Annotated in this window: 48 protein-coding genes and 2 tRNA genes (1 of these 50 running past the window's edge); 28 read left to right on the top strand and 22 right to left on the bottom strand. The window is 43.2% G+C overall.

The window, feature by feature from the left end; genetic code table 11:
• Positions 1-304 precede the first annotated feature (304 nt).
• On the top strand, positions 305-697 hold the full coding sequence (locus tag JFC10_RS09090; protein ID WP_198332578.1) for a hypothetical protein: 393 nt from the start codon (positions 305-307) through the stop codon (positions 695-697).
• Positions 698-985: 288 nt separating this feature from the next.
• Positions 986-1294 carry a hypothetical protein gene (locus JFC10_RS09095; protein ID WP_102092140.1) on the top strand — a complete coding sequence of 103 codons (309 nt, stop codon included), beginning with the start codon at positions 986-988 and terminating at the stop codon, positions 1292-1294.
• 37 nt (positions 1295-1331) lie between these two features.
• Here JFC10_RS09095 and JFC10_RS09100 read toward each other — a convergent pair whose 3' ends face one another.
• On the bottom strand, positions 1332-1592 hold the full coding sequence (locus tag JFC10_RS09100; RefSeq protein WP_102092139.1) for a DUF1289 domain-containing protein: 261 nt from the start codon (positions 1590-1592) through the stop codon (positions 1332-1334).
• A gap of 188 nt (positions 1593-1780) precedes the next feature.
• On the opposite strand from JFC10_RS09100, the gene JFC10_RS09105 reads away from it, so the two are divergent.
• The 3 genes from JFC10_RS09105 to JFC10_RS09115 all read left to right on the top strand — a co-directional run bounded on the left by JFC10_RS09105 (position 1781) and on the right by JFC10_RS09115 (position 5290).
• On the top strand, positions 1781-2434 hold the full coding sequence (locus JFC10_RS09105) for a YqiA/YcfP family alpha/beta fold hydrolase (RefSeq protein WP_198332579.1): 654 nt from the start codon (positions 1781-1783) through the stop codon (positions 2432-2434).
• 110 nt (positions 2435-2544) lie between these two features.
• Positions 2545-4431 (top strand): DNA topoisomerase IV subunit B, encoded by a 1887-nt coding sequence (gene parE / locus JFC10_RS09110; RefSeq protein ID WP_198332580.1) that lies wholly within the window; start codon positions 2545-2547, stop codon positions 4429-4431.
• Positions 4432-4594: 163 nt separating this feature from the next.
• A complete protein-coding gene (locus JFC10_RS09115; protein ID WP_227685967.1) occupies positions 4595-5290 on the top strand; it encodes a lysophospholipid acyltransferase family protein in 696 nt (231 codons plus the stop codon).
• A gap of 100 nt (positions 5291-5390) precedes the next feature.
• Here the strand turns inward: JFC10_RS09115 and JFC10_RS09120 are convergent, their stop codons facing one another.
• Entirely contained in the window at positions 5391-6173 is a 783-nt protein-coding gene (locus tag JFC10_RS09120; protein ID WP_193012162.1) for an SDR family NAD(P)-dependent oxidoreductase, read from the bottom strand.
• A 306-nt stretch (positions 6174-6479) separates the two neighbouring features.
• Here JFC10_RS09120 and JFC10_RS09125 point away from each other — a divergent pair, with 306 nt between their 5' ends.
• Positions 6480-7895 carry a hypothetical protein gene (locus JFC10_RS09125; protein WP_198332582.1) on the top strand — a complete coding sequence of 472 codons (1416 nt, stop codon included), beginning with the start codon at positions 6480-6482 and terminating at the stop codon, positions 7893-7895.
• 102 nt (positions 7896-7997) lie between these two features.
• On the opposite strand, the gene JFC10_RS09130 is transcribed toward JFC10_RS09125, so the two are convergent.
• On the bottom strand, positions 7998-9710 hold the full coding sequence (locus JFC10_RS09130) for a mechanosensitive ion channel (RefSeq protein ID WP_198332583.1): 1713 nt from the start codon (positions 9708-9710) through the stop codon (positions 7998-8000).
• A gap of 461 nt (positions 9711-10171) precedes the next feature.
• Between JFC10_RS09130 and JFC10_RS09135 the strand changes: the two genes are divergently transcribed.
• Complete coding sequence (locus tag JFC10_RS09135) at positions 10172-10903, top strand: FKBP-type peptidyl-prolyl cis-trans isomerase (RefSeq protein ID WP_193012159.1); 732 nt, start codon at positions 10172-10174, stop codon at positions 10901-10903.
• Positions 10904-10989: 86 nt separating this feature from the next.
• On the opposite strand, the gene argA is transcribed toward JFC10_RS09135, so the two are convergent.
• Positions 10990-12312 (bottom strand): amino-acid N-acetyltransferase, encoded by a 1323-nt coding sequence (gene argA, locus JFC10_RS09140; RefSeq protein WP_193007269.1) that lies wholly within the window; start codon positions 12310-12312, stop codon positions 10990-10992.
• A gap of 494 nt (positions 12313-12806) precedes the next feature.
• Between argA and JFC10_RS09145 the strand changes: the two genes are divergently transcribed.
• A complete protein-coding gene (locus JFC10_RS09145) occupies positions 12807-13394 on the top strand; it encodes a hypothetical protein (protein WP_193012157.1) in 588 nt (195 codons plus the stop codon).
• 150 nt (positions 13395-13544) lie between these two features.
• On the opposite strand, the gene JFC10_RS09150 is transcribed toward JFC10_RS09145, so the two are convergent.
• A complete protein-coding gene (locus tag JFC10_RS09150; protein WP_227685965.1) occupies positions 13545-14504 on the bottom strand; it encodes a patatin-like phospholipase family protein in 960 nt (319 codons plus the stop codon).
• A gap of 329 nt (positions 14505-14833) precedes the next feature.
• On the opposite strand from JFC10_RS09150, the gene recG reads away from it, so the two are divergent.
• A complete protein-coding gene (gene recG / locus JFC10_RS09155; protein ID WP_265089985.1) occupies positions 14834-17194 on the top strand; it encodes an ATP-dependent DNA helicase RecG in 2361 nt (786 codons plus the stop codon).
• A gap of 288 nt (positions 17195-17482) precedes the next feature.
• Here the strand turns inward: recG and JFC10_RS15035 are convergent, their stop codons facing one another.
• Entirely contained in the window at positions 17483-17611 is a 129-nt protein-coding gene (locus JFC10_RS15035; protein WP_264298246.1) for a hypothetical protein, read from the bottom strand.
• 490 nt (positions 17612-18101) lie between these two features.
• On the opposite strand from JFC10_RS15035, the gene JFC10_RS09160 reads away from it, so the two are divergent.
• The 8 genes from JFC10_RS09160 (at position 18102) to JFC10_RS09195 (ending at position 28284) form a co-directional block, all read left to right on the top strand.
• Positions 18102-19436 (top strand): efflux RND transporter periplasmic adaptor subunit, encoded by a 1335-nt coding sequence (locus JFC10_RS09160; protein WP_198332585.1) that lies wholly within the window; start codon positions 18102-18104, stop codon positions 19434-19436.
• Complete coding sequence (locus JFC10_RS09165) at positions 19433-22537, top strand: efflux RND transporter permease subunit (RefSeq protein WP_198332586.1); 3105 nt, start codon at positions 19433-19435, stop codon at positions 22535-22537. Before JFC10_RS09160 ends, JFC10_RS09165 begins: the two co-directional genes overlap by 4 nt.
• Positions 22538-22726: 189 nt before the next feature.
• Positions 22727-23341 carry a YceI family protein gene (locus JFC10_RS09170; RefSeq protein WP_198332587.1) on the top strand — a complete coding sequence of 205 codons (615 nt, stop codon included), beginning with the start codon at positions 22727-22729 and terminating at the stop codon, positions 23339-23341.
• Positions 23342-23780: 439 nt separating this feature from the next.
• On the top strand, positions 23781-24206 hold the full coding sequence (locus JFC10_RS09175; RefSeq protein ID WP_198332588.1) for a hypothetical protein: 426 nt from the start codon (positions 23781-23783) through the stop codon (positions 24204-24206).
• A 349-nt stretch (positions 24207-24555) separates the two neighbouring features.
• Positions 24556-25563, top strand: a complete 1008-nt coding sequence (locus JFC10_RS09180; protein WP_198332589.1) for a DUF1852 domain-containing protein — start codon at positions 24556-24558, stop codon at positions 25561-25563.
• Positions 25564-25765: 202 nt separating this feature from the next.
• Positions 25766-26794, top strand: coding sequence for a methionine synthase (locus JFC10_RS09185; protein ID WP_198332590.1), 1029 nt, complete (start codon positions 25766-25768; stop codon positions 26792-26794).
• Positions 26795-26881: 87 nt separating this feature from the next.
• On the top strand, positions 26882-27382 hold the full coding sequence (locus tag JFC10_RS09190; RefSeq protein ID WP_198332591.1) for a flavin reductase: 501 nt from the start codon (positions 26882-26884) through the stop codon (positions 27380-27382).
• A gap of 77 nt (positions 27383-27459) precedes the next feature.
• Positions 27460-28284, top strand: a complete 825-nt coding sequence (locus tag JFC10_RS09195; RefSeq protein WP_198332592.1) for a sulfite exporter TauE/SafE family protein — start codon at positions 27460-27462, stop codon at positions 28282-28284.
• 224 nt (positions 28285-28508) lie between these two features.
• Here JFC10_RS09195 and JFC10_RS09200 read toward each other — a convergent pair whose 3' ends face one another.
• A complete protein-coding gene (locus JFC10_RS09200; protein WP_198332593.1) occupies positions 28509-29144 on the bottom strand; it encodes a hypothetical protein in 636 nt (211 codons plus the stop codon).
• Between the two features lie 156 nt (positions 29145-29300).
• On the opposite strand from JFC10_RS09200, the gene JFC10_RS09205 reads away from it, so the two are divergent.
• Positions 29301-29798, top strand: a complete 498-nt coding sequence (locus JFC10_RS09205) for a hypothetical protein (RefSeq protein ID WP_198332594.1) — start codon at positions 29301-29303, stop codon at positions 29796-29798.
• A gap of 796 nt (positions 29799-30594) precedes the next feature.
• Here the strand turns inward: JFC10_RS09205 and glmS are convergent.
• The 7 genes from glmS to hisF form a co-directional block, all read right to left on the bottom strand.
• Positions 30595-32439: a glutamine--fructose-6-phosphate transaminase (isomerizing) gene (glmS, locus tag JFC10_RS09210; RefSeq protein WP_198332595.1), complete on the bottom strand. Its 1845-nt coding sequence runs from the start codon at positions 32437-32439 to the stop codon at positions 30595-30597.
• Between the two features lie 244 nt (positions 32440-32683).
• Positions 32684-34066 (bottom strand): bifunctional UDP-N-acetylglucosamine diphosphorylase/glucosamine-1-phosphate N-acetyltransferase GlmU, encoded by a 1383-nt coding sequence (gene glmU / locus JFC10_RS09215; protein WP_198332596.1) that lies wholly within the window; start codon positions 34064-34066, stop codon positions 32684-32686.
• Positions 34067-34295: 229 nt separating this feature from the next.
• On the bottom strand, positions 34296-34886 hold the full coding sequence (locus tag JFC10_RS09220) for a phosphatidylglycerophosphatase A family protein (RefSeq protein ID WP_198332597.1): 591 nt from the start codon (positions 34884-34886) through the stop codon (positions 34296-34298).
• A 3-nt stretch (positions 34887-34889) separates the two neighbouring features.
• Entirely contained in the window at positions 34890-35930 is a 1041-nt protein-coding gene (gene thiL / locus JFC10_RS09225) for a thiamine-phosphate kinase (protein ID WP_198332598.1), read from the bottom strand.
• A 2-nt stretch (positions 35931-35932) separates the two neighbouring features.
• Complete coding sequence (gene nusB / locus JFC10_RS14905; RefSeq protein ID WP_227685964.1) at positions 35933-36805, bottom strand: transcription antitermination factor NusB; 873 nt, start codon at positions 36803-36805, stop codon at positions 35933-35935.
• 207 nt (positions 36806-37012) lie between these two features.
• The gene (gene ribH, locus JFC10_RS09235) at positions 37013-37534 is read right to left on the bottom strand and encodes a 6,7-dimethyl-8-ribityllumazine synthase (protein ID WP_045445783.1); all 522 of its coding nucleotides are present in this window, start codon (positions 37532-37534) and stop codon (positions 37013-37015) included.
• A 176-nt stretch (positions 37535-37710) separates the two neighbouring features.
• The gene (hisF, locus tag JFC10_RS09240; RefSeq protein WP_198332599.1) at positions 37711-38493 is read right to left on the bottom strand and encodes an imidazole glycerol phosphate synthase subunit HisF; all 783 of its coding nucleotides are present in this window, start codon (positions 38491-38493) and stop codon (positions 37711-37713) included.
• 188 nt (positions 38494-38681) lie between these two features.
• On the opposite strand from hisF, the gene JFC10_RS09245 reads away from it, so the two are divergent.
• The 5 genes from JFC10_RS09245 to JFC10_RS09265 all read left to right on the top strand — a co-directional run bounded on the left by JFC10_RS09245 (position 38682) and on the right by JFC10_RS09265 (position 42754).
• Positions 38682-39821, top strand: a complete 1140-nt coding sequence (locus JFC10_RS09245) for a homoserine kinase (protein WP_198332600.1) — start codon at positions 38682-38684, stop codon at positions 39819-39821.
• A gap of 54 nt (positions 39822-39875) precedes the next feature.
• The gene (locus JFC10_RS09250) at positions 39876-40187 is read left to right on the top strand and encodes a hypothetical protein (protein WP_227685963.1); all 312 of its coding nucleotides are present in this window, start codon (positions 39876-39878) and stop codon (positions 40185-40187) included.
• Positions 40188-41099 (top strand): class II glutamine amidotransferase, encoded by a 912-nt coding sequence (locus tag JFC10_RS09255; RefSeq protein ID WP_193011761.1) that lies wholly within the window; start codon positions 40188-40190, stop codon positions 41097-41099.
• 75 nt (positions 41100-41174) lie between these two features.
• Positions 41175-42290, top strand: coding sequence for an AAA family ATPase (locus tag JFC10_RS09260; protein ID WP_198332601.1), 1116 nt, complete (start codon positions 41175-41177; stop codon positions 42288-42290).
• Entirely contained in the window at positions 42287-42754 is a 468-nt protein-coding gene (locus tag JFC10_RS09265) for a type II toxin-antitoxin system VapC family toxin (RefSeq protein WP_198332602.1), read from the top strand. Before JFC10_RS09260 ends, JFC10_RS09265 begins: the two co-directional genes overlap by 4 nt.
• 3 nt (positions 42755-42757) lie before the next feature.
• Here JFC10_RS09265 and JFC10_RS09270 read toward each other — a convergent pair whose 3' ends face one another.
• Both JFC10_RS09270 and JFC10_RS09275 read right to left on the bottom strand, forming a co-directional pair.
• The gene (locus tag JFC10_RS09270; protein ID WP_198332603.1) at positions 42758-43318 is read right to left on the bottom strand and encodes a YchJ family protein; all 561 of its coding nucleotides are present in this window, start codon (positions 43316-43318) and stop codon (positions 42758-42760) included.
• A gap of 45 nt (positions 43319-43363) precedes the next feature.
• On the bottom strand, positions 43364-44080 hold the full coding sequence (locus tag JFC10_RS09275) for a metal-dependent hydrolase (protein WP_198332604.1): 717 nt from the start codon (positions 44078-44080) through the stop codon (positions 43364-43366).
• Between the two features lie 750 nt (positions 44081-44830).
• On the opposite strand from JFC10_RS09275, the gene acnA reads away from it, so the two are divergent.
• Positions 44831-47671: an aconitate hydratase AcnA gene (acnA, locus tag JFC10_RS09280; RefSeq protein ID WP_198332605.1), complete on the top strand. Its 2841-nt coding sequence runs from the start codon at positions 44831-44833 to the stop codon at positions 47669-47671.
• A 115-nt stretch (positions 47672-47786) separates the two neighbouring features.
• Here the strand turns inward: acnA and JFC10_RS09285 are convergent, their stop codons facing one another.
• The 6 genes from JFC10_RS09285 to gltX all read right to left on the bottom strand — a co-directional run bounded on the left by JFC10_RS09285 (position 47787) and on the right by gltX (position 51662).
• Positions 47787-48245: a hypothetical protein gene (locus JFC10_RS09285; RefSeq protein WP_193011758.1), complete on the bottom strand. Its 459-nt coding sequence runs from the start codon at positions 48243-48245 to the stop codon at positions 47787-47789.
• Positions 48246-48277: 32 nt separating this feature from the next.
• Complete coding sequence (locus JFC10_RS09290; RefSeq protein WP_193011757.1) at positions 48278-48931, bottom strand: LysE family translocator; 654 nt, start codon at positions 48929-48931, stop codon at positions 48278-48280.
• A gap of 273 nt (positions 48932-49204) precedes the next feature.
• A tRNA-Glu gene (locus JFC10_RS09295) sits at positions 49205-49280 on the bottom strand.
• A gap of 160 nt (positions 49281-49440) precedes the next feature.
• A tRNA-Ala gene (locus JFC10_RS09300) sits at positions 49441-49516 on the bottom strand.
• Positions 49517-49638: 122 nt separating this feature from the next.
• On the bottom strand, positions 49639-50004 hold the full coding sequence (locus JFC10_RS09305) for a hypothetical protein (RefSeq protein WP_198332606.1): 366 nt from the start codon (positions 50002-50004) through the stop codon (positions 49639-49641).
• Between the two features lie 128 nt (positions 50005-50132).
• Positions 50133-51662 carry a glutamate--tRNA ligase gene (gene gltX, locus JFC10_RS09310; RefSeq protein ID WP_198332607.1) on the bottom strand — a complete coding sequence of 510 codons (1530 nt, stop codon included), beginning with the start codon at positions 51660-51662 and terminating at the stop codon, positions 50133-50135.
• Positions 51663-52136: 474 nt separating this feature from the next.
• Here gltX and rsmH point away from each other — a divergent pair, with 474 nt between their 5' ends.
• The 4 genes from rsmH to JFC10_RS09330 all read left to right on the top strand — a co-directional run.
• Positions 52137-53192: a 16S rRNA (cytosine(1402)-N(4))-methyltransferase RsmH gene (gene rsmH, locus JFC10_RS09315; RefSeq protein ID WP_198332679.1), complete on the top strand. Its 1056-nt coding sequence runs from the start codon at positions 52137-52139 to the stop codon at positions 53190-53192.
• 250 nt (positions 53193-53442) lie between these two features.
• A complete protein-coding gene (gene ftsL, locus JFC10_RS09320) occupies positions 53443-53940 on the top strand; it encodes a cell division protein FtsL (RefSeq protein WP_198332608.1) in 498 nt (165 codons plus the stop codon).
• Positions 53937-56045 carry a peptidoglycan D,D-transpeptidase FtsI family protein gene (locus tag JFC10_RS09325; RefSeq protein WP_198332609.1) on the top strand — a complete coding sequence of 703 codons (2109 nt, stop codon included), beginning with the start codon at positions 53937-53939 and terminating at the stop codon, positions 56043-56045. Before ftsL ends, JFC10_RS09325 begins: the two co-directional genes overlap by 4 nt.
• A gap of 71 nt (positions 56046-56116) precedes the next feature.
• Positions 56117-57671, top strand: partial view of a UDP-N-acetylmuramoyl-L-alanyl-D-glutamate--2,6-diaminopimelate ligase gene (locus tag JFC10_RS09330; RefSeq protein WP_198332610.1) — the 5' portion only. 182 nt of this gene lie beyond the right edge of the window; only the first 1555 of its 1737 coding nucleotides appear in the window; its start codon is at positions 56117-56119; its stop codon lies beyond the right edge, outside the window.

The raw sequence follows: 57671 nt of genomic DNA on the forward strand, positions 1-57671 counted from the left end.
CAATGGTAGTGTGGATTCGTCCATGTGAGAGTAGGTCATCGTCAGCTCTCTATTCTAAGTAAAAGCCCCCTCTGTGAAAGCAGAGGGGGCTTTTCTTTGTGCGGGGGTTTGGTTGGAATTATCCTCACGTCGGTTATTTTTTTCAATCACCTTTTACGTTTGCAGAGAATAGATAAAATTGTTCATAACCAGAAATTTATTATAGTAAGCTTTTCTAATGAATTTTTATTGTTGGTTGATACTTATTAATGCTAGATTTACATGACTATAAAATCACAGTATTGCTTAATAAATAAGGATATTTATGTTGGCCACTATATTATCAATAATTGCTGTTCTCATAGGGCTGGGAAATTTATGGCTTTCCAATGAACAATGGAAGAAAGTCAAAGCTAAAATTGGTATGTTGAGCGATACAGGTAAAGTATCTGAGATTCTTCCAGCTTGGTATACGAGAAGAATGATGATGGATCAGTGGTATTTTGGTTTAGTAACTGCTGATGGTCATACTATTGCAATTGGAAGTATCACAGCAATATCTGATAACGGAAAATGGATGGATGTAGAGCTATTGACATCTGACGAATTGCCCCAGAGAACAGAAACTAAGTTTATTACAGCAGTAGCTGATGATAGAAGAAGCGCTTCAATCCAAATAGAACAAATTGTTATGGCATACGAAATTATGACTAGCTAGAAGTGACATATAAAATACTAAGTTAACAATTATTTTTTCATTCGTCTTATTCAGTTATAGATATAACGCCGTTGTTTGGGTACTAAAAGACGTTAATGCTCTCTGAAAAACTATTAGAGTAAGAGAAGCGTAGCTCCCTTTTTATTAATGTTCAACAAAAGTTTTTTATATCTAAATAAAAGCTAAGTGAATAAAGCTAAGTGAATAAAGCTAAGTGAATAAAGCTAAGTGAATAAAGCTAGGTGAATAAAGCTAGGTGAATAAAGCTAGGTGAATAAGGAAGTATGCGTGTCAATTTGGTTGCTAGTTCTAATATCGTTTTTGCATATTACTATTGGCGGTGCTTTTACCACTGGGTTTCTTTTTTATATTTGTGCAGAAAATAGCCCAAGCTTAACCAAAATTGAGAATAATGTTCTCTTTACCTTGCTGATTGGATATGCAGCTTCGCTTGTAATCAGTGTTGGAATGGCTATTTATTTTTATGTATTTACTACTAGCGATTTATATTATTGGTGCTTTGCCATACCGTGGGGACTACTGATTCTACTATTAGGTTATTGGGCATATATTTTAGCCAAATTTAATGCATTCTGAGGATGCTGTTAGCATGTCTGATCTCGTTAATTACTTCTTAAAACAACTCACCTATCTCAAAGTCTTCCTCAAAATCAAATCCTAGCTGCTCGTTTTTACGCAGCCGCATGAGCTCGATACGCAGCTTACGTCCAGCGATAAGCCTTAGCACCTCGCGTTGCTGCTCTGTCGTCATATGATGCCATCGTTGGCGCTCGGCTCGACTGCGCAGGCAACCAAAGCAATAGCCTTTTTTATTGCTTTGACAGACACCGATACAAGGGTTGTCAATGTCGAACAGCTCAAACTGTTGATTCATGGCGACTCCATTGCTATTACCGTCATTCCTTTGACTGGCACAAAACCATTATGACAATATTATTATGTCGCAAATACCAACTAATAGTGTGCCGTTTTATTGTTATTATTTTTTTGCATTGGGTGCTATGCTTAGCGTCACTGGTCTATATAAGACAATCATAACAAAATTAATAAGTGAGATGATACGTGAACCTGATTTATATCCATGGACTGGACAGCGATGCGAACTCTACCAAAGGGGTGTTGTTAGAAAAATACTGCCAGCATCATCATCCTGATATCACTGTGCTGCGTCCTGATTTGAACAAATCCCCTGCGCAAGTGCATGAGCAGCTGTTGTCATTGATAGAAGGGTTGAACAATAGCAAAGATGAGCAGACAGGATCGTTCAATACGGTACTAATCGGTAGCTCATTGGGTGGGTATTTTTCTACCTTAATCAGTAATCAAATAGGTTGCCCTACACTATTGCTAAACCCTAGTATTCAACCTCATATCACGCTACAACGTTTTTCTGACATCTCAGTATCAAGTCAAGAAAGCAGTGATGAGTTATCTCATAGTAACGTCCTGCATACGACGGCAGGTGGCTGGGCTATTACTCACTCAGATTTACAATGGTTTGCAGATCATCAAATTTCTCAAGTAACTTATCCCAATAAAGTTGCTGTACTGCTTAAAGAAGGTGATGAGCTACTAAGCTCTGAATTGTCTAAAGCCTTTTATCAAGGGCAGGGCGCAGCGGTAACGGTACAGGCGAGTGGCGATCATCGCTTTAGTGATTTTGGTGAGCAGCTACCGATGGTGATAGAGATGCTACGAAAGTTAGTAAAGTCTTAGATAGACGACATTATATGACGTGAACGATGGACTATTGACCTTAACGTCGCTGTTTTTCGTTATAATGGTTTCATAGAGTTAAACGCACGTGAATAGTTAAGGATGCATTTGTGAGTCAATATAATGCGCAATCGTTAGAAGTTTTAGAAGGACTTGAGCCAGTACGTCGTCGTCCAGGTATGTATACCGATACCACGCGCCCGAACCATCTGGCGCAAGAGGTCATTGATAACTCGGTGGATGAAGCGTTGGCGGGTTATGCCAAAACCATCAAGGTGCAGCTGCACAGTGATGGCTCGCTATCTGTCGAAGATGACGGGCGCGGTATGCCGACTGATATTCATCCTGAGTTTGGTCAATCTGGTATTGAGCTGATTTTGACCCGTTTGCATGCTGGTGGGAAGTTTTCGACCTCTAATTATGAGGTGTCAGGTGGTCTGCACGGGGTGGGTATCTCTGTCGTTAATGCTCTATCCACGCGCGTTGAGGTGACGGTATGGCGTGATAGTACGCAGTTTGATATGGCGTTTGAGAACGGCGCAGCCGTGACGCCATTGACGGAAGCGGTCAGCTCAAACAAACGCAAACGTGGTACTAGAGTGCATTTTTGGGCAGATGGTAGTTTCTTTGATACGCCCAAGTTTAATGTGAAGCAGCTCAAGCACAATCTAAAAGCCAAGGCCGTTTTGGCAGCTGGACTGACGATTGAATTCACCGATGATATCAATGATGAAAAGGTTGTTTGGCAGTTTACCGACGGGGTCGTCGAGTATCTAAGTGAACAGTTAGATGGTCTTGAAACTTTACCTGAAGCACCGTTCTATTATAATTACGATGCGAAAGCGGGCGAACGTGCTGCCATTACCTTTGCGTTGTCTTGGTTGCCTGATGGTGGCACGCCGATTCAAGAAAGCTATGTGAACCTGATCCCGACGGCTCAAGGCGGTACCCACGTCAATGGACTGCGCACGGGCATCTTAGAAGCATTGCGTGAATTTTGCGATATTCACAACTTATTGCCACGTAGTGTGAAGCTGACGGCAGAAGATGTCTGGGATGGGGTGAACTATATTCTCTCTCTCAAATTCTCTGAGCCGCAGTTTTCTGGACAAACCAAAGAGCGCCTATCGAGTCGTGAAGCTGCTGGTGCCGTACAGACATTGGCAAAAGATGCCTTTAGCCTGTGGTTAAACCAGCATGCTGACATGGGCACGCAAATTGCGGAATTGGCGATTAATAAAGCAGGACGTCGCCTAAAATCAGCCAAAAAAGTCGCCCGTAAGAAAATTACTCAGGGCCCCGCACTGCCTGGTAAGTTGGCAGACTGTCGCGGCGATTTGCGTGATGGTGCGGAGCTGTTCTTAGTAGAGGGTGATTCGGCTGGCGGTAGTGCTAAGCAAGCACGTGATCGTCACTATCAAGCGATATTACCTCTGCGCGGTAAAATCCTAAATACATGGGAAGTATCATCAGACACGGTGCTATCAAGCCAAGAGATTCATGATATCGCCATTGCAATCGGTGTGGATCCTGCCTCTGATGATCTGTCCGAGCTGCGCTATGACAAGATATGTATATTGGCGGATGCTGACTCTGATGGCCTGCACATTGCGACACTTATTTGTGCATTATTCGTCAAGCATTTCCCTGCGCTGGTGGATGCTGGTCATTTATTCGTCGCCATGCCGCCGCTATATCGCGTGGACGTGGCTAAAGAAGTGCACTATGCGTTAGATGAGCCAGAGCTTGCGCATATCTTAGCCAAGGTGCCGGGCAATAAAAAAGCGCAAATCACTCGCTTTAAAGGGCTGGGTGAGATGAGTGCTGAGCAGTTACGCGAGACGACGATGAGCCGTGATACGCGTAGGTTAGTGCAGCTAGATATGGATGACATGGTATTGACCAATAGTGTGATGGATATGCTATTAGCCAAAAAACGGGCAGCTGACCGCAAGTCATGGCTTGAAAGCAAAGGTGATTTAGCAGATATATCATAAGAGGCTTGATTGCTTACTCATTATTTGCCTATTTATTTCTCCGTTTTTATTAATATAAGTTTATAAATGAGTAAGCTATTGGACAATAAAAGCTTATAAAATTCAAGGTGGTAGCATACGCTTAATGTTATTATATAGGTATCTTTTATTATATGGTGCCGTCATGACATCAAGTTTTTTTAAGCGCTCAAAAACCAAAGCTTCTCAGTCTGCTCGCTCCAAAATACTACCCAAGCTTAGCAAAAAACAGCTGGGCAATTTAGTGCCAAAACGTGGTGGTAAATTTACTCCAGCCATTGGATCCATGCTGCTAAAAGCAGCAGGCTGGCGCAATGTTGGTGATATTCCCAATATTTCGCAGGCAGTGGTACTGGCGCTTCCACATACTTCCAACGTCGATGGCGTTTATGCGATACCCAGTTTATTTGCATTGGATCTAAAAGTCAGCATCATGGGCAAGCATACGCTATTTAAAGTGCCGGGATTTGCGCAGTTATTAAGCTGGATAGGGGTTATTCCTATTGATCGAGGTAACAAAGGCTCAGTGCTACAATCTAGTATTGATAAGTTCAAAACTGGTGAGCCGCTATTTTTAGGATTGGCACCAGAGGGTACTCGTCAATATACAGAAAGCTGGAAAACTGGCTTTTATTATTTGGCATTAGGTGCTGGTGTACCTATTTTGCCAGTAGCGATGGATTATAATACTAAGGAAGTTCGTTTTCTGTCGCCAGTTTATCCTAGTGGTGATATCGAAGCAGATTTACCAAAAATTTATGCTCAGTATAAAGGTGTGATACCAAGACATCCTGAACGCTTATCGCAGCCGCTACAAGATATCAATAGGTCAGTTGAGTAACGTTTTTTTATTAAGTCTTTTATACTAAGAAGCCCCTGATACTAGAATATCAGGGGCTTCTTAGTATAAATTGATAATATTCAACTCATATTAAGTCTGTTTAGAAATGCGGTTGACCGTTAGAAGCACTGACGCCGCCATCGACAGGTAAGTTGACGCCAGTAATCATAGAAGCATCATCGCTCGCTAAAAACGTGATTGCAGCGGCAATATCTTCTGGTGTCGCCAAACGTCCGAGCGGACAACGGGCTAAGAACTTATCGGTCTTATTGTCATTGTCTTGAATAGCGCTAGTCATATCAGTTTTCGTGACGCTAGGGTTAACAGCATTCACACGCACGCCGTCAGGCCCATGATCTAGGGCTAGTGTACGAGTCAAATTGGTTACGCCCGCTTTAGCGGCATTGTAAGCGGCCATATTCCAATCGCCGCCCACCCCTGAAAGTGATGAGACATTGACGATATTACCTTTAGTAGCAATGAGGTGCGGCATCGCCGCCTGTGAGACATAAAAAGTCCCATTTAGATTCACATCAATGGCTAATTTCCAATCTTCAGCAGACAACTCTGTTATTTTGCCTTGGATGGCTTTGCCTGCATTGTTAATCAAAATATCAATTTTTTCAAACTTATCTATCGCCCGCTTTATCATTTCTTGCACTTGGCTTTGTACACTGATATCACAAGTAATGGTGAGATAATTGTCAGTATGAATCCAAGTACGATCTTGCGGAAACTCTTTTGCAGTGTCTTCTAATGTCGCAGCCGTGCGTCCTACTAACACGACGCTAGCGCCTTCCTGAGCGAAGCGAATGGCGGTTGCACGCCCAATACCTGAGCCTGCACCTGTGACGATAACCGTTTTTTCTTTAAAGCGCTTCATAACGTTCAATCCTTGTTATTATATGATGGTCATTAAATAATTTTGATAAATGTTTTTAAAAAATGTAATCGAAAGCAGCCTATACGCGGTAATTTTGACTGAAAATCATGCTACTTTGCTATTATCATAACAACTCACTGCCCTGAAAGCGACTGCATTTAATAGGGCTTATTTTGTTAAATTTTTCGTTGGCCGCCCGTAGTTATAGTCAAAACATATTGCGAATATTCAATATGCTCTAATGTCATGATCATCAATAGCAACTTACCATACAACGTATCCATTCGATAATAAAAGGCTAAAACTGTGTCTAACTCAACTATTACCCTATCTGATAACGGCTATCTTGTTAATGAGTTGACCTGCTATTTGCAGAAAGATGCCGTAGACATTACTTTGGCCAATATGCAAAATTTTGAGCATAAATATGACGCGTATTACCGTGCTCAGCATTATCACTATCAGTTGCCACTAGGTAAACTATCATTACTTGAGCTCATATTATATTTGCCTGCTAAAAGTAGTCTGGTCGATATTGAGGCCGCGCGCATGGCGGTAGTAAAGGCCACGCTAATATGGCACAAGACGTATCTTGCTCAGCATAAAAATAACGACAACATGAGCCATGATATTTTAGCTTTTGATATTCAGTTCACTGAAAAAGGTGAAGAAATTAATAAAATTAAGATAAATCCCCAGCAACGACAATCCCTAAAACGGCTCACTCATGGTTTTGGTGTTCGCTATTTTATGGAAGATTTGGTTGTAGATATGAGTGACAGTGTGCAGCAGCTACAAGTTTTTAGCTGGCATGATTGGCAGACGATATTGGCAAGCCTACACACACCATGCGAGCTATGGCGATTTTTGAATTATCGTTTAGGGCAGTTGCAATATTCGGCCAGTAATCATGTCGCTAGTTTTGAATCAGAAGCAGATTTGATCACTAAGTTTTTGCATAGCCCAGCTTTATTTACGGATGCTATCACAGTAGATAATACACTTATCAAGTATGAAATGCAGGATGAACCCAACCCTGCATTAGTCGCTATGACGCTTGCCTACAAAAACAAAAGCACAACTGCGCAGATGTATCATCAGCATATGGCGCAAGCGGCAGCTATGTGGTCGCAGCTAAGCGCCCAAATGATAGAGACGCTCGATGCAGAGGTGCTAGACGATGCTGATAAAGAGACACTAGGAATAAAACGCTCTCATTGGCAACAGCAGCTATTGGATGAGTCTTTATTTTCACGACATGAGTTGGTGAGAACTCTATATAGATATCCTAAACAAGGAAGTAGCTTGCAAAAAGAGGGTTATGTCGTGCATCAACACTCTTATGAGAGTTTGGGACGGCATTATGTATTGATATTTTATGGGCAAGATTTTGACAGTCAACACAGTAAACAGGCTATTCAGCCAAACTTATCCAAGATTGCACAGGATGTTGCGAGCCGCCTACCAATAACCGAGCTGCATCATGTGATTATATTGGGCATTGATTTTATTGATGAGTCTAATGACACCTTTATTGATATTGATCTGTGGATTCAACCAGTTGATCCAATGACTCAGCGTGAGCGCCAGCTGACCAAGCAATTACAGCGTTTAAATCAACAGTATAAAAAGCAAACGATAAATAATTTATCAGCAGGTAAAGATAAGTCAATGCGAATGCAATTAAGTTTGAATATACCTGCACGGAAGACCAAGTCCTGAGTATAATTTTGTAGCGATATCTTTGTAAACACTAAGTTGACGCCATAAAAAAGACAGCCTAGGCTGTCTTTTTTATGTTCAAAATATATCGTTAACTAGGACTTATTTTAAGTCATTGTTAGTATCAACATCAGTAAAGTTTTTACTTGGCGCTAGATCTGAACCAGTGTCGATATCGTTATCACTTGTTTCAACATGAGTGATATCTACATGACCAGTACTAAGATTGTTGGTATCAACAGTGCTCGTAGGTAAGTCATTAGTCATTGTACCTGAAGCAGCAGGAGTGTTCTCACGAACTGAGTCAGCAACTTTTTCTTGAGTAGAAGAACTTGGTGTTAACACAGATTTCGCTTTAGCTTCCTCGCGTTCTTTGTCCATTTTATCCTGCATTTTACGTAGGAAACGTGCAGCAGCTTCTTGACCACCAAGACCAAATGAGAGGGCAAAGGCTACGGCTACGGCACCTAGGGTTAGACCAAATGCTAGGTTAACGATAGAGTCAGCAATACCCATCGCTTTTAGACCCATGGCAAGTACTAAACCCATGATCAATACACGGACGATATTTGCTAAGAACTGCGAGCCTTGCTCAGAACGCTCAACGACACCAGCAATGATGTTGGCAAGCCAAAAGCCAATAAACAGGATGATTGCACCCAAGATGATGTTGGCACCAAACGCAATAAACATGGCGATAATGGCTGAGATAGGCTCAAAACCTAATAAATCAGCGGCGGCAATCGAGGCGAATAACATTGCAAAGAAGATAATTGCATAAGCAACTAAGTCAGAGACTCTCTTGTTACCCATGGTTTCTTGCAAACCAACTTTCGCAGGTAGCTGATTGATCTCAGTGTTTTCGATCAAACCTTTGATGATATTGGCAACCATACGTATTACATAGAAGGTCACAACTAAAATCGCGATTGCCATAAAGATGTTTGGCAATGCTTCCATGATTTTGTTCAGCATGTTCGTCGCAGGACGAGCAATCACTTCGATTTTAAGGGCATTCAGTGCTGCAATGATAGTTGGGATAATCACTACTAAAAATGCTAATGAACCAGCAATGTTAGGTAAGCTATTCTTTTCGCTTAAACCTGCCTTTGTAGCCAATTCTTGGACATCAAAAGTAGCAACAAGATTGGTCACAATGCCGCGTACCACTTTAGCAATGATATAGCCGACAACAAAGACGATACCAGCAATGAGGATGTTAGGAATAAAGCTAAAGATTTTATCAACCATGTTAGTCAATGGGGCAAATAAACCATCAAGTTCTAATTGACCCAATACCATCGTTAAAACAATCAATAAGATGAACCAATAAACCATATCAGCAATCGTGCTGCTCATTGGTTTTACGCCAGCTTGCGCACTTAAGCGCTCATCCATTGACGTCTTAGCCAGTCCAGCATTGATGGCTGTACGAGTCACTGTGGCGACAACCCAACCAATAAGACCCAGAGCGATGGCACCGATCAGGTTAGGAATAAATGCTAGGACTTGATTGACCATATTTGCAAACGGTGTCGAGATTGAGTTCAAGTTCAATTGGTTCAGCGCCCCAGAAATCGCGATGATAAAGATAAACCAAAATACAACCTTAGAGATAATACCTTCTAAATCGTAGGTCTTACCCGTTGAAGAGTTCATGCGTTGGTTTAGATTGACCCTAGATAATACATTACGAACCAGCGCCGCGATACCCAGTGCCACTAGCCAACCGATAATAAATATTAAAATAGCACCAATAATGGAGCCGATAGGCCCACCAAGATAACCGTTAAAAGATGTATACATTGGGTTCATCTTATCCTCCTTTAATCATCATGTAGAATCAGCTAAACAATATCATGAGTACAGCTATTATTAAGCGAAGCCAATACATAGATGGTTATGATAAATAGTATCTTTAAAGTAAGTTATGCGATGATATTATAATTTTTGAGTATGTAACCTTATCAAAAAACGTTGGTTTATCTTGTGTTAACTGCTTCACTGCCAATATTAATCATCCATGATAAAGACGTACACTCGGTTACTTATCACCTTAACTAATTCAGCTTAGCTGATGTACTAGGGGATTTAAAGATAGAAAGCTTAACGTGTTACTGTATTTGTGTGATAACTTGTTATTATGACGATAAATATTAACATAGACTGTACATTCGCCCGATAATTTGATGGCAAACATGGTTCCTAAAACTAAGATTTGTTATTATAGGAGCATGTGACATCTCGCCACTATCCTTACAATTTGAGAGTACTTTATGAAAAAAATCACTACTTTAAGCGTTGGTGCACTTGCTAGTGCTATGTTGTTAGTAACAGGCTGTAGCACAAATAACGGTAACCAAGAGACAGCTGCTCAAAGCGTTTCAATCACCGAGCAAAGCTCAGCAAATGAAAAAGTAGGTTATAGCTTGGGTTATATGATGGCTGAAGGTAATAAAGAAGCGGTCGGCGATCTGAATCTTGATACCTTTGAAAAAGGCTTTCGTGATGGTTATGAAGGTAATGAGTCAGCACTGACCCAAGAGCAAATGCAGGAAGTATTGACGACTTACCAAAAAGAGCAAGAAGAAAAGTTCGTTAAAGACATGGAAACAAAAGCTGAAGAAAACAAAACTAAAGGCGCTGCATTCTTAGCAGAAAATGCTAAAAAAGAAGGCGTCAAAGAAACGGCTTCTGGCTTACAGTACAAAGTCATCACAGCAGGTACGGGTAAGTCACCAAAAGCGACTGACGTGGTTGAAGTAAACTACGAAGGTAAGTTAATCGATGGTACGGTATTTGACAGTTCTTATGAGCGCGGTGAGCCAATTGAGTTCCCATTAAATCAAGTCATTGCTGGCTGGACAGAAGGTCTACAGTTGATGAAAGAGGGTGGCAAATACGAGTTTTATATCCCATCAGATATTGCTTATGGCGAAGCGGGTAACGCAGGTATCGAGCCTAACAGCACGCTTATTTTTACGGTTGAGCTATTAAAAGTAAAATAAGCTTAGTTAACCGTGTTAAAAAATAAAGTCATAAAAAAGCCCTCATAAATATTATGAGGGCTTTTTTATGACTAGAGTTTGAGTGTCTAAAGAGTCTTTTGAAAGACTTTAGAATTACGACCATTATGGTACTTTTCTTGGCGCGATTCAGGTAGTGCGCTGGCCTCGACTTCGGCAAAGCCTTGCTCGACGAACCAATGTGCCGTTCGTGTCGTTAACACAAACAACTTATGGAGACCATGACTGCGTGCTTGCTGCTCTAAAAATGCCAGTAAGTCTGCACCGCGACTACCGCTACGATAATCGGGATGTACGGCGACACATGCAACTTCTGCTGATTCTGCATCCAATGGATATAGCGCCGCGCAGCCCAAAATCATACCATCACGCTCAATGACACTATAGTTGTCAATCTCTTGCTCTAAGCGTTCGCGTGAGCGGCTGACTAATATGCCTTGCTCTTCTAGCGGTGATAATAGCTCAATGAGTCCGACCACATCGTCAATATTGGCACGACGAATCTCTTCGTAAGGGTCATGGCTGATAAGGGTGCCAGAGCCATCGCGAGTGAATAACTCTTCTAATAAGGCACCGTCTTTGGCGTACGAGATGATGTGGGTGCGATGGACGCCTTGGCGGCAAGCCAAACTGGCGCAATTTAAGAAATAATTGATCTCGCAATTTAAATCACGATCACGTAAGAAGCGATCGACTTCATTAGGAATCATCTCTCTTAGTAAGCGATCATCATCATTAATCCCCGCTTCTTCGCCTAAGAAAATAAGCTTATCCGCACCAAGTGCTACGGCTGCACTGAGCGCCACGTCTTCAGCTAGCAAATTAAAGACTTCACCAGTCGCTGAATAACCCATTGAGCCTAAAATCACAATATGGTCGTGTAGCAGGTTGTTTTTGATGGCTTCAACATCGATAGAACGCACTTCGCCAGTCATTTGGTAGTCGATACCATCACGAATACCGTAAGGACGTGCGGTCACAAAATTGCCTGAAATGGCATCGATGCGTGAGCCATACATAGGTGAGTTGGCCAGTCCCATTGACAGCTGCGCTTCGAGCTGCAGGCGAATAGCGCCTACCGCTTGTAAAATAGCAGGCATCGCCACGCGCGGTGTAATTCGAATATCTTGATGCAGTGGGGAAGTAATGTCAGCATCTTTCAAGTTCTTTTCGATTTGCGGTCGCGCTCCATGTACCAATACCAGCTTGATACCTAAGCTATGTAATAAAGCAAAATCATGAATCAGAGTGCTGAAATTTGGATGATTGACCGCCTCACCACCAAACATAATCACGAACGTTTTGCCGCGATGGGTATTGATGTAAGGGGCAGAGTTACGGAACCAATGGACGTATTCAGGGTTGATTTGGGGCATGGCGCTAGTAGTCATAATAAGGGCAATAGTAGTGAGAATAAGAAAAGGGGCGTAGCAAAAAATGCCTATCGCTAAAGAATTACCATAGCAAAAAACGCCGTTATGAGCTATCTTTTATTTCAGTAGTGTCAATCAATTTTTATCGCTGATGAACTATATACACAACCTCAACACGGGGTTAGTGTACCTACAAACACTTTTTGCTATGCTAAACGCTATTGCTTTACAGGCAATGAACGAAGATAATCAATAAAAAATAAAGCACTTTATACGCTAATCTGACCAGCTATGACAATATGGACGCATGCAGTGCTTGTCATCAGTGGTCACTATAATCAGCTGATCGATACTAAGTATTAGGTATGTCAATACTATAACAATCGACTATTTATAATTAGCCATGCTTCATCTAAATTGTGCTACCTGTAAACGATTAAACATACATCACAAGTTATTCAAGTTTTACCAGCTGCGTTTTACCGACATATTAATCAGGGATAATGAAAATCATGAAAAAAAGTAACCAATTTGCTAGCCCATTTAGTGCCTGGAGCGGGCATCGCTTATTTCACGTTGTGGCTGGCACGCTCATCGGTGCGATGGTAGTGACGCAAGCCTCGGCAATGCTACCAACGCCAGAACAAGCCGTTGATAGTTCCGCAGCTGTACAGGCCAATGCCACTAAAAGCAGCAACTCAAGTGCACAGGCCGTCAATAGTAAAATTACAGCGTCATTGATTAGCGTTGATGCAAACGGTCAAGAGGTTTTGGCTCCGGTGAATGCCAGTACTCGCCTACAGTCAGGTAATGTCTTAGAGTACCAAGGTTATTTTACCAATACCAATGCAGATCGCGTCCGTAAAATGACCGTGACCATGAGTATCCCTGAGCAGGTAGAGTTATTGCGTACAGTATCACCTGATTTTCCATACGGCAGTGCAGATGGCAATACTTTTGCCCGTATGCCATTACGTGGAAAAGTGGATAACCAACTGCAAGAAATTCCATTAAAATATTATAAAGCGGTACGCTGGGATTTAGAGGGTGTCGGTCTTAATGACACTGTGGTGGTTAAATATCGCGCACGTGTGAAATAAGTCAGTCATTTAATATTAAGTTTTGTATAAGTGTTATTTATGTAATACGGGCTTAATGTTCGCTGAATCACAAAAAGCATCACGGCTCATTGCTGTGATGCTTTTTTATGGGTTGTTATTAAGGCGTTTTGATACGCCGTTACAAGGCGCTTAAAGCGTCGCGTATTTGCGGGTAGATTTTTCTTTGATTAATTGCTTAATGGCAGCCATCTGTGCGGTAGTGGCTTGCGAGCCCGCAGCTATGAGAGCGCGGCGCTGGCTGGTATCTATTGAGCTGATATGACTGACCGCAGGAGTAATCAGCACATCAGCACGATCTCGTTCACGGTGTATCGATGAGGAGCGGTTGGTGGGTGACACGACATTGGTTTCAAGCAATCCCCAAAAATCACTTAATGAGCTGATAGTTAATGCTTTTCCATCAGAAGCACTGTTGTTTGGAGTAGCGGGCACATCAACGGCAATAACAATGTCAGCGCCCAAATCACGAGCGCTATCGACAGGTACTAAACTGACCACACCGCCATCGATATATTTTTTACCGACTTTTTCAGGGATACGGGGGGCGATAAAAATATTAGGTACGCTACAGGACGCTTGAACGGCAAGCCCCGCATCACCAGTGGTAAAAATGGCTTTTTTCAAAGTATGCTTCTCCGCTGAGACTGCTGCAAAACGGATGGGAAAATCCTCTATGACTCGTCCATCGACTTTATCGTTGATAAAGTTTTTGAGCTTGATGCCCTCGATGACACCTTGATTGGATAAGACAAAATCTGTCAATTCACTGTCTGTAGTGGTCAGTGCCAGTTGCTCAAGTTGTACTGGTGTGTAGCCGCTGGCATATAGGCTACCAACCAAGCTGCCGACGCTAGTGCCAACGATGAGCGTGGGTTTGATGCCATTCTCCTCTAATGCCTTTATCACACCCACATGGGCGAAGCCTTTGGCACCGCCACCGCCCAATACCAATGCAATGTTAGGTGGCGCTAGTTCAGGTGCTAAGGGCTGCGCTGGGGTTAGAGAGCTACAAGCGCTGATAGATAATCCTAAGGTAGTCACCAGTATACTCATACGCGCTAATAATTGATGACGGGATTGGTGAGACATAGGATAAGCCAGCATAAAAAATAACCTTATATAATTATTATCATTTAAAAAACAAGACAGTAGTTATTGATATGATATAAATGAGTTGTGTACCTTTGACGCATTGTGCAGCAGTATTACTAAACTCGCTGACGCTATTAAAGGCAGTACTTGCCTTTGTATTTTTTGCTACTTTGACTTTTGGAAATAGTATTGAATGCTCAGTTCTAATCATACGGATTTATTGTTTCATAATGCATTGATTATTATGATTTTTACTAGATGCAGTAATACTTAAAATAAGACAGTTAAGCCTATAATAGTCAAAAATAATAACATTAGGATCTGTAATGCCAATATCGTTTAGCTCGTCAGGCCGTTCGCCAGATCAGCCATTAGGCCATTTTCGGTCTGAGCTGCCAGTTTCAGCGTTAGATATGCCAGTGACCGCACTGGCAGGTGTGGGATTAAAAGTTGCAGAACAGTTGGCACAATTGAATATTAAACGAATATTTGATTTATTGCTGCATTTACCACGTGATTATGAAGATCGTAGCCGACAGCTGTCCATAGCAGAGGTGGGGCATGGGCAGTCTGCGCTCATCACTGGGCGCGTGGTGCACGTCGATAGCAAGCGCAGCGGTATGACAGTCGTGGTAGATGATGATACGGGCACGATGTCTTTACGATTTTTTAAGGTTTATCGTGGTCTTGCACAAACCATGAGCTTAGGGACGCGGTTGCAAGTGTTTGGTGAAGTAAAGGTCAGCCGTTATGGCAAGCAGATACATCATCCTGAATATCAAATTATTAGCAGCAATGAAGCCATCGTCAATACGGGACTACAGCCTATTTATCCAAGCGTTAAAGGCTTGCACCAAAATAAGCTGCGTACCTTGATTAAGTTGGCATTACAGACGGTTCGCAGTCAAGGATTGCCGATGACGCTGTTTACCCCTACAGACTTTGCAGTCGTGGCTGACTTGCCATTAGCACCTTTTGAACCGACGAAGATAGTCGTAACAGAGACAGAATACCCAGAAGATATATTCTCGACACTGGCACGTAGTGTGCCAGATAATACGACTGGTAATAGTGTATATAAACCCAGCCCATCTACCTATAACGTTAATACTGAAATCCATAGCGTGGCTGCTAGCATTGCTCATAACAATGTCTATAACCTGACGATATTTGAAGCATTAGTACTGCTGCATACACCGCCCACTTATACCAACGCAGGTCAACAATATAAGTTATTGACCCAATTAAGTGCGCGCACTCATGCTGCCTGTCAGCGTTTAATCATTGAGGAACTGACGGCGCATCAGCTCAGTCTATTATATCGTCGCCAGCAGTTGCATCAATACAAAGCTCCCAAATGTACTACCCAAAGTCCGCTTACCGATAGGCTATTTGCGGCATTGCCGTTTGATTTAACGGATGCACAGCAACGAGTGATGAAAGACATCACGACTGATATGGCAACCTCTATCCCGATGCTGCGACTGGTACAAGGCGATGTGGGTGCGGGTAAAACCTTGGTTGCAGCAGGTGCAGCGGGTTATGCGCTCGATAGTGGTTGGCAAGTAGCGGTCATGGCGCCGACGGAAATCTTAGCAGAACAGCATTTGGTTAATTTCAAACAATGGTTTGAGCCGTTAGGTATCGGTGTTGGTTGGCTTGCTGGTAAGCAAACGGCCAAGCAGCGCCGCGAAGCATTGGAAGCAGTTGCAGAAAACACTGTGCAAATCGTGGTCGGTACTCATGCATTGTTTCAAGATCAAGTACAGTTTGCCAAGCTTGGATTAGTCATTATTGACGAGCAGCATCGATTTGGTGTTGAGCAGCGGATGGCATTGACTAATAAAGGGGTAGCCAATAGCACGCCGCATCAGCTGATTATGACTGCCACCCCGATTCCGCGTACGCTTGCGATGAGTGTTTACGGTGATATGGACACCTCGATTATTGATGAGCTGCCACCGGGACGCACCCCAATTACGACGGTGACCATTGATCGTAATCGACGCGATGAGGTGATAGAGCGTATTGCGGTTAATTGCGAAGCGGGTAGGCAAGCGTACTGGGTGTGCTCATTGGTTGAAGCCTCTAGCTTACTAGATGCGCAAGCAGCTGAAGCCACTTATGAAGATTTAAATGAGCGCTTGAATATTCGCATTGGATTGGTGCATGGCAAAATGAAGTCCGCTGATAAACAAGCCATTATGCAGGCATTCAAAGCTGGCAATTTGGATTTATTAATTGCCACAACGGTTATTGAAGTTGGGGTTGACGTACCTAATGCATCGTTAATGGTTATCGAAAATGCGGAGCGTTTGGGTCTGTCACAGCTGCATCAGTTGCGCGGGCGTGTCGGGCGCGGCTCAACCAAAAGTTACTGTGTGTTGTTGTATCAAAAACCGTTATCAGCAACAGGCACAGAGCGTTTGAACGTGCTACGTGATAGCACCGATGGTTTTGTCATCGCTCAAAAAGACTTAGAGCTGCGTGGACCGGGTGAGCTACTGGGTAAACGCCAAACGGGTAATGTGGGCTATTATTTGGCCGATCTCATTCGTGATGAGCAATTATTTGCCATTGCCCAGCGCTTGGCGAAGCACTTAATTGCAGACCCTGCGCGCAAAGCGGATGTCAGCCAGCTAATTCATCGCTGGATGCCGGAGGCGAGTCGTTATACCAATGCCTAGGGCGTGTCCTCAATTCAATCGAATGGGCTAAAAATGGCTAAATTTTGCCAAAAATCGTTAAATAGCTTATTAATATCTCGATATTATTTACGCTATTTTCTTTGTTTGACGGCAATTTATCTCATTTTTATCTCCATTTTTAAAATGAGGACATGCCCTAATCAAAGTGAGTCAGCTCTATGATTTGATGCAGTCTCTAAGCAATAAATTAATAGCAAACAAAAAAGAGGATAGCATTGGCTATCCTCTTACGTTTTTTTGCTACAGAGCCATTTTTTCGAAACAAAGCTATTTAGCTTTTTTCGCTTTTTTCAATGACTTCTTGAGATCTTTGAGGTCTTTCTTTTTCTGCTTAATTTTCGCTTTAGTGTCTTTAATTTCTTGCTTAAACTTCTTTACGTCTGATTTATTAGCCATGATTGGTTCCTTTATTAATTGAGTTATATTAATAATGACAAATTACCTCATAAATACAAGTCTAAACTGTAGGGAGTATGTATCGTTAATTTTTGTGAGGGATTACTCCAAGAATATTTGCCTTATCTCAACTTGTTCAATATGCCCGCACCGCACAGTTAATTACCTATTCATCGGGTGAATAAGTTTTAAGAAAGGAGGATTTTGGGTAAAAAATATTTAGGGACTGCACTGGGCATATGTTGTGGTCGTCTGTCTTTATTTATCGTTCACCTTATAACTTTGGTATTAATATCTTTATTAAGTTCAGTGTCTTACTATATCTAGATTACTATCAACAATTGACTATGTAGATACTTAACACAATTGACCCAATGACGAGATAGTCTACAATGTTAAAAGACCATTTTTGCTAAGATCGGCCTGCATCATTTTGTTTCCCTTATGCTTTTTACGGCGTTAGTACCGTGCTTATTTATAGAGACCGACTATGAGTGATTTTAAACACCCTGATGATAAGCAAGCACCGACTAGCGAGCAAGAAACCAATATTGAGTCATCTCAACACGTTGAGCTGCCCCCATATCGTCAATCTGATACTTTTTCTAAAAAAACCTCTTCAAAACTACCATTATGGCTGCTACCCATATTGGCAGCCGTGCTTGTCGCTGGCGTGCTACTTGGAAAGTATTGGGGCAACAATGACAGTGGAGTGGAAGACGAGTCGACAGCCTCCGCCGCTAATGGTGCGGTCAGCGATCAGGCAACTGATGGTAATGCGAGCACGGAGCAGTCTGTACTGTCAGTAGAAACCGTTAGCCCAAGCCAAGATGATATCGGTAGCACTCTCAGTGCTGATGGGACGATCAATGCTAAAGATATCGCCAATGTCAGTGCAAAAGTCAATGGTGTGGCCATCGAACGTATATTGGTCGAAGAGGGCGACCGCGTGAGAGCGGGGCAGGTGCTCGCCATATTTGATACCGATGCGATGGAGCAGCAAGTGCTGCAAGCTGAGGCAGATGTGGCAGAGGCAGAAGCCACACTTGCCAACGCCAGCGCCGATGCGGCCCGCGTATTGCCACTGATAGATATTGATGCCATTAGCAAACAAGAAGCCGATCGCTACCGTACCTCTGAGGTGCGTGCCCGCGCAGCATTGCAAGCGTCCAAAGCCCGTTTAAATACTCAGCGTTTGACCCTTGATAATGCCACAGTAGTCTCCCCTGTCAGTGGTATCATCAGTGAAAAAATGATCGAGGTTGGACAGGTTGCAGGTGGTGATCCATTATTTACGATTATCAAAGGTGGCATATTGGAGTGGCGAGCAGATATTGATCCTAAGCTTGTCGGCGATATCAACATTGGCACACCGGTACGAGTCGGGCTACCGGGCGATGATGTTGTGATGGGGCAGGTAAGCCGTATCGCACCGACGGCAGATAATAATCGCCAAATCACGATTTATGCGAGTCTCGCTGCTAATCCAAACATACGTGCTGGCATGTATCAGACGGGTGAGTTTTTGCTCGGCAGTACCAGCACGCAAACTATTCCTAATAGTGCTATCGTCAGCAATGATGGCTATGACTATGTGATGGTAGTAACTGATCTAACTACGACAGACGGTAAGTCGATGGGTCGTATCAAGCAACAACGAGTGACATTGGGCGAGCGACTTGGCGAAAATGTCGCCGTACTAGAGCCATTGCCGAATGACAGTCATATTGTGAAGCAAGGCGGTAGTTTCTTAAATGATGGAGATTTGGTGCGTATCGTTAATGGTGTGAGCCAAACGGCTACAGCAGCGCAGGCACAATCATGAGTCTAAATGTCTCTTCTTATTCGATAAAAAACCCGCTCGTTGCGATCTTGCTATTTGTGCTTCTGACATTAGGCGGCATCTATGGCTTTATGAAAATGAAGGTACAGCAGTTCCCGGATATCGACCTGCCCGCTGTGGTAGTAACGGTAACACTACCGGGTGCTGCGCCCTCGCAGCTCGAAAATGATATCGCCAAAAAGATTGAAAATAAATTGACCAGTATTGAGGGTGTGAGCCATATTCGTACTACGCTACAGACGGGTGCGGCGACGATTGCTACTGAGTTCAACTTAGAAAAAGATATTCAAGAAGCCGTTGACGATGTACGCTCGGCGGTCGGCGAGGTACGTGGCGATCTACCAGCCGCCGCTAATGATCCTATTATTACCAAGGTATCTACCGCAGGGTTTCCAGTCGTGACTTACTCTGTTGCAGCTCAAAATATGAGTGTGGAAGATCTATCGTGGTTTGTAGATGACACCGTTACCAAGCGACTATCTGATATACCGGGTGTTAGTACCGTTAGCCGTGTTGGCGGGCTTCAGCGTGAAATTACGGTTGCCGCTGACCCAATTGCGCTAAGTGGTCTAAAACTATCCATCTCCCAACTATCGCAACAAATCGCGGGCATCCAGCAAGACAGCTCTGGCGGAGAGGCAGAAGTAGGAAATACGACGCAGACTATCCGTGTACTTGGTGCCGTTGAGCGAGCCAATGAGCTTAACGACGTACAAGTCGCGGTTCCCACTGGCGGTACACAAGCGCTTGGACGGATGGCACAAATCACCGATGGCGCCGCTGACCCAAGCTCTATTGCTAAGCTTGATGGTGAAACGGTAGTAGCATTTAACATCACTCGCTCGCGCGGTGCTAGTGAGGTTGATGTCATGGCGCTTGTCGATGACGAGCTTGCCAAGCTGACTGCTGATGTGGGCAATATCAGCATCGAAAAGGTTTATGACAGAGCGACGCCCATTGCTGAGGATTATGAAGCCTCTCTACGGATGTTGATCGAAGGCGGTATTTTAGCTGTTATTGTCGTATTTCTATTCTTACGCAATATTCGGGCGACTATCGTTGCCGCTGTTGCTTTGCCTTTATCCGTGATTCCTACCTTTTTGGGCATGTATCTCTTTGGCTTTAGCCTCAATATTATCTCGCTACTGGCATTATCGTTGGTCATTGGCGTACTGGTCGATGATGCGATCGTTGAGGTCGAAAACATCATACGGCATTTACGTATGGGCAAGACCCCTTACGAAGCTGCGATGGAAGCGGCTGATGAGATTGGTCTGGCGGTGGTAGCTACGACCTTTACTTTGATTGCTGTGTTTTTGCCAACAGCCTTTATGGGTGGTATCGTTGGACAGTTTTTCCGTCAGTTTGGCTGGACGGCGGCGTTATCGATTTTTGCATCGCTCATGGTGGCGCGTTTGATCACACCGATGATGGCGGCCTACATATTGCGACCTGAGAAAAACCACGTCGAGAAGCAAAGCGCGATGATGGGGTATTATCTCAAAATTGTCTCATGGACATTACATCGTCGCTGGCTAACCATGGGTGCAACATTAATATTGTTTGTGGCCTCACTAGGGCTGGTCAAGCTACTGCCAACGGCATTTATCCCTGATAACGATATCGATCAAACTCGAGTGGCAATTGAGCTGACGCCCGATGTGTCGCTTGCAGATACAGAGCGGGTAGCGGCGCTTGCCAGTGAGCGTATTTTGGCCATGCCTGAGGTGACTAATATATTTACGTCTGTGGGAGAGGCACAGGCATCGATGGGTGCGTCGGATGGTGGTGGCGGTAAAGCTGAAAACATTGCGGGCTTGGATATCGTACTTGCCCCACGTGCAGAACGAGGCACCAAGCAAGAAATAGAACGTAAAATTAGTAAATTAATGACCGAAGTGCCAGGTGCTCGCTTTACGGTTGGGCTATCGAGTGGCGGAGAGAGTGGCTATAATTTTTCGTTAACCAGTACCAATCCTCAACTACTCGAACAGACTGCGCAAAAAATCATGACTGAGATACGCGGTCTGCCTAGTGCAGGCGCGGTGACCAGTGATCGCAGTTTGCCACGCCAAGAGCTCACCGTAACGCCAGATAGACTAGCGATGGCTGACAAAGGGGTGACGACGCAAGACATTGCGACCACGTTACGTGTGGCGACTGTTGGCGATTATGAGCAGCGCTTGTCTAAGCTCAATCTTGATACTCGTCAGATTCCTATCGTGGTGCGTCTACCAGATGTAGCCAAGCAAAACGTCAGTCAATTAGAAGGCTTATATGTGCCGAGTACCATGCCTGCAGAGCAAGGGGTACGGGTGGGCGAAGTCGCAGCGCTCGATTTTGGTACAGGGCCTGCGCAGATCAGCAGGCTAGATCGGGAGCGTGCGATTAGCATCACAGTGCAACCAGCAGATGGCGAGCTAGGCGATTTAGTACAAGCGGTCAAGTCAGTGCCAACCATGCAGCAATTGCCACCTTCGATTACCATTATTGATCAAGGTCAAGCTGAGAACATGGCCGATCTCTTTAGTGGGTTTATCATTGCGATGTCAGTGGGTGTGGTCTGTATCTTAGGCGTTCTTATTTTATTATTTGGCCGTTTATTACAGCCATTTACCATTTTGATGGCATTGCCTTTATCGATAGGCGGCGCGTTTGTGGGTCTGGTGATTACCAATAGTAGTCTGTCGATGCCTTCGATGATTGGTTTTATTATGCTCATGGGTATTGCGACCAAAAACTCGATCCTACTCGTTGATTATGCATTGATTGCTCAGCGTCGTGGGCTGGCGCGTTTTGAGGCCATTATGGATGCCTGTCGTAAGCGTGCGCGGCCTATCATCATGACCACTATTGCGATGGGTGCAGGGATGTTGCCACTAGTATTTGGTTGGGGCGATGCCGATCCTACGTTTAGGCGACCGATGGCAGCAGCGGTATTGGGTGGTCTAGTGACCTCAACGCTATTAAGTTTGGTGGTTATTCCAGTGGTCTATACCTTGATGGACGATGTGTCAGGATGGTTTGCCAAATGGCTGGTGCCAAGTGGCAAAGAGCAGGCAACAACGGACAGTAAAGCATGATTTAACGTTTTTATTTGACCACACACATGACATAGCGTTATCAGTGATAATGTTGTGTCTAAGACAGACAAGCCCATACTTATTGATTAAGTATGGGCTTGTTGTCATTATATAAGAACACAATATATAAGAGCACAATCACAAAGGATGTGGTTACCCCGTCATTTATTATTGCAAAGGAATGTCACTATGAATCAAATGTCCTTCTCGGCAGTCATACTGTCCTCTCGAACGTCTCTCCTAGCTTTGTGTATAAGCATGTTAGGTATCGCCAGCAGTTATGCGATGACTTACGATATAGACCCCACCCATACCAATGTACGCTTTGCTATTGATCATTTTAATACCTCTACCAACACAGGAGGCTTTTATAATTTAACGGGACAGCTAGATTATGACCCAGCGGCTAAGACTGGTAATATCTCGCTAGTCATTCCTCTGAACAGCTTAAATACAGGCAATACAGCATTTGATATCACACTAAAAAGCGCAGATTTTTTCGATATTGAGCAGTTTCCACTGGCTCAATTTGAGTCTACCAAGTGGTATTTTACGACTGATGGTAGTGGCTCAAATGTCAGTAAGGTTGATGGTATGTTGACACTACATGGCAAGACTAATCCCGTTACGCTGACGGCCACCAAGTTCAATTGCTACCTAAATCCGATCCTGAAAAAACCAGTTTGCGGTGGGGATTTTACAACGACCATTGATCGCACCAAATGGGGCATCAGCAAATATACATTATTGGGTATTACGGAAAAAGTTCAGCTGAACATTCAGATTGAAGCAGCCAAGCGATAGAGTTGGTGATTCGTCGCCTTATATCGCCTATGAGCGGCTAAAAAAATCCAAGACTTATTTGAGTCTTGGATTTTTTTATGGCGTCATCGTTCATCATACTGACATTTTCATACGTTTAGGTTGACTAGCAGATAGGGGTACTCTCTTATTCTATAGCCTATATATTAAAAGGCTTAAACGACTATTGTGTACACTTGTACACCTAGGTTAGAATGGAGCGCCACGCTTGATAAATAAAGTATGTATCAATCATATTTATTGCTAATTGATTGTCATGGTTGTCACCGTAATCGCTTGGGTTATGCAGATAATCAATCCACATGCCAATCATATTTATTACTATAAATACCACTTATTATCGAAAGTAATTGATAAGAGTTGCATCTTTATTATCACTCATTTCATCCAAAATCCCGACAATCACAAAGGAATGTTTAAAATGTCAGAAAATACAATCAAAAATAGTGAGTTAGAAGAAATGGGTATCACTATACAAGAGCAGCTCTTAGAGACTGGTATTCAAGATGAATATGCAGATAAGATAGCCGCCGATTATATAGAGAAGCTCGCTAACGCAAGGCATGATAAGGACAGTGTCTTATATAAATCGTTTGAGGTTAAAGAATATTATAGAAAGTCAGACCTGCATAAGTCTATCAATCGCATTATTAATCAACTTGAGCCTTTGAGAGTCGCTCTTGTATATGAGAAACTCGCATTAAAGCAAGCAGTAGCGGAAGGTAATGCGCAGGTAGCAGATGAAAGCATGAAAGTTGTGGCCAAAAAGAAGTTAGAAAGAAGTAAGCTTGAGCAAAAGCTTAACGTGCTTATCGGCAGTATAAACAAGCTGCAATTTGCCAGCTAATAAAACCAAAATAATCATAATAAATATCAGAAGGTGATTGGCTTTATAAGCCAATCATCTTTTTTATTTTAAGATGGTATAGCCATATTAGCCCCATATTAGCCATATTATATCTCACTTAGGTAGGCTGTCAGCCTTGCTTAGACTGCCATTTGTAGTATGTCATCTACTTCTTTTATATAAAAATAATCCTGAATCAACTATCCAATAAATTATTAACATGAATTATATTCATCTTATGTTTAAATAGTATCGTTTTTATTCATGTAATAGTTTAGGTATGATTTACCTCATACACAAATTTGGTTTTATCTCAAATAATGAGAGTAGATTAGGGTAGCGAATTATCATGAGTAAAGAATTTAGTTGTGCAATTAAGCGCATTCGTTTTGATGAAAACTATCATCCTGCAGATAGCACGCGTCTAACGACGAATTTTGCGAATTTGGCGCGTGGTGAGCATCGCCAAGAGAACTTACGCAAAACGTTAACAATGATAAACAATCGTTTTAACGCCTTGGCACATTGGGATAACCCAACCGCAGACCGTTATTCTGTTGAGGTTGATATTATTTCTGTCGACATGGATGTTGAAGGAAATGGCGATACCTTCCCTATCATCGAGATGCTAAAAACAACGATTGTTGATCATAAAGAGAATACCCGTATTGACGGTATGATTGGCAACAGTTTCTCCTCTTATGTGCGCGATTATGACTTTAGCGTCGTACTGTTAGACCATTTTGATAAAAATCCCTCATCGCCACCGCCAGTAGATTTTGGTGACTTACATGGCAAGCTGTTTCAATATTTATTGAACTCAGCCGCCTACCAAGCCAACTTCAATAAACAACCGGTGATTTGCCTCAGTGTATCCACCAGTAAAACCTATCAGCGTACGACCAATCAGCATCCTGTGTTGGGCGTTGAGTACAAACAAGATGACTATTCGTTAACCGACGACTATTTTCATAAAATGGGCTTAACCGTTCGCTACTTTATGCCTGCTGGTAGTGCTGCACCTTTAGCCTTTTATTTTGCGGGTAACTTGCTGAGTGATTACACCGATCTTGAGCTGATCAGTGCAATCAGTACGATGGAAACTTTCCAAAAAATCTACCGACCTGAAATTTACAATGCCAATTCGACAGCTGGGCAAGTGTATCAACCCAGTTTGAAGTACCAAGATTATTCACTGACACAAATTGTCTATGATCGTGCAGAACGCAGTCAGATGGCGGTAACGCAAGGTAAGTTTACTGAAGAGCAGTTTATTCAGCCCTACCAAGACATTCTTGAGGAATGGGCAGCAAGCTATGATGTTCAAAAACCTGCTACTAAAAAACGCGCTGCTTAAATTGACTAAAATTAATAGTAAATCCGATATAGACACAATATAGTGAGACTGGAATGAATGTTGTGCCGCCTCTGTCCGCGTAGACACAGCACGCAAGAAAAATTTATACCAGTCTCGCGTCAAAAATATAACGTATCTACTTTATTTAGTATTGACACTTCATATCGACCATAAAAAACCAAAATATAAAAGATAAATTACCATGAAACTATTATTACCGACGTCAACCGCTGGCAGCTTACCGAAACCTTCTTGGCTAGCAGAACCTGAGAAAATCTGGTCACCTTGGGCATTAGAAGGCGCGCAATTGATTGAAGCCAAACAAGATGCGCTACGTTTGACATTGCAAGAACAAGTACATGCAGGCATTGATATTGTCAGTGATGGCGAGCAGACCCGTCAGCATTTTGTGACCACATTTATTGAACATCTGGATGGCGTCGATTTTGAGAAGCGCGAGACCGTGCGCATTCGTAATCGCTATGATGCCAGTGTGCCGTCAGTCGTGGGTGCTGTCAGCCGTCAAAAGCCCGTATTTGTGGAAGACGCTAAGTTTTTGCGTCAACAAACCGATCAGCCAATCAAATGGGCACTGCCGGGGCCGATGACGATGATTGATACTTTGTATGATGGTCATTATAAAAGCCGTGAAAAATTGGCTTGGGAGTTTGCCAAAATTCTGAATCAAGAAGCCAGAGAGTTAGAAGCGGCTGGGGTGGATATTATCCAATTCGATGAACCGGCATTTAATGTGTTCTTTGATGACGTCAACGACTGGGGTATTGCTACTTTAGAGCGTGCCATTGAAGGTCTAAAGTGTGAAACGGCGGTGCATATCTGCTACGGCTATGGCATCAAAGCCAATACTGATTGGAAAAAGACACTGGGTTCAGAGTGGCGTCAATATGAGCAAGCCTTTCCTAAGTTACAGCAGTCGAATATTGATATTGTCTCTTTAGAGTGTCAAAACTCACATGTTCCCATGGATTTGATTGAACTCATTCGCGGTAAAAAAGTGATGATTGGCGCCATTGACGTGGCAACCAATACCATTGAGACTCCTGAAGAAGTGGCCAATACTTTACGCAAAGCACTTCAATTCGTCGATGCGGATAAGTTGTATCCTTCGACCAACTGCGGCATGGCACCGTTGTCTCGCCAAGTGGCACGAGGCAAGTTACAGGTTTTGAGTGCTGGCGCAGCAATCGTTCGTCAAGAGCTGACCGTTTAGTTTTATTAATGAGCCCTAGCTTGTTTGGGCTTATAAGTGACCTCAGTTATCAATGTACTTAAAGATTTAAAATTTAGGAGTTAAGTCATGATTGAAGCCACCGATTTTAGAGACGCCATGTCTTTGTTAACAACCGCGGTCAATATTATTACCACAGAAGGCAGCGCTGGTGTCCACGGATTTACCGCCTCTGCGGTGTGTAGCGTCACCGATACACCGCCAACCTTACTGGTTTGCATGAATCAGACGTCCCGCTCACATGGCCATTTTGTTGAGAATAAAACCTTAAGTGTTAATGTGTTGGGCGCACAGCACGAGCCAATATCCAATGCTTTTGCCTCCAAATTGAGTTCGCAAGAGCGATTTGAATATGGCTCTTGGTCACAGCTTAAAACTGGCGCTCCCGTTTTAGAAGATGCGTTGGTCAGTTTTGATTGTGAAATTCAGGACATTCAGCAAGTGGGCACACATAGCGTCTTCATGTGCCGAGTGGTCGCCATCAGACAAAGTGAGCAAGAGGAAAGTTTGGTGTATTTTAATCGTGCCTATTCTCGGGTTGGTCAAGTGGATCAAGTAGAAATCGCTTAAGTTGGCTTTTTAACTGACTGATTGTCACTTAACTAAAATAACCATCGTACTAACTCTAAATAAGAAGTAAATATCCTGTGGAACTAATCATTTTTTTAATCATAGGCGCGCTAGCAGGATTTGCTGCGGGGCTATTTGGTGTGGGTGGTGGCACAATTATTGTGCCATTATTATTTATCGTTTTTACGCAGATGGGTTACAGTCCTGACAATATCATGCACTTAGCATTAGGTACGTCATTGGCGACCATCATTGTCACCTCTATAAGCTCGTTAATGGCACATAATAAGAAAGGCGCAGTCATGTGGCCTGTCTTTAAAAATCTGACGCCAGGCATGGCGATTGGTTGCTTCTTTGGGGCGGGGATTGCAGGCGCGATCTCAGGCGGTCATCTACAAATTATCGTGGGTACGTTTTTGCTGTGGGTCGCCTTTAACATGTTTACTGGCGGCAAAAAGCGGATAGATGGTACAGCAAATGATGCCAGTACTACCCAAACAGCATTGCCGTCAACGCCTAAGCAATTGGCAGCAGGTGGGGTTATCGGTATCGCTTCTGCCATTTTCGGCATTGGTGGTGGCAGCTTAACCGTCCCTTATCTTACGCGCTATGGTGTAGTCATGCAAAAAGCGGTTGGCACGTCCGCTGCTTGTGGTCTGCCGATTGCTATTGCTGGAGCATTAGGCTTTATGTTCTTTGGGATGCAGCAACAAGTTGATGCACCCAATACCATTGGCTTTGTCCACATTTATGCCTTTCTAGGGATTAGTATCATGAGCTTTTTCACCGCAAAGCTAGGTGCAAAAGTCGCCCATATACTATCACCAGAGCTTTTAAAGAAATGCTTTGCGGTGTTATTAACGGTTGTGGGGTTTTACTTTCTTTATAAAGGGCTAATGTAAGTATTTATATTGATGCATTTCAGGTGCAAAGTTCACAAACGGAATTGTATTGCTTAGTGCCGAAAATCATACCTAACTTAGCAGTCTAATATAAGTGGTTCCATGATAAAGGTCTATTTTAAGTGGTCTGTTAATAGGTTTATAGGGTAAAATAACTGGTTCCCTTGAGGTATAGCCAAAAAGACACATCGTGTTCATTGATTATTAAAGAGCTAAATCAATATTCACAGGTTTTCATTTAACCCAAAATCAGCCAATGTTTTTGAATTATTATTAAGAACAACTTTTACAAATTCAGGATCAATCTTTAAAAACAAATCAAGAGCATCTTTTATTTTCCAATAATTATCTTCAGGTTTCTTAATAATAATTTCCAGATGCTCCTTCAATAGAGGTATATATTCATAAAATCTTTTACGAAGGATTAGATAAAATACTCTACTAATCTCAAATGATTGTAAGTTAGAATCTTTAATAATCTTGGATATGGGTTCGAATATCTCTTGTCTTGCTTTAGCCCCTTGTCCTAAGTCTGATAAGCTAGCCCAGTAACTGATAATGCTATCCAGTACATGTTTATATGTATCATCATAACCGTGCAAGCGATGTTGGATCATTCCTTGTAAACGATTATTCATTAAAAGACTTCTAAGAGTATCGAATCCTTCTCTAACACCCCAAGATGTTAATAACCTGGAGACATCAAATAAAAGAGATTCATCATCGACCTCTAGTAGTGCTATCAATTTCTTAAGACGCTCTATGGGTACATCTTCTAAATCTATTTCGTCTGGTATTTCAGTATAATCCACGTTGTCTGGAATACTGTACAGTAGAGTATCTATCTCGCTTTTATTCATTTTATGACCTTGCAATTAGCTTGTGTATTTTGATGATTTTTTACCATAACGTCCTTTTTTAGAGTATGTTCGACTCCTGTATAGCGCATCGATCACGATTTAATACTATTTTCGGGCTTGTAAAGCTTATTAGTCAATATAAGGTTAATTAAATAAATGGCTCATTTGGATATACATGCTAAAGCAGAGATTGGTAAATCCTTAGCAGGGTTCACACTAGGTGAAAAATTGGAAAGCTTTCTTCATTTTATCGATAAGACAGTTGATGGAAATGTTAAGGAATGGACGGTTGATTTAGCCTTAGACAATACAGGCGTCTTACTTTTTGAGATACCAAATAATAACGGGTATATAATATATTTTTCAGAACCTAAACTAGAATTAGGCTTTACTGAAAAAGGAACTCTATGCGATATTAGCGCTGGCGCTGGTTATAAAGGTGATATTTTTGAAGGTAACATTAAAATTGGTAGCCGTATTGGAGATATAGATCATGCCTTAGTTTTGGACGATGCTGAAGATATACATTATCTTGCTGATAACGAAGGACAGATGATTGAAGGGATATACTTTGTAGCCGGTGGCTTAGAGCTTGAAGAAGATCCCGACTCCATCATAGAAGAAGTTGGGATTTATAATTACAACTTAACTTAATATAGTAACTATTCTGGTCTCGATACCATCTTATTCAAGTAACCTTGCATCGCCCAACAAGTACACTGTGAAGTACACTACAATAGTATAAATAATCAAAACCATTGATGCCATTAGCATATAGCTTAATATTCAAGTCCTCACTAGGGTACCAAACCAATGAAAGCACTTGGTTAGCTCGTCAAAGGTATTATTTAGAGATAAGTTTTAACATTAAAATAAGGATTAAGTTTATGTCTCAATTCATAGATACAGGTAGTAGGCTACTAAATACTCATAATATAACTAATATTATATTTCTAGACGAAGCTAAAAGAATTATATTTGAGACTGAAGATATGATGTTTAGTATTACAGAAGATTTTATAAAGAGAGAAGATTACGAAAGGGCATGTAATAACCTAAGAATTAATCTAAATACTATCGTTATTTAAGTTAGGCTAGCAGGTATTTACCATCACATTGGTTGTTTGAACACGTTCAATATCTGTATAAGTAACCGAAAATATTCCCATAATAGTGTCAATTCACTACCTTTTTACTATCTGAAATGGGCGGTAGATAACCCCAAAAATACTTGATTATTCCCATAACGGATCTTATGTTAAATAGATTTGGAAGTTAGTATATAAGTGATTAATATTTTTATATTTCGTTATTCATAAAAAAATCCTTCGCTATCTTATTAGTACCAGATGGCGAAGGATTCGGTATAACAAGCAAGTAATTGATAATAATTATTGTCAGTAAGTACTTTATTACTCGTAGAAAATTATATTAAAATCAATTACTTGGACTACTCAACAGTCACTGATTTTGCGAGGTTACGTGGCTGATCGACATCAGTACCGCGCATTACTGCGACATGATAAGACAGCAGCTGTACTGGCACACTATAGACGATAGGGGCAAGCGTCTCACAAACATCCGGCACATAGACCACGTGCAATCTGTCTTCTGCGACCATTTGACTAGATTCGCTTGCAAAAACAAACAGCTCACCATGACGCGCGTGTACCTCTTGCATATTAGCCTTAAGCTTATCGAACATGCTGTCTTTTGGTGCTAGTACAACGATGGGCATGTCTTTATCAACCAATGCCAATGGTCCATGTTTAAGCTCACCTGCTGCATAACCTTCGGCGTGAATGTAAGAAATCTCTTTTAGTTTCAGTGCACCTTCCAAGGCAATAGGGAACTGCAAACCACGACCTAAGAACAAGCAGCTCTTTTTATACTCAAAATGCTCACTCATGGCTTTGATAGGTGCATCGAGGTTTAAGCTGGCATATAGTTGACCACGTAGCTCTTGTAACTGACCAAGCAAGGTACTCAAATTTTCGCCAGTCATGCGCTCCTGAACGACACCCACTTTTAAGACCAATAGCATTAAAGCGGCAAGCTGAGTGGTGAATGCTTTGGTAGAAGCAACGCCAATCTCTGGACCGGCAAGCGTTGGTAAAAATATATCCGTCTCACGTACCAAAGATGATGTTGGTACATTACATAGTGCTAAGCTGACTAGACCTGCTGGTGTGCTCTTTTGAATATCACGTAGCGCCGATAATGTATCTGCCGTTTCGCCAGATTGAGAAATACAAATGACGAGTGTGTTATCGACGACGACAGGATTGCGATAGCGGAATTCACTAGCGACTTCAACTGAACAAGGCACACGAATAAGGCTCTCAAACCAATATTTTGCGACCAAGCCTGAGTGGTAACTGGTACCACAAGCGATAACTTGGACGTGCTTAACGCCTTTTAATTGCGCTTCGTGACGCTGTAAAAAATCATCGCGTAGTTTAGACGGCTCATCGCTATCTACAGCCATCTCAACAGTACGGGCGACCGCGTCTGGCTGTTCATAGATTTCTTTGAGCATATAATGCTTAAATTCACCTTTATCCGCATTATGTTGGGCCGCGTCAATTTCATGTATCTGACGTTTTACTTCGACACCATCGGCATAAACCTGAATGCTACTACGCGTCAATTTGGCAATATCGCCTTCTTCTAGATACATAAAGCGATTGGTGACCGGCAGGAGGGCTAGTTGATCAGAAGCAATAAAGTTCTCACCGATACCCACTCCAATCACCAATGGAGAGCCTAAACGAACAGTAATTAGCTCTTCTGGGCAGTCGATATGCAGAATACCCAGGGCAAAGGCGCCATGTAATAAAGGAATAACAGCACGAACGGCTTCTAGTAAATCAGGCGTTGTTTTGTAGATATCATTAATTAAATGAGCGACGACCTCAGTATCGGTTTGCGAAGTAAATACGTAACCTTTAGCAATCAATGCTTCTTTTAACTCGGCATAGTTTTCAACGATACCGTTATGTACCACAGCAATCTTGCCTGAGACATGCGGATGGGCGTTACGCTGAGCCGGCTCGCCATGCGTTGCCCAACGTGTATGCGCAATACCAATATGACCATCGAAAAATTCAGGATTGACTGCCACAGCATCGACCAACGCTTGCACTTTACCCACTTGGCGCTCGCGATGAAGTTCGCCATCACGAATGACGGTCAGACCGGCAGAATCATAACCGCGGTATTCTAAACGTTTAAGACCCTCAAGTAAGATATTGGCGATATTACGCTCAGCGACTGCTCCAACGATTCCACACATAACTATTCCTTAAATTCGATGTTTTATGTTTTGATTTTTGACAGCTTCAATGCTTAACAGATCAAATGCTTTGATTTGAGAGGCGATAATGTTCAGTCAATAAATAATAGAAATTCACACTATGATAGCTTTTATATTAACAATTTTGACGCTATAAATATAAGGAAGCAGCATCACAAAAATTGTCATGCTGCTTAGTATTATTTTAATAGACATTATTCAAAATGCTTGTGATTGACCGTTACTATTTTGACTTTTTAGTCGGACGCTGAAAGTCGTTTTTCTGAGTCTGTCGCGCCCGTCCAAAGGCTAATGCTTTACTGTCGACGTTTTCGGTAATCACTGACCCTGCGGCAACTGTTGCGGTATCACCAATGGTTACTGGCGCGACCAGACTGGCGTTAGAGCCAATAAAAGCGTTATCTTCGATGATGGTTTGTGATTTATTGACACCATCATAATTACAAGTAATGACGCCTGCGCCGACATTGACATCTGTACCAATGGTCGCATCACCGATATAACTCAAGTGATTAACCTTGCTACCATGGCCGACAGTTGATTTTTTAATCTCGACGAAATTACCGACTTTACTGTTGTTAGCCAATACGGTTTCAGGACGCAAATGGGCGAAAGGACCAACATCAACACCTGCCCCAATCTCAGCACGATCAATCACGCAATAAGGTTTTATGTGGCAGGCATTACCAATGTGGGCGTTTTTAATGACACAGCCCGCTTCGATATACACATTATCACCTAAGATACAATCGCCCTCAAATACCACACCCACATCGACAAACACGTCCTGACCAGCGCTAAGCGTGCCACGAATATCAACGCGAGTGGGGTCAGCAAACTGCACGCCCGCTTCTTGCAAGTCGGCAACCAGTTTGCCTTGCCAAGTGCGCTCTAAGCTAGCAAGCTGTTGGCGGTTATTGACACCTTCAATCTCAAAGGTATGCTCAGGCTCAATCGCGACAATATTAATGCCTTCAGCGACCGCCATTTTAACGATATCTGTCAGGTAATATTCTTGCTGCGCATTATCATTAGAAAGCTTTGGCAGATATTTATGCAATAACGCATTATCGACGCAGTAAATACCACTATTAATCTCTTGGATTTTTTGCTCATCAGCGCTGGCATCTTTTTGCTCGACGATGGCTTTGATATTGCCGTCTTTGTCACGTTTGATACGACCGAGACCAAACGGATTGTCAACGGTCAAGGTCAACATTGACATGCCATCCGTATTGGCAGATTTTAATGCCGTTAACGTTTGGCAACTGACCAACGGCACATCACCATAGAGAATCAGGCTTTGTCCTTCTTTTGGTAATTCAGATAGGGTCACTTTTACCGCATGTCCAGTACCCAACTGCTCAGTCTGGGCAACCCAAGTAATAGGCAGGTGCGCATATTGCTCATTAATATCTGCTTGGACTTGGTCGCCACCAAAACCATGAACAATGATGGTGTCATCAACCGTTAGTTGATGACAGGTGTCAAGAACATGACCCAATAACGACTTACCAGCCAATGTCTGTAGCACTTTTGGCTTGGCTGACTGCATACGCGTGCCTTTGCCCGCAGCGAGGATAATTACCGAAAGAGGAGATGTCATAATAGCCTACAAATGTAACAAAATATAATTTCAAATTATAACGCAAACTGTCATTTAACTAAAATGCTATGTCGTGACATCTTTGTAACCTGCGTTGTTTGTCATCGGCTTATTATTTAATGGTGACTTGCTGATGAATTGTCTGTCGTCACAAACGCATTACTAAAAAAGTGGGCGAGTCAAAAAAGACAATCGGTTATCAAAGACCGTCGCTTATATAAAAGCGTGGCTAATTTGCCAGTGTGAGGATGGTGGTATAAATAATAACCCAAACGGCTGCTGCCATGATACCTGCGATGATGTCATCGAGCATAATACCTAGGCCACCTGCGACTTTTTTATCTGCCCAGCCAATCGGTGGTGGCTTAATAATGTCAAAAAATCGGAATAATATAAAGGCGATAATGATGGCAATAATAGAAGATGTTTGGGCGATATTTTGCCAAAAATTACCGTCAGCGATACCCATATAAGATAGCGGCAGTAGGGTAAGCCACATGCCCGCCCATTCATCCCAGACAATGTGCGGGTTATCATGACCACCCATTAGCTCTGAGGTACGACCGCATATCCAACTACCAATCACACAAGAGAGAATGGTAATAATCAAAAATGGCACGAATCCTAAGCTTAGCAATGGTATCGCGATGACTATACTTCCAACCGTGCCCCAAGTGCCGGGTGCACGGCGAGGCAAACCACTTCCTAAGCCGATACCGAGCCAATAAACCAAACGGTCAAGCATCGTAGCAGTAGTGGGTAGCGGTGGACAATCATTGGCTTTACGGATATCAGGCTTAGATAGGTTGTGATCAATCATGGGTTAACCTGCAAAATGTTGGTAACCCGTCAGATTGGGCCAAGTAATAAAGGGAGCGGGATGGGTAGGTGTGATTGGCTGTCCTTGATAAAAAAGCTCTGGTCGTAAATTTTTGGTAGCATTTGTCTTGTTTACGGCTATGACTTCGCCGATACAGGTAATAGGTGTGTTGCTACTGTTATTAACAGGCGGTTCAATATGAGCAGGCAAAGTAAAAGCCAACTCATAATCATCGCCACCAGCCAACTGGCACAACAAGCGCTCAGTTAACTCAGCGTTTGCCAATGCTTTGCTGGTAGGTAGCAGATCGAGATGAATGCGCATACTAACGCTGCTTTGTTGGCAGATATGACCAAGATCTTGATACAGACCATCAGAGATATCTATCATTGCCGTAGCGCCGATTTTTGCTAGTTCTGCGCCCAGTGCAATACGCGGGGTTGGCATATGTAGCCGATGCGCAAGCTCAATACCGACGGCATTGTCAGGGTTCTGTAGTGCATAAGCGGCATCGCCAAGAGTGCCTGAGACATAGAGTTTATCGCCAACTTGCGCGCCTGAACGGTAGACGGCTGGTGTATCTTTGGTGAGTAACCCTTGCGCGCTGACACTAAGAACTAAATTGTCGCTACGCGTGGTATCACCACCAATCAGCGTCACCCTAAATAGCTGGCAAGCATGAAATAAGCCTTTAGCAAATTCACTTAACCATTGCTCATTCGCCAAGCGCTCAGGCAATGCTAACGCTAGCAGAATACTATGCGGAGTTGCACCCATCGCGGCAATATCTGAGACATTCACTGCTACAGCTTTATAGCCGATGGCAAATGCAAGCTTATTCACTTGCTCCCAATCGGCGCTAAAGTGTCGACCTTGAACGAGTGTATCAATACAGCTGACCAAACGCGCACCCGCAGGCAAGCTCATCACTGCTGCATCATCACCAATGCCTTTTTCGACCCTGCCTTTATTGACACTGCTGGACAATGACTGTGCAGCTTGCATTTGGGAGAATATACGCTCAATCAGCTCAAACTCATTCATGATTAGTCTTTGCTGTCTACATCAGTGCGGTCTGTTTCAATCGCTTTTTTGCTCGCTTTAAAGTCACTAATGTTGGCAGTAGCTTTACTAGCGCTATTGCGTTTGACAGTAGCATTATTGGCACTGATACGAAGCTTGTTTGAAGTGGTTGGTTTTTCTTCAAGAGTAGGTGTGTCGGCACTATCTTCTATATCAGCATTAGTTTCTGCATTGGTATCAGCTTTTATTACAGGTTTAGCAGCCGCTTTTTGTGAGGTGCGTAAATTGGCTTTGCTATCTACTTCTACTTCAATAGCACGTAGCTCTACTGCCATTTTATCAAGGACGGCATTAATCAATTTATGCGCGTCAGTAGCGCCAAAGTGATTATTCAGCTTCATCGCTTCATCAAGTACCACTTTATAAGGAATTTCTAAACGGTTTTGTAGCTCGTAAGCACCAATCAATAAAATGGCGTGCTCAACGGTGTCCAATTTATCGATTTCACGGTCAAGATGCTGAGAGATAAGGACATCTAGCGCCTCGATCTGCTCTGGAATATCACGCATCATTTCATGATAATAGCCAATATGTACGGTATGCATGGCATTGGTCGCGCGGGTACGAGCAGCGATATCGTGTGGGGCATTGTCTTTCCAGCCAAGCTTACCATCGATATCGAAGCGGCGGTCAGTGACGAGCCATTCGTATAGACCTTGCATCGCAAAGCGTCGCGCTTTACGGATAGCGGTGTGACTGGTCTTGTAAGAAGACTCACTCATATCGAAGATTTGATCACCCGCACTGCTGCTCGCGATGCGCGTGGCTTCAGCTTGTTTATCATTGGTTTGGGCGGTTTTCGCAGCGCTGATAGCGCGCTTGAGTTGGTCAGTCATAGGGGGTCTATACCTAGTTTTTAAGATAAAAAGTTTTAAAATAAAATGTTAAATAGTGGTCAGCTGGCAGGCTGTGCCAGTCGAGTTTTATATCGTACTTGGTAACATTCTTTGTAACACTGACGCTGTGGCTCTCGATAAAAATGCAAGCTCATAGAAACCACAGCGCTCATTAAATAACAAACAGCCTATCAAATGATGGCTTGATTAAGCATCTTCGCTATCATCTTCAATATCTAGCTGTGATAGTACCGCAAGCATTTCTAGTACAACCATCGCCGCTTCTGAGCCTTTGTTACCCGCTTTAGTACCCGCACGCTCAATCGCTTGCTCGATGCTGTCAGTCGTCAGTACGCCATTGGCAACTGGGATATTATAATCCATAGCTACCGCGCTTAAGCCTTTTGCAGATTCGCTTGCAACGAAATCAAAATGTGGCGTGCTACCACGAATAATTGCGCCCAAAGCGACGATGGCATCAAAGCGATCAGACTCGGCGGCACGTTGAGCAACCAATGGCAATTCAAAAGCACCAGGCACGCGGATAACGGTAATGTTGCTACCCAATACACCGTGACGTAGCAATGCATCGATCGCACCATCTACCAAAGATTCAACCACAAAACCATTAAAACGACCGACGACGATACCAATACGAACGTCTTTGTTTTGATGTAAATTACCATCGATATGAGTCACGTCATTGCGCTGCTGTTGTAGATTTGACATAAAAAATCCTTTGCCGAATGGGCTTTTAATTAAAATGTAGGAATAAATAATGAGCTAAATATATTGCTAGGTTCAAATGGCTTATTATCCGTTAGATAATCAGTTAAATGAACGAAAATAAGTGGTTAGCGCTATGATAACATTTTTTTCTGTTTTATTTGTATTTTACGAGCGTACTATAAGCGCATTTGTATCCCTTGCGCTGCCATATATGCTTTGGCTTCTTGAACCGTATACTCGCCAAAATGGAAGATGCTGGCGGCAAGTACGGCATCGACGCCACCTTCTAACACTCCTTCGGCCAAATGTTGCAAATTACCGACGCCGCCTGACGCGATAACGGGCACATTGACGCGGTTAGTGATTTGCTTCATCAATGCCAAATCATAGCCTTTTTTGGTGCCATCGCCATCCATCGAGGTGACTAGTAATTCGCCAGCGCCAAGCTCAGCCATTTTGCTCGCCCAAGCCACCGCATCAATGCCCGTTGGTTTGCGACCACCATGGGTAAAAATCTCCCAACGCGGCATAACCATCCCATCAACTTCAATATCTGCAACGCGTTTGGCATCGATAGCAACGACGATACATTGATTGCCAAATTTCTGCGCCGCTTCACCGACGAACTCAGGGGTAAAGACCGCCGCAGAATTGATCGCTACTTTATCCGCACCAGCATTCAACAGATTGCGGATATCAGCGATTTTACGCACGCCGCCGCCAACTGTGAGTGGGACAAATACGGTTTCAGCCATACGCTCAACGGTATGATAGGTGGTATCGCGCTCATCATTGGTGGCAGTAATGTCCAAAAAAGTAATTTCATCAGCGCCTTGTTCGTTGTAGCGTTTTGCTACTTCAACAGGGTCTCCTGCATCTTTGATATCGACAAACTGTACACCTTTGACCACACGGCCATTATCAACGTCCAAACAAGGAATGATACGCTTTGCTAACATAGGGTCTTTCACCTTATAATCAATTCATTCTATAAGTGCTAGTCTAGCAAAATCACCACCGTATCAGGCAGATTTTCGCAAGATTATTATGCTTTTAACCAAAGTTTGCTCATGCACGGTACAATCACTGTGATTACCGTCGATATTTATCCTATTTACCTTCTTTTAATTGTCATAAGTGAGATGTCATGTCCGTCTATACCCAGTTAACCGATGACCAGTTTGCCACTTTTTGCCACCGTTTTGGCGTAGCGTTCGCGCGTGCCATTCCGATTACCCAAGGTATCAAAAACTCTAACTGGTTTATTCAGACGACTGACGATGTAGATGGCGCACACTCTTATGTCTTTACCTTATTTGAAGAACGTCCACCAGAAGACATCGAGAAGATGGCCGTCATCCTCAATCAACTGGACGGTAAATTACCGGTCGCCGCGCCGTTGGCGTTAGTTGATAGCACAGAAAAAGGCTATGTCATACGCTATGATAATAAAGCCATTACCTTAGTGCCATGCCTAGCAGGCTTGCACCCAGAGCAGACCACGCAAGCGATGTGTCATGAGATTGGTGCTGCTTTAGCGATGCTGCATGAGACATTGCAAGCACTACAACCTGCGGAAGAATATGGCGTGCCTTTATACCCATGGAGCGAGGTGCGCGATCGTGAAATGCAGTTTATGCCCGGTGACGAAGCCAAATTGATGAGTGATATCTGGCAGTCTTATACGGATTTGCCGCTTGCCACTTTGCCAAAAGGCTTATGTCATTTAGATATGTTTGCCGATAATACCTTATGGGATTTGCAAAAAGGTGAAGAACGTCTGACGGGTCTATTGGACTTTACCGAAGTCAGTGTTGAGCACTATGTGATGGATATTGCCATTACGATTAATGATTTTTGTACCACTTGGGGTATGGCTGAACAAGGCGAGTCGGTAAATTTTGACCGCAGTAAAATGGCAGCTTTCTTACAAGGCTATGAGTCTAAACGCACGCTTAATAACGATGAAAAACGTGCCTTACCGGTTATGCTGGCAAAAGCGGCGGTAATTTTTTGGCTGTTGCGTTTAAACGTTATTCACTATAACCGTACCGAAGGACGGACTGGCGATAATATCATGGTCAAAAATCCTGATCTGATGAAACGCCTTGCCGCTTATCATTGGGCGCATGTGGAAAAAGCGCAGAATGCAGTAGTTGTGCTATCAAATAAACATGATAATCAAATAGTCGGCGTGTTTAGCAATATTACCCAAGCTGAGCAGGCGCGTGATAAATTAAGTGATAGTAGCCATTTTGCCATCAAAGAATATACGCTCGATCAATGAGCATAAATTGTTTTTGTTCGACCATTCCTGTATCAAAACCATAAGGGCGATCCCATGACCGATCAAGTTGATAACTGGCACAAACTGGCACGCTACGATACCAATATGCAAGGTGAGCTGCATGCCAATCTGCTGCGTAACAATGGTATTAGGGTGTCTCTGCAACCACTGAGTGCGATGCCCGGTATGAACTCTGGGATTGTGCTGTGGATACAGGATACCGATTTGGCGCATGCACAGCGCATTTTAGCGAATATTGACACCGATGGGGCAACGCCTTATGAGATGTTTGATGAAACGTCCGCAGCCAAAATTAACCCTACTTTAAATTCTGCACAAGATAAAAATAACGGCGGTACTCTATAAATGTGCCAACTCTTAGGAATGAACTGTAATACCCCAACCGATATTGGCTTTAGCTTTGCAGGCTTTCGCCGCCGCGGTGGCATGACGGACAGTCATGAAGATGGTTTTGGCATTGCATTTTTTGAGCGCAGTGAATGCGCTAATAATAATGATGAATCGGCAAATGACTCAACGGGGCTGCGCTTGTTTCATGACAATCGTCCAAGCCACCTGTCACCAGTCGCTGACTTGGTTAATAATTATCCAATAAAAGCCATGAACGTCATCGCTCATATTCGTAAAGCGACCCAAGGGCAGAACTGTTTGGCAAACACCCATCCCTTTGTCCGCGAAGTCTGGGGCGAGCAGTGGGTATTTGCTCATAATGGGCAGATGAATAGCGAATTTATCAAACGCTGTCAGCGTTTGCAAGACAACGGCAATGCTTCACACTGCCAGCCAGTCGGTTCAACCGATTCTGAAATGGCATTTTGCTATTTGGTTAATCGCCTAAAGAGTAGCTTTAAATCGCGCCCTGATGACAAAACGCTGTTTAACTTTTTGACCACCCAATGTCGTTATTTATCTGCCAATGGTTTATTTAACTGCTTGATATCAAATGGTAAGTGGCAAATGGCATATGCGGGTAGTTTGCTATTTTATCTCACGCGCCAAGCACCATTTGGCGAGGCGAAATTGGCAGATGATGATTTAGCCATTAACTTTGGTGATGTGACGACAGATACCGATAAAGTGACGATACTAGTGACAGTGCCGCTGACTGAAAATGAAAAATGGCAACAGTTAGCCGTTAATGAGTGTCTGATATTCCAAGATGGCGACGTCATTTATAAAGACAGCCCAAGTCAGCGGAAGTTTTTGACGATTGAGGAGGGGATTGCGGTGGCACGGTCAGTTGGGGCGAGTGTTTAGGGGTTGATCGACTTGTATTTTTAATTCGAGTGTTTCATTTTAAAGTTAATAGTTCAATAAAAAACAGGTGAAGCTATGTTAGGCAATGACATTCAAATAAAACAGCTCGTAGGAGTAGGTGATGTGCATCTTAGCTTTCAACCTGAGCAAAGAGTGTATTGTCTAATCGGTGAAAATGGTATTGGCAAGACAAAGTGTTTAGAGGCATTGTTTACTCTATGCTTCACTACCAACGGACTCCTTTATGCCAGTATTATGAGTGACGAACTATTTGCATTTAATAATATAATTTCTGATGGACGTACATTTAATGATATCTCTGATGAAAGCTTAAAGGGCTTCGAAAGTCATAATTCAGCTGTAGTCATGATTGGTGCTTTGAATCGTGGAACCATTGATTATGAAGAAATAGATGTAAATAAGAACATTGGTACTCGGGATACTCGTTTACAAAAATATATTAATGAAAGTTTTGCAACTTTGAATAATGAAAAAATGCATAGTTTAGGAATGGGTGAACTATTAAACCAATGGATAATTCAGCGTGCTCAATCTGCTAACCCTTACCAAGCCGCCGAAGATAATCGCGAAGTTGAAATTACCACACTGCTAAATTTACTTAACAAAGTAGACGAACGAATCGATAGTAATTTCCTTGAAATCTCAGGAAATAACCGCGTATTTATAAAAATTTCTGATAAAAAAACTGAACTATCTGAGCTTTCCAGCGGCTTTGCTTCTATCCTAAAAATCATGCAATCTATCATCGCAGGTTATAGCTACTTTACTAACGAAACCAATATTGCACATGTCAAAGGCGTAGTGTTTATCGATGAAATCGAAAGCCATCTGCATACCAAGTGGCAAGCGACTATTATTCCTACTTTAAAGCGCTTGTTCCCAAATACGACGTTTTATATTACCACTCACTCCGCTATTGTTTTGAGCCAATTGCAACATGGCGAAGCTTATGAGTTATATCGCGATAAAGAAGATGGGATTGTAAAAACGGAGCTAATAGAGCATCCCAATAATGCGGCGTTTGTAGACTTGCTAAAAGATGCTTTTGATATTGATATCAATCGCTTGAAACTGGCGCGTGACAATGCGCCACAACAAACAGAAGCAAAACAGGCATTACTGAGCTTATTAGATGAAAAAATTAAGCAGTTAGAGGCAGGGCAATCATGAAAGAGAAAGAGAAACTGTTAGACACAAACTATCTGATTGGTCTGCTTGAAGGTAAAAGTGATGGAAAGGATATTGAGCTTTTACAGAATTTGAAAAATTTGCGTAGTGAAATAGAGTTAAATAATGTAGAAGTAGTGATAACTCCACTTATTCGCTATGAATTTTTAAGATACTTTCTGTGGAAAACACAAGAAAGTGAGATGAAAAAATATATCAATGTCATGAATGGATTAACCACCTTAGACATCAGCCAAGATGTAGCAGATTTGGCTGCAGATTTATATCGATTAGATAAGTTTGAAGCAGATAATGCTAACATTAATAAAAATATCGACAAGCGCCAGTTTGATATATTTCATTTTGCTACAGCTAAAATAAATGGTATAGAATTATTATCTAATGACAAGCACTTACCACAACTTGAAAATTTATATGCGCTTTATAAATTGGACGAAATACTCTAAAAACTAACCCAAATAAACCCCACAACACCGTTTAAACTTCTCTCCAGAACCGCAAATACACGGCTGCTTTTGATTCACTGTCATCGCAACCGTTGGATCTAAGAAATACCAACGTACATCATTATTGACTTTGTCTGTCACTTTTACAAAGGCAGACAATTCATGGTGCGCCTGCATTTTCTCTTCTAAATTAGCTGTATTATCTTTGATATTAAAATAAGCTTTAAACTCAACTTGTGCGTGCCTTTTACCTAGCTTTGGCATGTGCGCTACGATTTCTAATCCTGCCCAATTCGTCTCTTTTGCCCACGATTCAATCGCCTTGATATCAAGCAATGCTTGCTGTGCGGGTAGAGTAGTCTTGACGATATATTCTGGCTTAATCAACACAAACGCACTATAGCGCGTGCGCATGAGACGTTCAGCAGTGTTAGCTTTGTTGTCCTCTGAATCATAAAGCCTGTCATGATAAGGCTGGCAGCAATCTTTATAAAGTAGTGGTGAGCTGATAGCGCTTGATGATGGATGAATTTGGCAAGGGCAAACGTGTAGATCAGGTTGCATGTTTTACTCTCATTTTCGTTTGGGTTTGACTGCTTTACCGTAGCTTTATCGCAGCAGGCTCTTTATTAGTTCTGGCACTATGCCGACTTTAAGCTGTGCCCAAGGTGCAGGGTCGCGCAGCTGCTGCCAAAACGCATCAAACGGTGGGGCAAAATAGACCAATATGGCGAGCAGTGTATATAGTAATAAATACCACCACTTATCTTTAGGCTGATAAAACTTCATCGCCGTACCTGATGAGCGCTTCATTCTCATATTGGATAAATTAACACTATACAGCTCGTCCAACGCCAAATGCACCATCGCGCCGCCGAATAAAAATAAGCCGTAGAACCAGCTTGCCGTTAATGGTAAGTTTAAAATATCGTAGCTGACATAGGTCATTCCAAGACCCATTATCGCCATATAAGGGACGGAATGAATCACGCCGCGATGCACGGTCATGTTGGTAAAAATAGAGAAAACCACATAACGCATAAAGCCGTAGCCTGCTAGCCATAATGCAATCAGGGCGAGCAAGCTCAGCTCACTGCGCCAATGCATGACCAAACCAAAGGCAAAAATAAACGAGGTGATATTAAAACCCAGCTTAATCGGTGTTGAGTTGTCAGAATCCAAATCAGGGAGTAGTCCACCGATGGTGCCAAGCGCCACGCAAACTAAAAACCCCGAATCATCAATCAATCCCGCTTTATAAACCGTCAAACTGAGCGTACCACTGACCATGAATGCAACATTTAGGTGGGTGTTAAAATTTGCCATAAAAACTCATCAATAAATAGCGCGCGAAACGATTGTTTCGAGGCGTTTGCCTAGCGGTAAAAAAGCGCACCATAATAGCATAGCGCAGCCAAACGTCTAACAGATAAGGTTTATATGCCCGCCATCGGTTTACTCATCAATCTTGATTCTGATGTTCCTTGTGAGAGTGCATTTATGTTTTTTGAAAGCTTCATTGACATTAATTGAAGTGAATTGACAAGTGCCATGGTTGTTCCATTTAAATCAATTGAACGGTGCCAGCGAAACCATTCAAAGTCCAATATGGACAAATTATTATCAAGGAGTGATCTCAAATCAGGTCATTTAGTAGTCTTGCCAATGTTAACGATGCCATCCTGCTTGGCTGAGGATGACAATTCTAGTTTTTATAATGGTAATGTTTTGCGTAATGGTCGAAGCCAGAAGCATGGGAGTTGAGAGGAAGTTGGGCACTTAGAACAGAGTATGTATAAAAAAATCGTTAAACCCTTGTTACGTTTACGATTATGCCACGATTTGACAACGTCTAGGCGTTAACAAAGCGCCGTCGTTTTGTTATGGTAAAAGAGCGTTATTGTTAAGTACTAAAGAGTCGCTTAGCTATTTTGTTAACCCAACTTTATATTTTACTGTGTCAAATAATAATGGTTTTGAATACAACGCGTACAATCATCTATCTAGCCACCAATCCTCAGTATAAACATATAACCGTTTAGGCTTAGGATCTATAACAACGATAAGGAAGCTACCATGAGTGATATTTTTAATGTAAAAGACACCATTTCGGTCGATGGCAAGGAACATACCTATTACAGTCTGCCGAAGCTAACCGAAACTTTTGAGCACATCAGTAAACTGCCATTTTGCATGAAAATCGTCTTAGAAAACCTATTACGTAATGAAGATGATGGTCAATCTGTCGGCAAAAACCACATTGAAGCGGTTGCCAACTGGGACGCGGGCGCAGAAGCGTCAAAAGAAATCGCCTTTATGCCAGCGCGCGTTGTCTTGCAGGATTTCACTGGTGTGCCATCAGTTGTCGATTTGGCAGCGATGCGTGATGCCGTGGTTGAGCTAGGCGGTAACGCTGAGCAAATTAACCCCTTTATCCCGAGTGAATTGGTCGTTGACCATTCTGTACAAGTTGACGCTTATGGTCGCGAAGATGCGCTGGATTTGAACGAAAAAATTGAATTTAAACGTAATAATGAGCGTTATGAGTTCTTGCATTGGGGTCGTAATGCGTTTAAAAACTTTGTGGTCGTACCACCAGCCACCGGTATTGTGCATCAGGTCAACCTTGAATATTTAGCTCGTGTTGTCATGGCAGCAGATGTCAATGTTGATGGTGAAAGCGAATTGACTGCCTATCCAGATACAGTATTTGGTACTGACAGCCATACCACCATGATTAATGGTATTGGTGTGCTTGGTTGGGGTGTGGGTGGTATTGAAGCGGAAGCTGCCATGCTTGGTCAACCATCATCGATGCTCATTCCACAAGTGGTTGGCTTTGAGCTAAAAGGCAAACTTACCGAAGGCGTCACCGCGACAGATTTGGTATTGCGTGTGGTTGAAATGCTACGTGCGCACGGTGTGGTGGGCAAATTCGTTGAATTCTATGGCGAAGGCTTACACAGTATGCCGCTTGCAGATCGTGCGACGATTGCCAATATGTCACCAGAATATGGTGCGACCTGTGGTATTTTCCCGATTGACCAAATGGCGATTGATTATCTACGTCTATCAGGACGTGATGAGGCGCAAATTGAGTTGGTCGAAAAATATGCCAAGGCGCAAGGCTTATGGCACGATGCAGATACGCCAGCCGCGACTTATTCAAGTAAGTTAGAGTTGGATTTATCATCAGTGCAGCCTGCACTTGCTGGCCCGAACTTGCCACAACAGCGTATCAATTTATCTGATATGCACGAAAAGTTTGGCGAAACGTTAGAAAAAATGACCAAAGATCGCAAGTCAGAAGTAGAAGGCAAAGTACGCTTTGATCAAGAAGGGGGTGAGCAAGAGCAGGCTGAACACTTAGCCGCAAAACCAAAAATTGATGACAGCCAAGATGAAGGCTATCAGCCTGCAAATGGGGTTTTCTCTACCATTAAAATCGATGAAAAAGAACATAAGCTGCGTGATGGTTCAGTCGTGATTGCCGCTATTACCTCTTGTACCAATACCTCAAACCCAGCGGTTATGATTGGTGCTGGTTTAGTTGCCAAAAAAGCGGCTGCAAAAGGTCTTAAAGCCAAGCCTTGGGTTAAGACTTCGCTCGCCCCGGGTTCTAAAGTCGTGACTGACTATTTAGAAAAAACCAAACTAATGGATGAGCTGGAAAAAACAGGTTTTTACTTAGTCGGCTATGGTTGTACCACTTGTATCGGTAACTCAGGGCCGCTGCTAGAAAGCATTGAAAAAGGTATCGAAGAGAATGATCTAGTCGCCGCTGCGGTACTGTCCGGTAACCGTAACTTTGAAGGCCGTATTCACTCACATGTCAAAGCCAGTTACTTAGCGTCACCGCCGTTGGTTGTCGCCTATGCCTTAGCCGGTACGGTCGATATTGACATGACCACCCATCCGCTAGGTCAGGATCAAGATGGTAATGATGTCTATCTAAAAGATATCTGGCCAACGTCAGAAGAGATCAATGAGTTGATTGCTAATAATATCGACGCGGATATGTTCCGCAAGAATTACGGTGAAGTGTTTGACGGTAGTGCAGCATGGAACGCTATTAGCTCAGCCGATAGCCAGCTGTATCCGTGGAGCGAAGAATCTACTTATATCAAAAACCCACCGTTCTTTGATGGTATGACCATGGAGCCAGAAGGTATCCCTGATATTGAAGGCGCGCGTATCTTGGGTTTATTTGGCGATTCAATCACCACCGACCATATCTCACCAGCTGGTAACATCGATCCAGACTCGCCAGCAGGTAAATACTTGCAAGAGCGCGGTGTGATGCAAGCCGACTTCAATAGTTATGGCTCACGCCGTGGTAATGATGCGGTTATGACCCGCGGTACTTTTGCCAACATACGTATCAAAAACACCATGATGGGTGGCAAAGAGGGTGGCTATACCTATTACTTCAAAGGCGATAGCGCGACGCTTCAAGACGGTGAAGAAATGGCCATCTATGATGCGGCGATGAAGTATAAAGAAGATAAGCGTCCGTTAGTCGTGCTTGGCGGTGCAGAATATGGTTCTGGCTCTAGCCGTGACTGGGCAGCGAAGGGGACAATTTTACTCGGCGTAAAAGCGGTATTGACCAGCTCATTTGAGCGTATTCACCGCTCAAACTTAGTTGGCATGGGTGTCTTACCATTGACCTTTAAAGAAGGTGAAAATGCAGAGACTTATAATTTAGATGGCTCTGAAGTGCTTAGCATCACTGGTCTAGATAATGGTGAAAGCAAAACAGCGACAGTCACTGCTACACGTGCCGATGGTTCGTCTGAGAGCTTTGATGTCAACGTCATGCTACAGACACCAAAAGAGCGTGAATATGTGCGTCATGGTGGCGTGTTACACTATGTACTACGTCAACTGGCTGCTGAGAATAAAGACGCTGCGTAATGGTAAGTTAGACTTAATATGAAAAAAAAGCCCAGTCCCAGTCAAAGTAGGGGATTGGGCTTTTTTATTGAGCTAGGAAAAGGGAAAAAAGTATCTGAAAATCTATTTCCTTAAATCATCTGAAATTCTCATTCCAGTTCTCCTTAAATACTTTATTTAAGAACTTTTCTTTATCGATGCTACCGTCATTGTTTAAGCAGCTCTTATCGACAAAAAGGTAATTCGTCCAACTGATATCAGGAGACAATTCATTGATTTTATTTACCATATCAACTTCACTAATGTCAGAGAAGTCTTTAATAATAAGTTTTTGAGCCAGCTCTAAAATGCGACTCTTTGTTTTATACTCATAAGAATTTGGATACTCAGAAATTTTATCAAAAAATTCTTCGTAATTTATACTCAGGTCTTCGTTTACATACTCCTCACTCCAGAATATATAGTCACTCCAAAATGGGTCAGGAGATAGTTTATCTAGTTCAAGCTTTATTTCTACTTGCCTTGACTCTGAGCATGGAGTATTAATTAACTCTTCAAGTAATAAAGTGATTTTTTGCTTAGTATCATTATTCATTATTATTCCCTCTACTATTTGTTTAAATGGTTTCAGCTCTTCTCAGTCAACAGGTTAATCCCCAGCCCAATAAACACCACCCCACTAATTCTATTGAGCATTGTTTCAATAGAGGGGTTTTCTCGTAGGCGTGTACTAAACCGCGCAGCCAATAGCGCCAAACATAAGCACCATATAAAGCCAGTGGTAGCAAAAGTCAGACCCAATATCAAAAATGACAGCATGCCATAAGCGTAACTAGTGTCGATAAACTGAGGGAAGAACGCCAAGAAGAATAAGGCAACCTTTGGATTAAATACATTGGTCAATACGCCTTGCTGATAGATTTTCCAGCCGTCTACGGCCTTGTGTCTAGTCACGTCCTGAGCTTTGGACAAACTGTTTGCGATTGAGTTCGAGTTTTTGCTCGTTAGCATTTTAAAGCCTAAATAACACAGGTAAGCCGCACCAATATATTTGACGATCATAAAGGCTGTAGGGGAGTTGGCAAGCAGTACTGACAGTCCCAGCGCCGCGAATAATGTATGTACTAAAGCACCTGAGGTAATGCCTAACACAGAATAAAACCCTGCGGCTTGTCCCTGTGAAATACTGCGGGTGATGATATACATGCTATCTGTGCCAGGGGTTAGGTTTAATAAAATAGCGGCTAAGACAAACCCTAGATAATTCTCGATACCAAACATTGCAACCACCTCCCTTTGATAATACTAATTGTCCGTATGTTATACAGTCTGTATATATTTTATAAAACTCTTAAGGGGTAGATAGTAGCGAGCATTAGATAGGTTGGCAATAGCGCGGATAGTTATAGGGCTGTGAGAATAGCGTTAATAAATATTTGAGAAATGACAGACATAAAAAATCCCAGTCACCGTATGATGACTGGGATTTTTTATTGTTCGCTTATTAGTCTGATCTAATGCTAAGCAAAAGTGCTAATAAGTGACGCCGAATAGTGGCGTCCCCAGGGGGATTCGAACCCCCGTTACCGCCGTGAAAGGGCGGTGTCCTAGGCCTCTAGACGATGGGGACGCATAGAGTGTTATAACCAAAAAGGCTACAACGGTACTTCACAATATCAGAGTGCTTATCTATTAATAATAGAGCAAGCCTTGCCTAGGTGCTGATATCGTCCTACTAGCGAGTATTTATAGTTACGTTTCAGTAGTACTGAGCGTTGCAATAAATAGTATGGTGGAGCTAAACGGAGTCGAACCGTTGACCCCTTGCATGCCATGCAAGTGCTCTACCAACTGAGCTATAGCCCCTCGCTAAGAGTGTGCGTATTTTATGCAAGACCAGCAGTCCTGTCAACTACTATTTTAAAAATAATCAATAAATATGCAAAAAAAAGTGTTTTAGCCTGTTTTAATGGCCTAACAAGCTTAAATTAGCGTGGATTTTGCTTGAGAGCGATCTCTTTGATGGCTTTATCGGTATAAAACTCTTCTTCGCTGCCATCAGAAAAAACAATCGCACAGCATTCAGTTGGCATATATTGACCACCCTTTTCTCGGATTGTTCTGATGCCTTTAAAGCCAATGATGTCAAAATCGGCTAATTTATCTAGATTATGCTTGGTATAACTGCAGTAAGTGGTGTATATCCACTTTAAATCTTCAAAATCTTGACCAGTGGTAAGAGTAAGGTTTGCCTCGAACAGCTCTTTTACGATGGCATCATAGTATTTCTGCGCTTCTTTTAGGGTGTTAAATACATAATCTTTGCTTTCTATTGTGACGGTTTTGGCGGCCATGTTTGTTTCCAATTAAGATGTTTAAAAGTATGAGGGTAGTTATACCGACTAATAACGAAAAAAGGGTCAGAACTGGCCTGACCCCTTTGAATGCATAAAATTTAGCTAATTATTATTCAGCAGCCAAACTATTTATCAGCTAAGAAGTCTGGCAACTCTGCTGCTTGTTTTTCAAGTTTCTTCAGTTTCTTTTTACCGAGGCCGCCCAGTACATCAACCGCGTGACGCAAGCGAGTCAGCGTCATATCAGCACCGATAATCGCCATAGAGTTCATGACGGGCGTCGATGAGGTGCTACCAGCGATAGCGATAAAAAACGGCGCCATAAAGTCACGCATCTTAATATCAAGGTGGGCTGCAAGGCCTTTTAGCGTGGCGTAGATGTTTTCTTCTGACCAAGTTGGTAGGGTCTCAAGCTGCCAAAGTGCTAATTGGAGCATCTCGATAATTTGCTCAGGCGTGAGCGATTTATGAGTAAAGCTCTCAGCATTGATATCAGGTAGGTTCTGGAAATAGAAACCACCCCAATTAACCGCATCAGACAATAGCTCGATACGTGGTTGAATCGCCGCTGCGATAGCAGTTAATTTATCGCTGTTATTCGCCCACTCAAGGATTTTATTTTTTAACTCTTCAGGCGTGAGGGCGCGTAGCCACTCGGCATTTAGCCAGTTCAGCTTTTCGATATCAAAGATAGGGCCGCCAAGCGACACACGCTGAATATCAAAGCTGGCAATCATTTCTTCTAAGGTAAATTGCTCAGCATCATTAGGCATTGAGTAGCCCATACGACCGAGATAGTTTAGCAGCGCTTCGGGCAGGACGCCTGCATCACGATAATAGGTGATAGAGGTAGGGTTTTTACGTTTAGAAAGCTTTGATTTGTCTGGGTTACGCAGTAACGGCATGTGGCAAAGGACTGGCATCTCCCAACCAAAATACTCATAAAGCAGCTGATGTTTAGGCGCAGAGTTGAGCCACTCTTCACCACGCAACACATGGCTGATGTCCATCAAATGGTCATCAACGACGTTGGCTAGATGATACGTTGGCATGCCGTCGGTTTTTAGCAGCACTTGCATATCGACTTGTGTCCAAGGAATCTCAACCGTACCGCGTAGCATGTCATGTACTTGACAGATACCTTCGGTAGGCACGCGCATACGAATCACATGCGGTTTGCCCTCGCTTACCAATTGCGCGGTTTTCTCTGGCGCTAAATGGGCACAGCGACCGTCGTAACGTGGCGTTTCACCATTGGCCATTTGCTCGGCACGCATGGCATCTAGCTCTTCACTGGTACAAAAGCAGCGAAACGCATGATCGTTTTCTATGAGCTGTTCGGCGTGCTTTTTGTAAATATCGCTACGCTCACTCTGACGATAAGGCGCGTGCGGGCCGCCGATATCTGGACCTTCTGCCCAATCTAGACCGACCCAACGCAGCGCATCCAAAATCATTTTTTCAGATTGTTCGGTTGAGCGCGTTTGGTCTGTGTCTTCGATACGTAAAATAAATTCGCCGCCGTGGGCTTTAGCGAATGCTAAATTGAATAGGGCAATATAAGCGGTGCCGACATGCGGAAAGCCAGTAGGCGATGGTGCAATGCGGGTGCGGACAGGGCGATTGCTGCTAGTAGAAGTCGTAGATTGCGTCATAGAAATCTCAGAATAGGCTAGTTAATGAAGATGGCACTGAAAGATGGTAATAAAAAATAGCAGTTAAACATAATGATTAAACATGGCGATTAAAAATAGTAATGACAAATATGAATCAAAGATTTTAATAAAAATACAGATGAAACAATAACCGTCAATATGGAAAAATAGCGTAAAATATAGCGCTAGTATAACAGAGAGAGGGAATATTTTTAACGAAATGCCCGTCTAGTGCTTGACTACCAGTGTATCCTTGCGATAATAATGTTAGACAAGTCATAACTTGTTTATTTTCATCTGATTTTTCACTCTTACTGACCAAAATGGTCGTCATCTACTGAGTCGTTTGTGTCCATATTGAATAATAAGCCAAAAAATACGCCGAATACTAAGCAAGATTCTAAAATAGACCCTTCTTTAGCCACTGTTAATGCTGCGTCAGCGGTTGAGCTGCCTGCTGTAAAAAACGATTTTATGGTAGAGAATGATTCTGCTAATCAGCCGCCTCAAGAGTCTGTCACTGATAAAAACACCTCTGATGAATTGAGCTTTGTCCATGATGCGGTGCTGTTGCAAGAAACCGTCGCGGCAGTGCTGGGCGTTAAATCACTGCCTAAGCAAACAGACGATTGCCAAAATAGCTTGCAGATGAGTGGCATCTACGTCGATGCTACCTTTGGGCGTGGTGGTCATAGTCGATTACTATTAAGCCAGCTGGCTGATGACGCAACCTTGATTGTTTTTGATAAAGATCCAACCGCCATTAGCGTTGCTCGCGAATTGGCAAATACCGATAGTCGCGTAAAAGTGGTGCATGATAGTTTTGCGACGTTGACGGATAGTCTAGCCGCAATGGGTATCATGCAAGTTGATGGCTTAATGGCAGATTTGGGTATCTCATCGCCGCAAATTGATGATGGTAGTCGTGGTTTTAGTTTTATGCGCGATGGGGCGGTTGATATGCGTATGGATACCAGCCGTGGGCAGTCGGTCGCTGAATGGCTAGAAAAAGTCGACGATGAAACTTTGGCCAATGTGCTTTATGAGTTTGGCGAAGAGCGTCACAGTCGCCGTATCGCTCGTGCTATTAAGCAGATGGAAAGTTACGACTCTACTTTAGCGTTAGCTGAAGTGATTAAAGTAGCACATCCTAATTGGCAGCGCGGTAAGCATCCAGCGACTCAGAGTTTTCAGGCGATGCGCATTTTTATTAACAATGAGCTAGGCGATGTCGATGACTTTTTAGAACAAAGTATTCCGATCTTGAAAGCAGGCGGGCAGCTAGCAGTGATTAGTTTTCACTCGTTAGAAGATCGCCGTATCAAGCAGTTTTTGCAGCGTCATAGTAAAGGGCAATATCCAGAAGATGAGAATTTGCCGATGCCGCCGAAGCGTCCGCGTTATTTTAGTAAGCCTAAACGTGTGGGTCCTAGTAAAGCTGAAACCAGTCAAAATCCACGCGCGCGTAGCGCTTGGTTACGCATGGCGACTCGTACCGATACTGACTACTTATCCAGCGTTGAGCAATAACACACAGGTAGTAGCATGATGTTATCGAGAAGGTGTTTGGCTGGGTTACTGGTGGTTGGTTGCTAGCGATTAGGTAGGATAGAAAGTCTTAATACTTACGCGGCTGTTAAAAATCTGTAAACATTATCTGCTAGGCTCGGCTGGTCCTTTTTCGTTTGGTTTTACTTTATTGATGGTTCTGTGCAAAGCGTCTTACTGCTCTAAAACAGTTGCCAATTTTCATACTTGAAGTCCACTTTTTGAGATCGTCATGGCAATATCTGACAAACCTGCAAACCGTCGCGCTACAATGCCAAATAATACCGATATCGGCGAGCTATTCGTGCGCCGATTTAATGTGGTTAGTATCTATGTAGTGGTGCTATTGCTGCTAGCAGTGGCGATTGTATGGAGCGGTATCAAAACAGCCGAAGGCATTCAGCAATATCATCAGGATTATAAAACCTTGCAAGACATGAAAAAACAAGAGCGTAACCTGCAAGTTGAACATCAGCGTCTGCTTATCGAACAGCAGACTTTTAGTGCGACACCGCAAATTGCCAGCCGTGCGGTGGCTGAACTGGGTATGTTTTCACCGACGTTAAAAGATAAGCTCATTATCCAGCCGGGTGTTGCCACAGCACAGGTGCCAGTCATCGATACTGACTCAGATGAGGATAAATCTGACGTTATCGAACCACGGGCTTCCACAGATTTATCGCCTGATGCTCCTATCACCGATGCCACGGTAGCGGAGGCAGGACAATGAGTGACAAAAAATCCAACGCCAATAGTGGTAAAACAACCGCAAAAAATGCGAGTAAAAAGCCAGCCAGCGGCAAGGTTACCAAGCCCTTACGTCCTGCCAGTGCAGCCAAATCGGGAAAAACGAGCAGTAAGCCTGAAAGTCAACCATCTGGTAACCGCAAAGCCAAGTTATTTGGTCGCTTGAAAAAGAATGAAGAACAAGGCGCTTATACCAGTGTCAAAAACCTGAAAAATAAAAGAGGGTTTTTGGGTAAAGCGTCTGGCGCTTCCTCTCGTGGCGGTTTTGAGCAAGATAAAAACCGTTTCCGTACTATTTGGTTCATTGCCTTGGTTGTCTTGGGTTTGCTGATATCCCGTGCTTATTATTTACAAGTCGCCAATGCTCAGTTTTATCAAGACAAAGGCGATGAGCTCATCACCAGCGTGCGCACGCAAAAATCCTATCGTGGCATGATTACCGATCGCAACAATTTGCCACTTGCAGTCAGTGCACCACTGGCGACAGTCTCCTTCAGTCCGCATGATTACGCGCGTGAATATTACGAGCTTAAGCGTATTATTATCACCAATCCTGAGAGCCCGCAACTGGTTGCGCGGATGCAAAAGCGTTTGGATAATATGGATCTGACCACGCTTGCGGCTGCTGCGAATATTTCGGTCACTGAGCTAAAAAAAGTCACTGCTATCGATGATAGTGTCGATGTGACCGATGAAGCAGCGGTTAAAGCGGCGCTACCGTCGGGTGCAGGCTCGCACTATCTGCCGCTACTGAATAAAGTAACGCCCGAGATTGCCCAAAGTGTCAGTACGCTTGATTTTCCTGGCGTCTATGAAAAAAACTTCTTCCAGCGTTATTACCCGCAGCCGCAACCAAACTCGCAACTGTTGGGCTTTATGGGACAAAATGTCAGCGATCCTGAAGGTGGCTACGAAGGGCGTGCTGGTATCGAACGCCAGTATGAAACTGAGCTGGCAGGTGACGATGGTAAAGTGTTGGTGCTAAAAGATGCCAAACAAAATAGTTTAAAAGAAATTAAACAGATTGAGCCAGAAATACCGGGCAAAGATGTCGCACTGACCATTGATTCACGCCTGCAGTATTTACTTTATAAAGAGCTAGAGAAAGCAGGGCGTTTGCAAAAAGCACGCTGGTCGACAGGTATGATTGTTGATGTGCAAACCGGTGAGGTGCTTGCCTTATCAACATGGCCATCATTTAACTCCAATAATCTGAATGAGATGACGGGTGAAAACCAACGTAACCGTGCACTGCTTGATGTCTTTGAACCCGGTTCGGTGATGAAACCATTTACCGTTGCCGCCGCTTTAGATTCAGGCAAGTACACGGCCACCTCTCTAATCGATACCAACCCTGGCTCTATCCGCGTCCGTGGCTATACCATTCGCGATCATAACAATCTAGGTATGATTAATATGGGCACGCTGCTGCAGAAGTCTAGTAACGTCGCCTCCACCAAGATTGCGTTGTCGCTACCGCCTGATGCGATTACCAATATGCAAAAGCAATTTGGTTTTGGTTCAAAGACACCGCTACAGTTCCCAGGGGAAGGTAGTGGGCTGGTCGTCACGCCAAAAGAAAAAGAAACGTCACGTCGTGCAACGGTCAGTTATGGCTATGGTCTACAGGTGACACTGGCTCAGGTCGCTCAGGCTTATTCGGCGCTGGCGGCAGGCGGTGTGATGCATCCATTGACCCTCATCAAAGATGACAAGCCGGAGCCAAGCAAGCGTATCATGGCACACGAGCAGGCGATGTCTATCGTACAAATGATGGAAAGTGTCACCGAGCAGGGTGGTACTGCTAAAGGTGCGGCGATTGATGGTTATCGCGTCGCTGGTAAAACAGGGACGTCGCGTCGTATCAATCCAAAAGGTGGCTACTATACTGACCAATACCGCAACGTTTTTGCTGGTATGGCACCAGCATCTAACCCAAAATTAGTGGGTGTGATGTTGATCGAAGACCCACGTGCGCAGATTTATGCTGGTTTAACGGTAGCTCCGGTCTTTCATAACGTTATGAAAGAGGCGCTGCGTTTATACAATGTACCGTTAGATAAACCGTTAAAAACGGAAGACCAATAGCCACAGAAGTAAGTTTTTTAAATGTTCAGCTCTTAACTATTTGATGTGTTTTAACCGTTTAGGATTTGCCAATGACTCTGTCACCCTCGTCGCCAAGCAGCACCCCAGTCACCTTGCAACAGCTGGTTGAATCCAGTAGCAGCAATAGGCATGGTGCAGGTATAGAGCAGGTATTGCAAAAACTATCGACTCAGAAGGCATTGACTGAGAGTGATTCCAAGCAAGTGAATTCGGTTGCCAATATCCCATTCCAGCAGTTTCGTTTAGACAGTCGTCAGCTAGAGCCGAACGATGTGTTTGTGTTATTAAAAAGCCACATACCAAACTGTCAAAAAAGTCGTGACAACCTTTATCAAGCCGCTGAAAATGCGGCTTTCATCCTATCAGAAATAGATCCTACGGCTTTGCTTAGTGTCACTAGCGTGTCAAATCATGCCGATATCACCTTACCAAATGATAGTACTTCTAAAGCGCAGCAGCATTTAGCAGCACTGCCTTGCCCCGTTTTATACGTGCCCAATATTCGTGATTTTTTAGGGACGCTCATTCAAGCACGTTTGCAATATCAGCAGCCTGTGACCTTGCCAAAGGTGGTCGCGGTGACGGGTACCAATGGCAAAACCACCATCAGTCAATTGGTGGCGCAATTGACGCAGCTGACTGGCATGAGCAGCGCGGTCATGGGCACAGCAGGTAATGGCAGGCTTGGTGCTTTGGTGCAAGCCAGCCATACCACGGGCGACGCCCTAGCGGTACAGCAATTTTTATATCAAATGGGTACAGAGAATGCTCAGTTATTGGCATTAGAAGCCAGCTCGCATGGTTTGGATCAGCAGCGTTTACAAGGTATGCCCGTGTCGGTGGCGATTTATACCAACTTAAGCCGTGACCACTTAGACTATCATGCTGATATGGCAGAGTATGCGGCAGCAAAAGCTAGACTGTTTGATAAAGCACATTTTCCAGCGTTGACCCACGCCATCATCAATATCGATGATGAACATTCCCAGATTATGTTAGATACGGCAAACGCTAGTAATTTAACGGTATGGACCTACAGTCTAGAACCATCAAAATCTGCGACCTTTGTTGCGGCTGAAATCAAGCCAAGCTTACAAGGTGTCGAGATTACGCTACGGACTGATTTTGGCAATACTGATGCTGGTAATACTGATTTTAAAAATAAAGAAACCAATAGCATCACTATCGTCAGCCCATTATTGGGGCGCTTTAATGTTGCCAATTTGCTTGCCGCTATGGCCGCTGCTGTCGCCTTAGGAATTAGCCTTGAGCGTATTGCCGCCGTCGTGCCGCAGCTACAAGGTGCAGTTGGACGTATGCAGCGTGTGCCATCCAATGATGGCTGCTTTATCGTTGATTACGCGCATACGCCAGATGCTTTAAGCCAAGTGCTTGCCAGTCTAAAGACCCATTGTAAGGGACAGCTGTGGGCAGTGTTTGGTTGTGGTGGCGACCGTGATGCGGGTAAACGTCCTTTGATGGCGCAAGCAGGATTGGCAGGCGCAGATCAAGTTATCTTAACGGCAGACAATCCGCGCACCGAAGACCCTGAGGTGATTTTGCAGGATATGCAAGTGGGCATGACGAGCGAGCAATATCAGCGCA

Origin of the sequence: Psychrobacter aquimaris (assembly GCF_016107525.1) — a bacterium.
Classification (GTDB): domain Bacteria; phylum Pseudomonadota; class Gammaproteobacteria; order Pseudomonadales; family Moraxellaceae; genus Psychrobacter; species Psychrobacter aquimaris.

What these genes read in the sequence shown, in the direction of transcription:
- JFC10_RS09115 (WP_227685967.1), top strand. Translation starts at nt 4,595, where the DNA reads ATGACATCAAGTTTTTTTAAGCGCTCAAAAACCAAAGCTTCTCAGTCT.
- JFC10_RS09180 (WP_198332589.1), top strand. Translation starts at nt 24,556, where the DNA reads ATGAGTAAAGAATTTAGTTGTGCAATTAAGCGCATTCGTTTTGATGAA.
- JFC10_RS09185 (WP_198332590.1), top strand. Translation starts at nt 25,766, where the DNA reads ATGAAACTATTATTACCGACGTCAACCGCTGGCAGCTTACCGAAACCT.
- JFC10_RS09265 (WP_198332602.1), top strand. Translation starts at nt 42,287, where the DNA reads ATGAAAGAGAAAGAGAAACTGTTAGACACAAACTATCTGATTGGTCTG.
- JFC10_RS09090 (WP_198332578.1), top strand. Translation starts at nt 305, where the DNA reads ATGTTGGCCACTATATTATCAATAATTGCTGTTCTCATAGGGCTGGGA.
- JFC10_RS09275 (WP_198332604.1), bottom strand. Translation starts at nt 44,080, where the DNA reads ATGGCAAATTTTAACACCCACCTAAATGTTGCATTCATGGTCAGTGGT.
- JFC10_RS09250 (WP_227685963.1), top strand. Translation starts at nt 39,876, where the DNA reads ATGACCGATCAAGTTGATAACTGGCACAAACTGGCACGCTACGATACC.
- JFC10_RS09220 (WP_198332597.1), bottom strand. Translation starts at nt 34,886, where the DNA reads ATGATTGATCACAACCTATCTAAGCCTGATATCCGTAAAGCCAATGAT.
- hisF (WP_198332599.1), bottom strand. Translation starts at nt 38,493, where the DNA reads ATGTTAGCAAAGCGTATCATTCCTTGTTTGGACGTTGATAATGGCCGT.
- JFC10_RS09205 (WP_198332594.1), top strand. Translation starts at nt 29,301, where the DNA reads ATGGCTCATTTGGATATACATGCTAAAGCAGAGATTGGTAAATCCTTA.
- JFC10_RS09120 (WP_193012162.1), bottom strand. Translation starts at nt 6,173, where the DNA reads ATGAAGCGCTTTAAAGAAAAAACGGTTATCGTCACAGGTGCAGGCTCA.
- JFC10_RS09305 (WP_198332606.1), bottom strand. Translation starts at nt 50,004, where the DNA reads ATGGCCGCCAAAACCGTCACAATAGAAAGCAAAGATTATGTATTTAAC.
- JFC10_RS15035 (WP_264298246.1), bottom strand. Translation starts at nt 17,611, where the DNA reads ATGGCTAATAAATCAGACGTAAAGAAGTTTAAGCAAGAAATTAAAGAC.
- JFC10_RS09190 (WP_198332591.1), top strand. Translation starts at nt 26,882, where the DNA reads ATGATTGAAGCCACCGATTTTAGAGACGCCATGTCTTTGTTAACAACC.
- JFC10_RS09165 (WP_198332586.1), top strand. Translation starts at nt 19,433, where the DNA reads ATGAGTCTAAATGTCTCTTCTTATTCGATAAAAAACCCGCTCGTTGCG.
- ribH (WP_045445783.1), bottom strand. Translation starts at nt 37,534, where the DNA reads ATGTCAAATCTACAACAGCAGCGCAATGACGTGACTCATATCGATGGT.
- JFC10_RS09270 (WP_198332603.1), bottom strand. Translation starts at nt 43,318, where the DNA reads ATGCAACCTGATCTACACGTTTGCCCTTGCCAAATTCATCCATCATCA.
- JFC10_RS09130 (WP_198332583.1), bottom strand. Translation starts at nt 9,710, where the DNA reads ATGAACCCAATGTATACATCTTTTAACGGTTATCTTGGTGGGCCTATC.
- JFC10_RS09290 (WP_193011757.1), bottom strand. Translation starts at nt 48,931, where the DNA reads ATGTTTGGTATCGAGAATTATCTAGGGTTTGTCTTAGCCGCTATTTTA.
- JFC10_RS09170 (WP_198332587.1), top strand. Translation starts at nt 22,727, where the DNA reads ATGAATCAAATGTCCTTCTCGGCAGTCATACTGTCCTCTCGAACGTCT.
- rsmH (WP_198332679.1), top strand. Translation starts at nt 52,137, where the DNA reads ATGGTAGAGAATGATTCTGCTAATCAGCCGCCTCAAGAGTCTGTCACT.
- JFC10_RS09260 (WP_198332601.1), top strand. Translation starts at nt 41,175, where the DNA reads ATGTTAGGCAATGACATTCAAATAAAACAGCTCGTAGGAGTAGGTGAT.
- JFC10_RS09285 (WP_193011758.1), bottom strand. Translation starts at nt 48,245, where the DNA reads ATGAATAATGATACTAAGCAAAAAATCACTTTATTACTTGAAGAGTTA.
- JFC10_RS09160 (WP_198332585.1), top strand. Translation starts at nt 18,102, where the DNA reads ATGAGTGATTTTAAACACCCTGATGATAAGCAAGCACCGACTAGCGAG.
- JFC10_RS09200 (WP_198332593.1), bottom strand. Translation starts at nt 29,144, where the DNA reads ATGAATAAAAGCGAGATAGATACTCTACTGTACAGTATTCCAGACAAC.
- glmS (WP_198332595.1), bottom strand. Translation starts at nt 32,439, where the DNA reads ATGTGTGGAATCGTTGGAGCAGTCGCTGAGCGTAATATCGCCAATATC.
- JFC10_RS09135 (WP_193012159.1), top strand. Translation starts at nt 10,172, where the DNA reads ATGAAAAAAATCACTACTTTAAGCGTTGGTGCACTTGCTAGTGCTATG.
- nusB (WP_227685964.1), bottom strand. Translation starts at nt 36,805, where the DNA reads ATGACTGACCAACTCAAGCGCGCTATCAGCGCTGCGAAAACCGCCCAA.
- JFC10_RS09325 (WP_198332609.1), top strand. Translation starts at nt 53,937, where the DNA reads ATGAGTGACAAAAAATCCAACGCCAATAGTGGTAAAACAACCGCAAAA.
- JFC10_RS09175 (WP_198332588.1), top strand. Translation starts at nt 23,781, where the DNA reads ATGTCAGAAAATACAATCAAAAATAGTGAGTTAGAAGAAATGGGTATC.
- recG (WP_265089985.1), top strand. Translation starts at nt 14,834, where the DNA reads ATGCCAATATCGTTTAGCTCGTCAGGCCGTTCGCCAGATCAGCCATTA.
- JFC10_RS09150 (WP_227685965.1), bottom strand. Translation starts at nt 14,504, where the DNA reads ATGTCTCACCAATCCCGTCATCAATTATTAGCGCGTATGAGTATACTG.
- JFC10_RS09255 (WP_193011761.1), top strand. Translation starts at nt 40,188, where the DNA reads ATGTGCCAACTCTTAGGAATGAACTGTAATACCCCAACCGATATTGGC.
- thiL (WP_198332598.1), bottom strand. Translation starts at nt 35,930, where the DNA reads ATGAATGAGTTTGAGCTGATTGAGCGTATATTCTCCCAAATGCAAGCT.
- JFC10_RS09145 (WP_193012157.1), top strand. Translation starts at nt 12,807, where the DNA reads ATGAAAAAAAGTAACCAATTTGCTAGCCCATTTAGTGCCTGGAGCGGG.
- ftsL (WP_198332608.1), top strand. Translation starts at nt 53,443, where the DNA reads ATGGCAATATCTGACAAACCTGCAAACCGTCGCGCTACAATGCCAAAT.
- acnA (WP_198332605.1), top strand. Translation starts at nt 44,831, where the DNA reads ATGAGTGATATTTTTAATGTAAAAGACACCATTTCGGTCGATGGCAAG.
- JFC10_RS09100 (WP_102092139.1), bottom strand. Translation starts at nt 1,592, where the DNA reads ATGAATCAACAGTTTGAGCTGTTCGACATTGACAACCCTTGTATCGGT.
- gltX (WP_198332607.1), bottom strand. Translation starts at nt 51,662, where the DNA reads ATGACGCAATCTACGACTTCTACTAGCAGCAATCGCCCTGTCCGCACC.
- argA (WP_193007269.1), bottom strand. Translation starts at nt 12,312, where the DNA reads ATGACTACTAGCGCCATGCCCCAAATCAACCCTGAATACGTCCATTGG.
- JFC10_RS09245 (WP_198332600.1), top strand. Translation starts at nt 38,682, where the DNA reads ATGTCCGTCTATACCCAGTTAACCGATGACCAGTTTGCCACTTTTTGC.
- glmU (WP_198332596.1), bottom strand. Translation starts at nt 34,066, where the DNA reads ATGACATCTCCTCTTTCGGTAATTATCCTCGCTGCGGGCAAAGGCACG.